Origin of the sequence: Actinosynnema sp. NPDC002837, from assembly GCF_040295345.1 — a bacterium.
GTDB lineage: Bacteria > Actinomycetota > Actinomycetes > Mycobacteriales > Pseudonocardiaceae > Actinosynnema.
This window is the reverse complement of the sequence record NZ_JBEOVG010000007.1, coordinates 57,672-115,342: the sequence shown is the minus strand read 5'-3', so window position 1 is coordinate 115,342 and position 57,671 is coordinate 57,672. Positions and strand designations below refer to the sequence as shown.

The following is a 57,671-nucleotide window of genomic DNA, read 5'->3' as shown; positions in this document are numbered from 1 at the left end:
CCGTTCGTGCTCACGGACCGGCGATTCGGCGACAGCACGTGCGTGTCCTACCGGTATGGCGCGTTCCGCGGCCGCAGCAGGGTCGACGCGGACGGCAACCACGTGCCGACCATGACCCGTCCGGACGGGCAGGTCACGGACGACGAGCGCGGGCCCGCCTTTCGCCTGCCGCACGGCGTCTCCGACCCGTTCCGCGAGACCACGCCCGCGCGTGCCGCCGGACCGGTCACCATGCACGGCTACACGTTCGACTCCGTGCTGCGGCACAGCAACGCCGGTGGCGCCTACCGGTTCCGCACCGGCGACGGCGCCACCGTGTTCGTCAAGGAAGCCAGAGCGCACAACGGTTACACCGCGGACGGCGTCGACGCGAAGACCCGGTTGGCCGAGGAATATCTGGTGTTGCGCGAGGTCCACGCCCGCGCACCCGGCGTGTGCCCGCGGCCGGTGGAGCTGTTCCACCACTGGGAGCACAGCTACCTCGTCTCCGAGTTCATCCCGGGCGGGTCGCTGTACCGGTGGATGGTGACGAACAACCCCGCGGTGCTCGACGACGCGGACGCGGCGGCGTACGCCGGGTACCACGAGCGCTGCCTCGGGCTCCTCGACCAGCTCGACGCGCAGCTGCGCGCGTTGCACGACCTGGGTTTCGTGTTCATCGACCTCAGCCCCACCAACGTCCTCGTCGACGACGAGGACCGCGTCCGGCTGGTCGACTTCGAGGCGGTGCAGCCCGTCGACCGCGTGCGGCGGTACATGGGCACACCGGGCTACCTGCACCCGGACCCGCGGGCCGTGGCCGAGCACGACCCGGCGGAACTCGACCGGTACGGGTTGTCGGCGCTGGCGCTGCTCCTGGTGTTCCCGCTGCACGAAGTGGCCGAACGCCACCCGGCCGCGCTCGACCACCTGCACGCGGACCTGGCCGAGGCAGCTCCCGTCGAGCCACGGTTGTGGCGGTGGGCCACGCACTGCCACGAACGCGGCGAGGACACCCGCCTGCCCACCCCTGCCGCCGTTCGGGCGGACCCGATCGCCGCGCTGCACGACCTGGCCGAGCGAACCGCCGACGCCATCGAGGAGATGGCGCAGCCGGACCACCCGGCACGGGTCTACCCCACCGTCCCGCTCGGGCACCAGACGAACACCCGGGCGTTGGCCGCGGGCACCGCGGGCGTGGTGCACGCGCTGCACCGCGCGGGTCGCGCGATCGACCCGGCGATCGTCCGGAGGCTGCGCGACGAATCGTTGGCGTCAGCCGAGACCACCGCACCCGGCCTGCTCCACGGCAGTGCGGGCATCGCGGGCGTGCTGGCCGAACTCGGCGAGGGTGACGCGGCCGAGAAGCTGCTCGACGAGGCAGCCGCACATCGCCTCAACCACACCTCCGGCACGTTGGGCGGCGGCGCGGCGGGCACCGCGCTCGGCTTGCTGGCCCATCACCGGCGCACCGGTGGACAGCGTTGGCTGGACTTGGCCTCGGGGCTGCTCGAACGCGTGCCGGACGGTGACGAGCTGACCGCCCGCCTGGGTGCGTCCACCCGCTCCGGACTGGTCAGCGGGCGGGCGGGTGTGGCGCTCGCGCTGTACCACCTGCACCGCGCCACCGGGGACGATCGGCTGTTCGCGCGCGGCATGCGGCTGCTGGGCGAGGAACTCGCCTACGCCGTGCCCCTGCCGGGCGGTGGCGTGGGCTTCCGCGTCGCCCGCAACGACCGGCGCGTCTACCCCTACCTGTTCGCGGGCAGCGCGGGTTACGCCTGGGTCCTGTCCCGCTTCCTCGCGCACCGGCCGGACGCGGAGTTCGACGTGCCCGTCGACGTCGACCTGACCGCCACCGAGGTGCTGTCGCGGTGCCTGGACGCGTGCACGGCCCGCTTCACGGTGTTCCCCGGCCTGTTCCCGGGGCTGGCGGGCCTCGTGACGACGCTGGCCGACGCCGGCAGGCGGCTCGACCGGCCCGACCTCGTGGACGCCGCGCTGTCCAGCGCCCGCGGCCTGTTCAGGCACGCGGTGCCGCACGGGAGCGGAGCAGGCTGGCTCGGCGAGCCAGGTCAGCGGATCTCCACCGACCTGTGGTCGGGCGGAGCCGGCGTCCTGGTCGCCCTGCGACTCCTGCTCGACGCCCTCCAGACTCCCCCGGCACCACGTCGAGGGGACACGGGTGGAAGGAGTGATCAGCATGGAGGAAGTCCTGTCCTTGCAAGCTGAGGTGGCGCCGGAGGACGACCTCATGGCGTGCAACGTGCTCACCATGAGCAGTCGAGGCAGCGTCTGCCTGTGACGCCACCGCTCGTCGCCGCTTGTCGGGCACCGGCACCGCGCCCGGCAAGCAGCGACGCGTGTTCCCGCACGCGTTCCGCCCCGGAACGGCACACGTCCCTCGAGACCTGGCCGCTGCCGCGCCGACTCCGCACGTCCCGTCGGGGTCAGGCGCCTTCCTGGTTGGTGGTCAGGAGGCGGGCGAGCCAGTCGGTGCGGGTTCGGCGGGCGGTGGTCGAGATGCGCGCCTGCGGGTAGAGGGCGTCGAAACCGTGGAAGCCGCCCGACCAGACGTGGAGTTCGGCTTCGCCGCCGGCGGCCCAGATGCGGGTGGCGTAGTCGGTGGCCTCGTCGCGGAAGACCTCCGCGGAGCCGGTGTCGACGTAGGTGGGCGGCAGGCCCGAGAGGTCCTCGGCCAGCGCGGGTGAGACGTAGGCGGGCACCTCGTCGCCGCTGAGGTCACCGAGGAGGGCGCGCCAGCCGAACGCGTTCATCTCGCCGGTCCACACACCGGGCACGCCGGAGTACTGGCGGCTGGACGTGCTGGTGTTGCGGTGGTCGAGCATGGGGCAGATCAACACCTGCGCGGCGATCGCCGAGGTGCCGAGGTCACGTGCCAGCAAGGTGAGGCCGGCGGCCAAGCCGCCACCCGCGCTCGCGCCGGCCACGATGATCCGCGCGGGGTCGACGCCCAGTTCGGCGGCGTGCTCGGCGACCCAGAGCAGTCCACGGTGGCAGTCCTCGACGGGCGTGGTGCCGGTGGCCTCCGGTGCGAGCCGGTACTCCGCGGAGACGACGACCGCGCCGAACTCGTCGAGCCACTCCAGCGGGATGTCGATCTGCGAGAACCGGTCGCCCATGACCATGCCGCCACCGTGCATCCAGTACACGCAGGGGGCGGCGGGGGCGCGGTGCGAGGGGCTGAAGATCGACAGGTGGATCGGGGCGCCGTCCTCGGCCGGCACGGTGACCTCGCGCCGGTCGACCTGCCGGTGGGCGAGGAGGGGTTCGAGGGGCGTGGAGGGGTACTGGCGCAGTTGCGCCAGGACTTCCGCGTCGAGCCGGGGCACGAGGGGCATCCCGGCCAGCAGTTCGCGCAGCTCGGGGTCCAGGGCGGGGCGGGCGGTCGTCATGTCATCGCCTTTCGTCGGGTGGTGCGGGAGGGTCGGGCGGGAAGCGGGCCGCGTCACCGGGACGGGAAGGCGGCCTTGCCGCGGACCGGGACCTGGTCGCCGTACACGGGCTCCCCGACCAGCAGCTCGCCGATCCGGGCCACGATGGCCCGGGCGGCCTCGCCGGCGAAGGCCCGGTGGTGGTCCTCCTCGCTGGTCCAGCCCTCGATGACGTGCACGACGTCGGGATCGGACGCGGAGCGCGAGACCAGGTAGACGACGCAGTGCTCGCTCGCGCCGGGGCTCCCCTCGTCCAGGCCGGTCAGCAGGAGGTCGACCAGCCGGTCGCCCAGGCCGGGAGCGGCCGTCAGGGTGGCGCTGAAGCCGTAGGTGGCGATCATGTGTTTTCCTCTCAGCGAGGGACTGTGCTGCCGCCATTCAACCCGTCTGAGCAGGGAAAACGTAGAACTATCCTCTCTACGACTTGCACGATCCTCTCAACTTCGAGAGTTTCGGACTCGAAAGGTGCTGCAATGGGCGCATGTGCCTCGAAGAGCTCCGCGCGCTGCTGACCCGACACGCCGGACCCGACTGGACCACCGCCATCGACGGCGTCCTCATCTCGAAGGTCGACCGGCCCGACCCACCCGCGCCCTCCATGTCGGGCACGGTCCTCGCGGTCATCGCCCAAGGCGCGAAACGCCTCGCCCTGGGCGACCGGATCTACGAGTACGGCCCCGGGCAGTACCTGGTGGCCTCCGTCGACCTGCCCGTCACCGGGCAGTTCACCCGCGCGGACCCCGAGCAGCCGGCGCTCGGCTTCGGCCTCGTGCTGGAACCCTCCGCCATCGCCGAACTGCTGCTGCAAGCCGGTCCCGGCGACCTACCGCGGGCCGGTGAGGGCATCCCGTCGGGGATCGCCGTCAGCGACGCCTCCGCCGAGCTGATCGAAGCGGTGGTCCGGTTGCTGCGCCTGCTCGACGAGCCCCGCGACCGGGCCGTGCTGGCGCCGCTGGTCAAACGCGAGATCCTCTGGCGCGTGATCACCGGCGAGCAGGGGGCGACGGTTCGCCAGCTCGGGCTGGCCGACAGCGGCCTCAGCCACGTCTCACGGGCCGTGCGCTGGATCCGCGAGCACTACGCGCAGCCCTTCCGGGTCGACGACGTGGCGCGCATGTCCGGCATGAGCACCTCCGCGTTCTACCGCAACTTCCAGGCGGTGACCGCGATGAGCCCCATCCAGTTCCAGAAGCAGATCCGGTTGCAGGAGGCCCGGCTGCTGCTAGCCACCCACCCGGGCGATGTCACGGCGGTCGGCCGCCGGGTCGGCTACGACAACCCGTCGCAGTTCAGCCGGGAGTACCGCCGCCTGTTCGGCGAGCCCCCGAGCCGGGACGCGGCCCGCCTGCGGGAGGTCCGGCGCGCCCCGGCGGGGGTGCTGACGTGATCGGGGGCGGAAGCGGGAAGAGGATCGTGCCAGACGAAGGCAGGATCGTTCTATCGTTTCAGCAGGTCAGGGCGATTGAATGGGATCACCGCTGCTCCTTCGGCGAAGAAGGAGCCGGACTTGTCGAGTCCCACCAGACTGCGCGGAGCACCCATGAAAACGGTCCTGATCACTGGCACCTCCTCCGGTTACGGACGGGAGACCGCCCTCCACTTCCACTCCCGGGGGTGGAACGTCATCGCGACGATGCGCACCCCGCGTGCGGACGTCCTCCCCCAGTCGGACCGGCTCCGCGTCGTCGGGCTCGACGTGACCGAGCCCCGGAGCATCGCCGCCGCGATCGAGGAGGCGGGTCCCGTCGACGTGCTGGTGAACAACGCGGGCGTCCCGTCGATCAGCGTGTTCGAGGGCACCTCCATGGCCCGCGTGCGGGAGGTGTTCGAGACCAACACGTTCGGCGTGATGGCGATGACCCAGGCGGTGCTGCCCCAGTTCCGCGAGCGCGGCTCCGGTGTGGTGGTCAACGTGACGTCCAGCGTGGTGCTGGGCCACATGCCGCTTTCCGCCGTCTACAAGGCGAGCAAGATGGCCGTCGAGGGGTTCACCGCGTCGCTCGCGCTCGAACTCGCGCCCTTCGGCGTGCGGGCGAAGGCGGTCCAGCCGGGCGCCTGCCTGACGACGAACTTCGCGGCCAGGGCGACGAACGGCACCTCGGTGGACGACCTGGTCCCGGCGCCCTACGCACCGTGGGCGAGGAAGGCCATGGCCGCCTTCACGAGCCAGGACATTTTCACCCAGGAAAGCGACGTCGCCGAGGCGGTGTGGCTGGCTGCTCACGACACGACCGGTCAACTGCGGTTCCCGGCCGGTCCCGACGCCGTCTGGCTCGCCCAGGCGAAGTGATCGTCCAGCGAGCCGGGTGAACCGACCTGGTGACGGCTGGACCGCTGGTCCGGCAATTGGGCGGACGCCGGGTGTGCACCGCGCCGGCCCGCTGAGCGGATGTCGTGCCCGGGCCCTGAGGACAGGACCATGCCCGTAGCCTACGGGCATGGGGAGATCACGGCAGTTGCCGTTGACCAGGGACGAGTTCGACAGCATCTACGCGAAGGTCACCCGGCTCACCGTCGAGGTGGTCATCAGGACCGAGGACGGTGTCCTGCTGACCCGGCGCGGGATCGAGCCGTGCCTGGGGCAGTGGCACCTGCCCGGCGGCACGGTGCTGTTCGGTGAGAGCCTCGTCGACGCGGTGCGACGGGTGGCGCGCGACGAGTTGGACGTCGAAGTCGCGGTCGGAGAGCAACTCGGCGTCATCGAGTACCCGAACCTGCTCGCCTCCGGCTACCGGGGTTGGCCGCTGGGCCTGGCCTTCGACACCCGCATCGTCTCGGGAGTGCCCACGCGCACCGAGCAGAGCGAGCACATCGCCTACTTCCGGACCCTGCCCCACGACGTCATGCACGACCAGGCCGTGTTCATCACCGGCCGCGGGCTGGCCGCCCCCGCCGGGACCTGATCACCGCCCGCTCGGCGTGTTGCCCGTCTTCGTGTTGTCGACGGCGGGCGGCGATGCCGATGGGCGTGTAGGCGCTGCCGGCAACCGGCCGACCTCGGACACGGGGTGGCCCACCGCCCCCGCGATCCGGTCTTCGCCATCGTCAACGGGTCACCGCAGGCGATGGCGGGACGAACTCGCCCGGGCGGTCACGGTCGTGGTGGCGGTGTGCGCGTCGTCCGCCGCGTGATGACCCGGGTGGGGCGTGGGGAGGATCGCGGCCAGGTCCCTTGATCCCCGGCTTGCGGTGACTCGCCGTCGGCGATGTCGTCGTCCTTGGCGGAGGTCGGCAACGACTGTCCAACTCGGACTGTCGGCGCGACCGGGCCGACGTCGCCGGCTCCGTCAACCGGAGTTTCGTGATGGCGTCGCCCCGGTGGGGCTGCGGCCGGGTGGTCCTTGTGCCGAGGCGAGATTTCGCGCCCCGGCACAGAGTCGGACCAAGGCCGGGCGGACAGCTCGTCTCGACCGGGGTCGACGGACTACCCGAAGACCTCGTCGAGCAGGAGAGTGAACTCCCCTGCCGTCGGCACGCGGTCGGCCTCGAGCAAGACGATCACCCGGCCGAGAGCGGCGGGGACGGGCGCACCCGACGGTGTTATGAGCTTGCGGCACGATTGGGCGGCGTGATGGCGGTTGCCGACGGTGAAGTGAGCCCCTGCCGCCTCGCGCAGCAGCAGCGCGGCGCGGTCGACCTCGCCCCGAGGCCAGTGCGAGCTCGGCCCGGCAGTCCGCGACGTGGGCCCGTAGGAGTTGCCGGACCGCACGTACAGCGCGTGCGCCGGCCCGTGGTAGCGGTCGGCCTCTTCAAGGCTGCCCAACGCCAGGCTCGCCCGGCCCAGCAGGTTGTACGTGCTCGCCGTGCCCGCGTCGTCGTCCAGCTCCACGTACAGGCTCAGGGCGTGCAGAGCGGTGCCGAGGGCCTTCTCGAACGCGCCGGACCGCTGTTCCACGCCGCCGAGGCCGTCGACCGCGTTCGCCCGACCCGCCGGGTCGTCGATCCGGTCGAGGATGGCGAGCACGGCTCGGACTGCGTCGTCGACCGTTCGTAGTCGCCGTTCTCGCAGTACGCGCGCGCCAGGGACTGGCGAAGCCGCACCTCGACGTGCCCGTCGCCTCGCGGCTTACCGCGTCGACCGCCTCCACGTGGGTGCTGAGCCAGTCCTGCCGGCGGGCGCCCGGGTAGGCGAAGTCGGACATGGCCCACGCCAGTTGCCACGTGTACGGGCGCAGATCCCGTCGGTCGCCGTCGTGATCGCCGCCGGCACGTTGTCGTACTCCTCCGCGAACCACCACAATGCCGCTGCGCTGTCGCGGACGTTGTCCAGAATGAGCAGCAGGTCCCGCCCGTCCACCACGCTGCGCAGGTAGGCGCCGCGACCGTCCGCGTCGGGTGGGATCGGCCGCGTCGGCACGTGCAGCGCGTCCAGCACCATCCGGACGGCCGCGTCGGGCGCCACGGCGGGTCCGCGCGGGTCGAAACCGTGCAGGTCCACGTAGACCTGCCCGTCGGGCAACAGGTCCCGCGCCGACCCGCCCCACAGGTGGTCGTTTCCGATGTCCACGTCGATCCGGTCGTAGAAGTCCGGGCCGGTCGCGCAGGAAGCGTGAGAACAGCGCTTTCCGTTCCGGATCGAAGTGCGATTCGCACTGGAACGACTTGTCGACGAATCGAACCGAACGACCCGACCGAGGCCGTGACGTCGTCAACTGTTGCGGCACGGCGATGAGGATTCGTTGGATCAGCGTTGCATCGCCTGCTCACGGGAGGGCGACGCGGTGGGGACAGTCGCGTGTCGTGGCGGCGGTATCGGGTGAGGTTGGGGTTCGGCTTGGCGACCGCCTGTTACCGGCAGGGCCTGCCCGGCAGCGGTCGGTGGAGGACCTGGGCACCGATCCCGGCCTTGCCCTGCGAGTCGCACCAGCGCATCCGCACCGCCGACGCTCGTGGCCGAACAGCCGGGCGAGGCTGTTCGCCCTTTCGGGTGCAGAGATTCGAGTGCGGACAACCGCAGGTGCAAGTCCTCGGGGCTGAGGACGGCGCACCGCCTGAGCAGTGCCGGGCCGTGGGTTGGCCCTCGCGGCGCGACGGCGGCGAACACCAGCAGTAACGATACCAGCCAAGTGGCGATAACTGCCGTGTCACCGCAGGTGGCTGTCACGAAGTTGTGTAGTGTACCCTATTCTACGCCTCCAGGCGTAGAATGGATTGGAGGCTTCAGTTGTCGCCAAGCACGCCACTCGCCACAAGGTCAAGTGCCATCGATCTCAGTGTGGTGAATTTGCGCGTCTTGCTCTCCAGCAAGTCGTCGCGCGTGGACGCGGCCGTCGCGTCGATTGTGGCGAGGGTCCACAATACGACCCTGTCCGCAGATACGCAGGGACAACGTGACTAGCGTTCACAACTCTGTCGACCTCGTTCCGCAGGGAGACGGCTGCTTGCTGTCCGAGGCGTTCTTCGCGGAAGTGTGCGAAGGCCCGGTGCGCGGCGAGGTGATGCACGTCCTTCGCCGCATCGAGAACACCCAGCGCAAGCTGCTCATTCTCGGATTCGAACGGGAAACGCGCGAGCGGGCCGACGTCGAAGTGCTCGTCCCGGACCTGGGGGAAGCCTGGGACCTCCTTCTCCTCGCCGAGGACGCGGCACCGGGTGTGGTCGATGAGGTCATCATGTTCCCGACCGTCGGCCTGTGGTTCAGACGGGCCCTTGAGACCGTCGTCGACGGACACGTCGACACACCCGCGAAGCGGGCGGAGATCGGGGTCGTGCACGCGGTCGCAGCCGCTGCCGCCCTGCGAGCCGGGTTGTCGTTCGACATCAGGGTGCCGGTCACCCAGGGCGTCGTCAGCCTGCCCACAGTGGGGCAGTACGAGATCGCCGTCGACCCTTCGGTCGACTTCGTGCCGCTGCACCACTCGGAAGCGGGCACGAAGGTGGAGCACGTCAAGTTCCGACCGGTCCGCAGACACCGTTCGACGGCGTCGGGAGTGGTGCTGGAGGTGGTCTTCGAAGACACCGACCCGCACCGGGCGTTCGCGGACAACCCCGCCGCGCCGGATCCGCTCAGCGACACCGAGTTCGAGCGCTGGTGCGCTCAGCTCGACGCCGCCTGGGAGACCCTGGTCGGATGGGATCGACGTTACGCTGAAGAGTTGTCCGTCGGGCTCCTGAGCCTGGCACCGCTCACCCGCGAGGGCAAGCTGGTCGGCGCCTCCTCGGCGTCGGCGTTCGGCGCGATAGCGCTGTGCGAGAAGCCATCGGCCGACGAACTCGCCGACGCGCTCGTGCACGAACTCCAGCACTCCAAGCTGAACGCGGTCCTGGAGTGCGCGAGTCTGCATCGGACGGACGAAGTGGACTACTTCTACGCGCCCTGGCGTGACGACCCCAGGCCCTTGAACGGTGTCCTGCACGGGATCTACGCGTTCACCAGCGTGGTCGAGTTCTGGCGCGCACGACGCGGCCTGGTCTCGGAGGGCCGGGCCGCGAAAGCCGACTACGCCTTCGTCCTCAGAGCTCTGCAAGTGCGCATGGCCATCGACGACATCGCCTCCACGGCACAGCTCAACCACTGGGGACGGATCTTCCTGGACAAGCTGTCGAGCCGCCTGGCCGTCTGCGAGGACGACCTGACGGAGGCCGATCGCACCGGCCCCGTCGCGAAGCTCGTCGCCGATCACCGCGCCCTGTGGCGCGTCAGGCACGTCGTGCCGGACGGACCGGGCATCGCCCGACTCGCCGACGCCTACCTCGCCGGCGAGGCGAAACTCACGGGGTCCACCCTGGACCACCGGATCGCGGAGGAACCCGTGCCCGGTGCGTCGGATCGCGCGCCGCTGTTCAAAGCCCAAGCCCTCGGTCTGGCGACCACCCACGCGGACCCAGCCGATCTCGCGTGCGCGGCCGGCGACGTCGAGGCGGCCACCGCCGCCTATCGACGACGCCTGGAAGCCGACCCCGATGACGAACAGGCGTGGGCCGGTCTCACGCTCACCCTGAACACCGCTCGGCCAGAGGTCGCCCGCGCGCTGCACCGGGAACTCCGGACGCGTGCCGTCGATCGCCCGGACCCGGTGCGGCTGGCCGGGTGGTCGGCGGGCTGAGCGGCGTCACAGCTGCATCGTGTCGATGTCGCAGTTCGCTCGGATGAGCTTGGTGGCCAGGACGGTCGTGGGGTGCTTCTCGCCCAGCACGAGGCGGAGCTTTTCGACCGTCCTGGCCTGCAGCGCCGCGGACTCCTCGAGCCCTCCCAGGTTCCGCAGGTCGATCGCGAGGTTCAGCGCCGCGGCCAACGTCGACGGGTGGTCGCCGCCCAGCACCGCGGTCGACCGGGCCACGACGTCCTCGTCCATCTCCTTCGCCCGCGTGTGCTCACCGAGCGCCGCCAGGTCGCTGGCCAGGTTGGTGGCGCTGACGAGCGCGAACGGGTGATTGCTGTCGAAGATCCGGTGCAGCGTGCCGGTCACCGACTCGTTGAGGTCACGCGCCCGCTCCAGCCGGCCCGCCAGCCGGTAGTTCACCGCGAGGTTCGTCGCCGCGATGAGCGTGTGCGGGTGCTCCGCGCCCTGGATCTCCACGAAAAGCTGGTGGCTGCGCTCGGCCATCTCCATGGCACCGGTGATGTCGTCGAGGTGCCGCAGGTCGACCGACAGGGTCATCAGCGACGTGATCGAGTCGAGGTGCCGTTCGCCGAACCTCCTCCGGTACCGGTTGTAGCACTCCTGGGCGAGCACCCTCCCGCCCATGTGATCCCCCGTCCGGCACCGGGTGACCGCGAGGTTGCGAGCCGTGCCGATGGTGTGCGGGTGATCCTCACCCAACAGCTCCCGCTGTCGCGCGAGCGTGACTTCCTGCATCGCCCGTGCCGCCTCGTAATTGCCGAGTTCACGCAGATCCGTGGCGAGCGCGCCTTGCGAGCGGTGCGTCCACAAGTGGTCCGAGCCCAAGACCGCCAGACGTCGATCGAGCGTGTCGACATCAAGCCGGTGCGCCCGGTCGAAGGACCCCACGAGCCGGTAGCAGCCCGCGAGGTTGTGGGCGTAGCGCAACGTGTTCGGATCATCGTCACCGAGCACCCGGCACGCCCGCTCGTAGGCGTCCTCCTGCACCGCCAGTTCGTCGTTGAACCGGCCCTGCGAGCGCAGGTCGGCCGCGACGGTGTCCATCATGCTGATCACCTGCTCGTGGTCATCGCCGACCGCCGCGCGCAGCATCTCGTAGGTCCGGTTGTTCATCAGGGTCGCTTCCTGCGCCTTGCCCGCACGCCGCAACCCCGCCGCGTGCAGCCGGCGCATCTCCAGCGTTTCCAGGCTGTTCTCGCCCAGCATTCCCCGCCACACCTCGACGCCGTGCTCGGACAGGTCGATCGCGCCGTCGTAGTCGCCGCTGGCCAGCAGGTACTTGACGAAGTTCGTCATCATCGCGCGCGCCCAGGTGAACTGGCAGTCCATCGCCTCCGACGCCATCACGTGCGGCAGCAGCTCGGCGTACCGCTGCCAGTTCGCCGCGTCCTCCGCCACCTGGGGGTCGCCGCTGACCAGCAGCACGTGCACCGCGTGCCGCATGTTCTCCCGGTCCTGCTCCGGCAGCCGATTCTTGACCGCCGCCTGCACCAGCCGGTGGAGCTGGATGGTGTTGCTGCGGTGGTCGATCTTGGCGAGGCTGTACTTCTTGATCTCCCGGATGGCGCGGTCGAGCTTGATCGGAACGGCCAGCGCTTCCGCCAGCTCCGGCGGCACCGGCACGTCGCGCACGCCGCGGAACAGGGGCAGCGAGATCGGCTCCGCGCCGAAGAACGCGCAGATCTGGAGCAACTGCAGCGCCGCCGGGTGGTCACGGCCCAGCACGCCCAGCGGCACGTTCCACGCCGCCGCGACGGGGAGCTGGTCGTCGTTGGACGAGCCGGCCTCGACCAGCTCCGACCGGTTGAGCCGCAACAGCTCCAGGTACTCCGGCACGGGCATCCCGGTCTGCGCGCGCCACGCCGCGGCCTGCTCGATGGCCAGCGGCAGGTCTCCCAACGCCTCTGCCAGCTCGTTCGCCTCGGCTTCATCCAGCTCGCCGCCACGCCGGTGCAGCAGCTCGATGCTCTCCGCGCGCGTGAACAGGTCAACCTCGACGGAGTGCGCGTAGCCGCTCCAGTCGGAGTTGCGCGAGGTCACCACGATCTGGCCGGAGCCGGTCGGCAGGAAGCGGCGCAGCTCCTCGGGTCGCTCGGCGTTGTCGAAGACGATGATCCACCGCGAGTACGGCCGGCCGCCGGCCAACGCCTCCAGCACCGCGGGCACCGCCGCGTCCGCCGACCCCGCCGGCAGGTCCAGTCGATCCGCCAGCTCCACGAAGCTCGTCTTGATCTGCGCCGGGTGCTCGGCGGGCACCCACCACACGAGGTCGTACTCCGACTCGTGCCGGTGGAGGTACTCCACGACCGTCTGGGACTTCCCGACACCGCCCATGCCGTGCAGCGCCTCCGGCAGGACAGCGGTTGCGCCGCCCTCGGCCAGTCTTCGGCGCAACTGCTCCAACAGCGCTTCCCGGCCGACGAAGTCCTTGTTGCGCAGGGGTACTCTGCCCCACACCTGCGGTCGATGGTCCGGTCCACGCTGTTGCTCACGCCTGCTCATGTCGCCTCCTGCGGTGGACACCCCCGCTGTGCCCCTTTGGCCCCCGTGCCCGGCATCGAGCTCCGAGCGCAGCGCGGCGAGGCGCTTCGCCCTGGGCATGTACGGACCGGACAAAGCGCGGAACACCGCTTCCTGCACGCGAATGTGGCGCAGGTTCTCGGGTGAGATGTCGGGAAGTGCGGTTTCGGGCTGGTCGAGCGCGGTGGCCAGATTGCGCAGCACGGTCGCGCCCGGCACGGCGTGCTCGGCCACCAGCCGCGCGACGCGCACCGTGTCTGCCCGATGGGCGCCCGAGAGCAGTTCCTCGCGCACACCCACGTGGAAGTCGTAGAAGACGTCCGGCGGACCCTCGCCACGGTCGCGCACCAGCAGTCCGCCGAGCAGTACCTCCGCGAGCACGGTCAAGCCCGCCTTCGGCAGCAGCACGCGCTGCACGAGCTTCATCGTCGGCAGGTCCAGTGGCGCGGCGGCGAGCAGGCCCGCCAGTTGGAACGCGGCGGAGGAGGCGACGGTCCGGAACTCCAGGACCCTCTCCCGTGCGCTGAGCGACTTGTCGGGCCCCGAACGCGGGCGGTACGCGGGCGGCGCGCCGTGCAGCGGGTGGACGAGCGCCGCGGTGGTCTCCACCCACTCCGAGCCCGCCGTGCTCAGCAGCCGGGCCCACCCGGTGAACCAGGAACCGGACAGCTCCAGCACGGGGATGGCGGTGGCACCGCGCTCGGCGCTGTCGGGGAACGCGAAGTCCGGCTCCGCCGGCGAGATGCGCAGTTGACCGTTCGGCGCGCCGGAGTAGCGCGCGGACAGCCGGACACGCCTGGCCGCGAGGCCGGTCCAGTGCCACAGGCGCTGTTCGAGCATCTGCACCACGGCCACCGGCATCTTCTGCGACCACTGGTACAGGACGTGCTCGGCGGCGCCGGTGTACCAGGCCGTGCCGACGGCGTCGGTCAGCACGAGGACGAGCCGCCTGCCGGTCGGGTCGGCGAGCCTGAGCCAGCTCATCGGCCTGGCCTCGGCGGTCTCGGCGCGCAGCACCAGGTCCGAGGGTGACCGCACGGAGAAGTCCGAGTGGTAGAGCCGCACGTCGCGGAACGCGCCCTGGTGCATGAGCAGGTCCCGGAACTCCTGCGCGGTTTGCTGCCAGATCGACATGGACGCGGACCGGTCGACGACCAGGGCCACCTCCAGCGGCTGCCACTGCGTCGGACGGGTCTCGGGCATCCACAGCCTGTCCTGCGCCGCGCGGGCGGCGGTGGCCTCCTCGTCCAGTTCCTCGTCGCGCGGAGACCGCGAGCCGCGCATCAGGGGTCGCAGCGCGCGTGCGATGCGCCTGCGGTCGGGCAGGGCGGGAATCGTCGGCCACGCCGAGGACGCCGCCAGGGTCGGGCCGGCGGCGTCGGACGCCCGGCCGTTGATCGCGCCGGTCGAGTTGATCGTCCACTCCTGGAACCCGTCGGCTGCGGGCCCGCCGTTGCCTTCCCCGGACTCGTCGTCGGTCGTCGTGCCCTCAGGTGCGCCGCCGCCGCGTCCTGAGGACGTGTCCGGTCCGCCTTCGGCGGTTGTCGGCGGCGGCGGGCGACCCAGCGCGTGGTCCGGCGGGGGCAGCGACTCCTCACCCCTGAGCACCAGCGCGAGCCACAGGGCGTCGCGCAGCTCGCGCAGCAGCAGGCCGCTCGTCGGAAGGTGGCGGGTCGAGTCCGTTCGCGCGTGCGGCGACTGGGCGACCGCGGCGCGGACCCCCGCCCAGCCCTCCACGTCGTGCTGCGGCCCGACCATCACGACTCGGTGGACAGCGGGTGCCAGATCGACTTCAGCAACTCGTCCCACTCCTGGTCCTGTCGGTACTCCCCGGAGGTGGCGAGCTGCACGGCGAGGTGCACGGCGTTGAGCAGCTGGTCGGACGCCAAGCCGCCCACCTGCCTGCTGTGCTCCAAGAAGTGGTCGATGAGCCCTTTGAGCTCGACGCCCTCGGGTGACCCGAAGTGGGCGGCCACCATCTGCCCGAGCTGGTCGTAGTTGGGCGGGTCGACGTGGAGCTTCAGGCAGCGGCGCATGAACGCGGGCGGGAACTCGCGCTCGCCGTTGCTCGTGATGATCACGACGGGGAACTCGCGGCACCTCACGATGCCGCCGACGACGTTCGCCGTGCCGCCGTGGTCGTTGGTCCGCACCTGCACCTCGGGCCGCCCGCCACTGATCCGCACCAGCTCCGGGATCTCGTACTCGCCCTCCTCGAAGACGTTGAGCAGGTCGTTGGGCAGGTCGATGTCGCCCTTGTCCAGCTCGTCGATGAGCAGCACGCGAGGCAGGTCGTAGGGCAGCAGGGCGGTGCCCAAGGCACCGAGGTGGATGTAGTCGCCGATGTCAGCGTCGCCCGCCCGGTCCCGGTCGCCCGCCCCCGTGGCCTGGACGCGGCCGATGGCGTCGTAGGTGTAAAGACCGTCGCCCAGACGGGTGCGGCTGGTGACCGGCCACCGCAGCACCGGACCGAGTCCGAGTTCCCTGGCCACCAGGTACGACAGGGTCGACTTGCCGGTGCCTGGGTTGCCGGTGACCAGCAGCGGACGCCGCAGGCTGATCGCGGCGTTGACCATGTCAACCTCGCGCGGGTACGGGATGCGGCGCACGGTGCGCGCGTTGCCGACGTGGCGGTCGGCCTCGCCGCCGTCGTCTTCCGGGCGGAAGGTCGTGCCCTGCCCGGAGAACCGCCGCCACGGCGGGGCCGGCGGCCAGTCCCGCACGGGTCGCGACGCTTTCTCGGCCGTGCCGTGGTAGACGTGCCAGCGTGGTGTCGTCGGCTGGAGGGTGGCCGTGTCCGCATTCATGCAGCCGAGACTCCTTCCGGTGCCGTCGGGTCGATCGGCACCACGATCCGGTCCGGGTCGTCGTAGAGCACGGTCAGGGCATGGCCGCAGTGCGTGCCGCCCGGTCCTTCCGCGAAGGCCTCGGTGCGCGCCACGCGGATGCGTTCGAGCAGGCCGAGGTGGTCGCCGTCGTGGAGCAGCCTGCGCGCGGTGTCCATGAACACCGAGTCGCAACTCTCACGGTGCCACAGGATGACCGGCACCCCGGCGCGCAGCCCGACCGCGACCTCGTCGCGGCCGGAGAACTCGGCCCGCGGGGGTGAGCTGAGCACGAGCGACACCGCCGACGGCTTCCGGGAGAACGCGGCGATCAGCTCGCGCAGCGCCTCGGGGCTGTCGTCCCGACCCCAGCAGCCGGATTCCTCGGCGATCACACCCGCCTGGTCGAGCTGCGCAGCCAACTCGGCCCAGCGCGTCTTCCACTCGCGGTGCCACTGGCGCTTGCCCATCCGCTCCAGGCTGCGCACCACCACGGGGTAGCGACAGCCGAGCAACTGCGGGATCTTCGTGTCGGTCTCCCACTTCCACTGGTCCACGTCGAGGTTGAGCATCTCCGCCGACAGCACGAACTCGACGTGGTAGACCGGGTCGAAGTCGACCCAGTGGCCCTCGATGTACTCGACGAGCATCGCGACCGTGTGCTTGATCGACTCCAGGTCGCCGACGTGCTCGAACGCGCGCATCGGGTACCAGCCGTCCTGCATGCCGAGCTGCCGCCAGTGGACCAGCTCGAAACGGTCACCGGAAGCACCGACCCGTTGCAGCGAGAACACCAGGAAGCCGTAGTCCTTGAGCGGTTTCGTGAGCGGCGCGCGGGCGTTGCGGATGTCGCGCCGGACGGCGGCCAGTTCGTCGGCCAACCCCATCAGCTCGGCTTGCAGGCCCGCCCAGCGGTGCAGTTCCAGGGCGATCTCGGGGCGTGCCTTCGCGGCCAGGTGCTCGATGAACACCAGTGCCTTGGGCAGGCCGTCCGGGCGCGCGTTGAGGGTTTCCAGCAGGCTGAACGCGTCGAGGTAGCTCGAGTTCTTGGGCAGGTGCGGCGCGGTCGGACCCGCGACCGCGCGGTACGCCTCGTCGACGTCCTCGACGTTCACCTCGCGCAGCAGCGTCAGCGCGGTGTGGCGGACGTCGGAGGACCACAGCGGCAGAACGGTCATGTCGAAGACCGCGTCGCGCACCTTGGCCATGTGCAGCGAACCCTTGTCGAGCCTGCCGACCACCCGGACGAGCGCGGACAGCCCCAGCGGGCGCTGGTAGCAGGCGGCGACGATGTCGTAGAGGTGGATGAGCGTGTAGCCGTGCTCCTCCACCGGGAGGACTTCCCCGAGTTCCTCGCAGAGCATTCTGACGACCAGGTTGCGTCCGTGCAGGTCGCCGAGCACCTGGATGAGGCTGAGGGATTCAACCAACTGCCATAAGACTCCCCGTTCGGGCTCCCTCGGTGTCCGCACGTCCGCGCCCCCTTGTGGTCGACCGCTATGCCGCCACACGTATCGTAAGGCCCGATCCCGTTATCCTCCCACTCCTTCGGACGTCATCCATTCGCGTGCCGCCCCTTCGGCCCGGCGAAGCGGAACCGAGTCGCCCTCCAGTTTGCGGAGCGCGGCGAAAAGGTCCCGGATGCCGTGCTCGTAGTCGCGGCAAGTCCGCACCAGTTCGAATACGTGCAGCCGGGCCCGCGGGTGGTAGCGGACGGCGCCTTTCACCGGGGCGGGCAGGAGTTCGAGGACCTTCCGCCTGCTCACCTCATCCTCGACGCTTGGCACCTCGAGCAGGGCCTCCACCAGCGCGGTCAGGTGGTCGACAGGCCACGCGACCGGCTCCGGGACCGGCTCCGAGGCCGACGGGGCGAATCGGTGGGCGGCCTTCAGCCACGCGGTCGCGTCCGCCTCCTTCACCGTGAAAGGGAACTTCCGGAACCGCCCCGGTTCAGCCGGCGGGTAGTGGCGGACCACGTCGTTGTAGAACGCGTCGGTCACGGCCAGTGTGACCGGTTCCGGAGAATTTCTGCATTCTTCCCGCAATACTGCGGAGTCCAACAGGCGACTCACGAGGATGATGGCGCTGCTCACCACCCCGTACTCCGTACGGCGCACATCGCCAGCGTGCAGACACAATCGGAGCCGAATGCGCGCGGCCGCCGCGGAAACCTCGTTGTGCTCACGCAGGCGGTCGGCCAAATGGCGCACCACCCGGTCGAGCACCACGACTTTCGACGTGGCTGCGGGTATCAGGATCAACGCGCCGTCGCCACCGTCCTGCCATTCGCAGGAATCCCACCGGACCGACGCCTCCGCGAAAGCGCCGCGCACTGCCCTGTTGAGCCCATCGTGCACCGCCGCCCGGTGGGCGTCCGTCCGCGACGGGTCGCCGTAGCGGTCCACGTCCAGCACCATGATCGTGTAGTGCAGCGGCAAGCGGGAATCATGCGACGACACGGACGACCACCTCGCCGGGAGGGTTGCGGAAGCGCGGGACCTCACACGGTAACGGCGTCACCGACGCGCACGTTAGCGTCGCCACCCGGCAGGAGCAGCCCGCCCGCCAGGCGCACGGCAGGCCGGGTGCGACCGGAAGCTGTGGAGGCCTCGCTCGTGGCGCGGCCCACGACGTCATGGTGGCGCTGGTCGAGCGGACGGCTCGGGGAAACGGCGCTGAGCGTCACCGCCGGCAACGGAGGTCGGCGGGCAGGTCGTAGTCGGTCACCTGGCGCCACTCCTCCGCGGCCAGGTCGCGGGCAGCGGATCGGCAGGCCAGGTCGAGCCACGACGCCTCGTTGACCGCCCACCGCGACACGGTGTTGTGCGGCGTCGCGGTCAGCAGCTCGCCCGTGGCGCCGACGCCCACGATCCCGGTGGCCTCCCAGGGTGCGACGGCGGATGAGGCACGGCTGGTCGGCAGCCGCAGCTCACCGAGCGTCGTGCCCGCGTCGAGGTCGATCAGGACCAGGGCACCGTCGTTGCGGATGCGGCCGACGAACGGCGTGCCCGGCACCCAGCTCAACGGGCGCGCGTACGGGGTGCCGCCGGGAACCGTTCGCAGCAGACGTGCCCCGGTCCCGTCTCGGATGTCCAGCGAACCGTCCTCGTGCGACACGAGCAGCCGGTCGCCCGCGTAGTCGACGGCTTGCGCGTCGGTCTGCAGCACGGACACGATCTCCTCCTCCTGCGTGTCCGCCACGGTCACCCGCACGACGCCGTCTTCGTGCCGGCCGGCCCAGGCCGCGTACCGCCCGCCCTCGCTGATGGCGGCCGGGCCGTCGACGGACGCCGTCGCGTCGAGATCGGTTTCCACGTTCCGGACGTACATCGCGTCGCTGAGGCGGCGCACCGACACGCCGCCGTACTGGCTGACGCAGACCAGGTGCCCGTCGGGGGTCAGCCGCGCGGCCCGCTCCCGGTTGCCCTGGCCTTCCAGCAGCCTCTCGGTGCGGTTGCCGCGGATCGCGTGCAGGCCGCAGCCGACCTGTTCGATCAACGCGGGCGTGCCGTCGGGCAACCAGGCGGGGAAGACGTCGGGCTTGCTCCCCTCGTGCGTCGCCGGACCGGGTGCGGGACCGGCGACGGACGTTCCCGAAGCCGAGCTGCCGTCGAGGTCGTGCAGCAGCACGTCGCCGTACCCGCCGACCAGCAGCGCACGTCGGCCGTCCGGTGACACGGCGAGCTGGGCGGCGGTGCCGGACCGCGGGCTCTCCGGCACCTCCAGGGTGCCGTGGTCCAAGCGCAGCCTGGACTGCTGGTCGGGGTCCCAGAACGACAGCGTGCCGCCCTTGGCCGTGACGAGCCGGTCGGAGGCGCCGACGAACGCCACGTGGTCGGCACCGCCGGCGCCGCGCAGCTGCCGCTGGGCCCGATCGTCGTCGCGCGTGGCTACCTCGGACACCCACAACTGCCCACCGCCGGCGGAGGCGATCCGCTCGCCGTCCCGTCGGATGGCCAGCACGTCCGGGGTGTACGAGCCCCCCGCGCTGGAGACGTGCTCCGCGATCTGCGCGGTGGAGGTGTCGTAGACCAGTGCCCACCCCGCCAGGAAGCCCGTGAACGCGCCGTCGTCCGATGTGGCGGAGAGGCCCCAGCTGGGAGGCGCCAGGTACTCCTCCTGGCTGATGGTGACGGCCAGGTCGGCGAGTCGGAGGCGCTGCCAGATGCCCGCACCACCGGTCACCGCGATGGTGTCCTCGGTGGGAAAGCCGAGACCGTTCCAGTGGTGCGCCGACAGCGCGACGTCACCGTGCCTGGCTGTGGTCGCCGTGTCGAAGGTGGCAAGCCGCTGGGCCTCGGCCGTCGGCGAGGTGAGCACGGCGGCCGTCGTCCCCTTCGGCGACACCGCCACCTGTCCGGGTTGCTCCTGGTGCAGCGCGACGGGCTGCGTGCCCACCCGCCAGAGGACCGTGCGCTGGTCGTCCGTGGCCACGGCCACCTCGCCGTCCTCGCTCACCGCGACGTCCGTGACCGGCCGGTCGCCCAGGTCCGTCTCGGCGCTGTCGCCCGTGGCGGGGTCCCAGCGCACCAACCGGCCGTCCGCGGTGCCGGCGAGCGCGGCGCCGCTCGGCGAGGCGACGAGCGCTGTGACGGGCGAGGTCAGTTCGTGCTGGCCGACGAGCTCCGGGTGGTCGTTCACGGTCTGGAACAAGGCCGCGACGGTCTGCTGGTCGCGGTGGAGGCGATAGCCCTCGACGGCCAGCAACCGGGCGCGTGACGCGCTCGTGGACGAGGCCGCCACCGCCGCGGCGGCGAGCAGCCGCGCGGTCGACACCCGTGCCTGCTCGTTCGCGCGCTGCCCTTGCACGTAGGCGACCACACTGGTCGCGGAGGCGAGCACGAGCAGCACGACCAGCACGGTGATGATGACGCGGGTCCGCCGCCGGTCGCGCCGCAACCACCGCACGTGCGTCCCGACCAGCTCGTCCTTCTCCACGCCGCGCAGCGGGGCCGAGAACTCCGCGATGACGTCCTGCACCTGCGGGTCACCGCGGTCGAGCTCGGGCAGCGCTCGCAGGCCACGCAGGTCGATCCACCGCGGTTCGGCGGGCAGCACGCCGCGCAGGGCCGGGTGGGCCGCGTCGCTCGCCGAGTGGAAGTCGCCGGTCTCAGCGTCCCAGCCGAGGTTCCCGGCGGTGAGGCCGATGAGGATGCGCGCGGGCGAGCGGTGCGCCAACCACCATTCGATCTCCTTGCCCACCCACACCGACTCCGCCGCGTCCGGTGAGGCCAGCAGCAACAACCACTCCGACGAGGACAGCGCGCGTTCGATGCCCTGCCACAGGTCCGGGTCGGCGGCGAGGTTCGCGTCGTCGCGGAACACGCGCAGCGGCCGGTCCCGCCGACTGCGCCGCGCGAACACCTCGAGCTGCTCCTGGAACTCCGGGGCGAAGGCGCCGTCGCTGCGGTGGCTGTAGGAGATGAACGCGTCGAAGCGCGCCGGCTGGAGCTCGTCCACGTCTCGTTGTTACCGGACCGCCTCGTGCCAGGTGGTTGTTATCGTCCGCTGATCAACCTGATGGAGGAACGAGCGGCCCAACGGTGTGGTCGGCCGTCGACCCGCCAGACCGCGCTGAGCTGACCCGACCGATCGGCGAGTTCCTTCCCTCACGGCGCTGCCCGCAGGTGTCGCCATGAGGCCGTGGTGCCGATCGCGGTCGCGATCCGTGCGCCAGGAGCCGCTCACCCCCGTCGAAGGGCTGACCGGGGCACTTCGACTACCCGAACTGCGGAGAGGACGCGCGATCGCGGGCGTCCACTCCCGCCCTATCGTCACCAGGACGAAAGAAGCGGGTCAAGCGCCCTTCACGCACTCGGCAGAACGGGCGGGTCGGCCGCGTGCGGCATTCGGCTCCACCGGTGGAGCCAACCGATCCCTTGACGGACGGAAAATTTCAACCAGGGTCATAGGGGCAAAAACATCTTACCAAGGAGACGCCGGATGCCCCACTCGCCCCTGCCGAAGCTCAGACGTTCCGCGAGACCCTGGCTGGCCATCGTGACCGCCCTCGGTCTGTTCGCCGCCCTGTCCCCGACCTCCCCACCGCCGGACGCCACCCCCGCGACCGTCGCACCCGAACTCGTCGCGGAGGTCCGGGCGGCCACCCCTGGCGAGCCCGTGCAGGCGTTGCTGATGCTCCCGAACGCCGACCTGTCCGGCGACCGCGACGAGCTCCTCGCCACCCTCCGCGACCACGCGGCCGACACCCAGGCGGAGGTCGTCGCCGCCATCGGCGAGACCGCGACCGTGGTGAACCGGTTCTGGCTCACGAACATGATGCTGGTCGAGTTCCCCGCGGACACCGGCACCCTCGACTCGCTCGCCGCCGTGCCCGGCGTGACGCAGCTCGTCCCGAACTTCGAGGTGCTCGCGCCCGAACCCGTCACGAGCAGCGCGGACGTCACCCCGGCCGCCGAGCTCACCTGGGGCCTGCAGAAGATCGGCGCGGCGCGGGTGTGGGACGAGCTCGGCGTCAAGGGCAGTGGCGTGCGCATCGCCACGCTGGACACCGGTGTGGACATCACCCACCCGGACCTCGCCGGGAAGATGGTGACCGACAACCCCTCCGACGCCAAGCACCCCGGCGGCTGGATGGAGTTCGACGCGTCGGGCAACCGGGTCGCCTCGGCGCCGCGCGACTCCGCCTACCACGGCACCCACGTGGCGGGCACCATCCACGGCGGCGCCACCTCCGGCACCGCGATCGGCGTCGCACCCGCCGCCGAGATGATGCACGGCTTGGTGATCCCCGGCGGCAGCGGTTCGTTCGCGCAGGTCGCCGCCGGCATGCAGTGGGCCATCGCGCCGGTCGACTCCGCGGGCAACCCCGCCGGGCGACCCGCGGACATCGTCAGCATGTCGTTGGGCGGCAACGGCTTCCAGGCCGCGATGGTCCAGCCGACGCGCGCCATCCGCGCGCTCGGCTCGTTCCCGGCCTTCGCCATCGGCAACAACTGCGGCACGATCGGCACGGCCAGCCCCGGCAACGTGTTCGAAGCCGTGGGCGTCGGCGCCACCGACAGCTCCGACAGCGTCGCGTCGTTCTCCTGCGGCGCCGTGGTGCGCAAGGACCAGTGGACCAACCCGCCCGCCGAGTGGCCGGGCAGCTGGGTCAAGCCGGACATCTCCGCGCCGGGCGTCGACGTGTACTCGGCCTCGCCGGGCGGCGGCTACCGGACCCTGTCCGGCACCTCGATGGCCACCCCGCACACCGCGGGCACCGTCGCGCTGATGCTGTCGGCCGCCGGCGACCTACCCGTGTCCGAAGTGGTGGACGTGTTGGCCGACACCGGGTTCTGGGACGACCGGTACGCCGGCGCGCCACCCGACACCCGGTTCGGCAGGGGCCGCATCGACGCCTACGAGGCAACGCGGTTCGTCGCGCTGGACTCGGGCCTGCGGGGCACGGTCACCAACGCCGCCTCCGGCTCGCCGGTCGCCGGCGCCACGGTCAGGATCGAGCCGGGCGGCCGCACCCTCGCCACCCTCGCGAACGGCACCTTCACCAGCAGGCTCGAACCGGGTGACTACACCGTCACCGTCGAGGCGTTCGGGTTCGGCAAGACCACGGTCCGGGCGACGGTCGCCCCGGACTCCTTCGCCGCGGTCGACGTCGTGCTCACCCCGGCGCCCTTCGGCCGGGTGACCGGTGTCGCCAAGCTCGAGGCCTCCGGGGCCGGGATACCCGGCGTCACGGTCGAGGTGACCGGCGTGCCCGCCGACCTGTCCGCGGTGACCGGCGCCGACGGCCGGTACACGATCGACGGGGTGCCCGCGGGCACCTACCGGGTCGCGGCCTCGTACCCGGCGTTCCGGGCGCCGGGCGAGGTCGAGGTGACCGTCGTCGCCGGCGAGGCGAGCACCGCCGACTTCGCCTTCGGCGTGCCGCCGCGCACGGTGGCGATCGTGGACAGCTCGCAGACGCGGGCGAACCAGTACCGCGACGTCGTGTTCGCGCCACGCGGGGTGGAGACCGCCTACTACAACTGGGACCAGCTGGACAAGGCGGCGCAGCACGCGACCGTCGTGCTCGGCTACGGGACCCTGACGGCGGACTACGACGCGGCGGCCTTCCAGGCGTTCCTGGACGCGACGGACGCCAACGGCACCGGCGTGATCTTCACCGACCACGCCTACACCACGGGCAACGGCATCCGCCAGCTGTCGAAGCACACCGGGCAGCCGGTGTCCACCGGCTCCGACACGGGTGGCGGCACGTCCGCCGAGTCGTACTACGAGGTGACCGCAGCGCACCCGATCTTCGACGGGTTCGCCGTGGGCGACCGCATCCCGCTCGACGACAGCACCCAGGCCAAGTGGGTGGCGTGGTTCGACGGGTACTCCGGCGGGGGCAGGCAGACCATCGCGAACCTCGGCCGGACGGTGGAGGGCGTGATGGGCGGCGGCATCGGCGTCGACCAGCGGGCCACCAACCGGCACGTGCTGCTGTCGCTGCACGGCGTGTCGGCGACCCGCGGACCCGTCGACTGGTCGCCCGAGGCGACCGACGTGTTCCTCAACGCGATCGACTGGGCCTCGCCCGCACCGGACCCGAAGCAGCCCTACTACGCCCTGCACGACCTGAAGGTGTCGCCGGGCCTGGTGAAGGCCAGTGAGAACGTCACGGTGACGGTCCAGGTCAAGAACGTCGGTTCGGCGGCGGGCACCTACAGCGCGGCGCTCAAGGTCGGCGGCGTGGTCGAGGCGACCACACCGGTGCAGCTGGCGGCCGGCCAGTCCAAGACCGTCACGTGGACGGTCGACCCCGACCGGCTGGGCACGTTCACGGTGCAGGTCGGTCACCTGACCGGCTCGTTCCGGGTGCGCGCGCCGCGCGTCGACCTCGCGGTGTCCACTGTGGACGCGCCCGGCGCGGCCGCGGTCGGCCCCCTGGCCGGCGCGGTCGTCGAGCTGATCGCCGGCGGCCAGGTCCGCGGGCTCGGCAAGACCGACGGCGCGGGCAAGCTGTCGTTCGAGATCCCGGACCCGGTGGGCCGGTACACGCTCGTCGTGCGCAAGCCGACGCCCGAGGGCGGCGGCGACGCCTACCTGCTGCACCGCGAGATCACCGTGATCGACGACGACGTGATCTCGTTCGCGCCGCGGGTGCTCGCGGGTGGCACGCGGACGTCCGCCATAGGTGAGAACTTCGCCGTGCGGACGGACATCGCGCTCGACGCCCCCGACGCGCGGCACACCGGTTCGGTGTTCCTGCGCCCGTCGGGCACCGCGCCTCACGGGTACCGCTACGAACCGGGCACCCTGGTGGCGACGCTGGACCGGTACGAGGCCGTCACCGTGCACTCGGTGCGGCACCTCGAGCAGGACTGGTTCCTGCCGAGCACGAAGGTCACCGGGCTCGACTGGACCACCCCGTACGACGTCACGTTCGCCTTCGGCGGCGCGGCGAAGGTCTCGCTCGGCGACGTCGTGGTCGGCGCCGACGGCAAGGCCACCGCGGACTGGTCGGTGACCGACGCGCACGGTGTGCCGTTCGCGACGGTGATGGCCTCCGCCGTGCGGCCGTTCCTGAGCCTGCCGGAGCGCGCGGCGCTCGAAGACGTCGAGGGCCTGGTCCGGGCGGCGGCGCCGAACGAGCTGAAGCCGGTGCTGCGCCTGTTCGCCCCGGACGGCACGCCCCTGCGGGCCGGTTCGATCAACTGGAACGCGCGGCCCTACGCGTTCACGCTCGAACCGGGCACCCCTGACGGGGCGTACCGGTTGGCGCTGGACGTGGACACCGGCGGCTACTCCGGTGACCTCACCGCCGAGTCGCGGCTGCGCGTCGGGCCGGAACCGGTGGCCGTGGTGTCGGTGACGGACACGCGTGGGACGTTCGTGCCGGGTGCGCACACGCAGTACGACGTGCGCGCGGTCAACAGCGGCACCGCCGGCTCCGGGCCCATGTCCTGGACGGTGCGCGTCGCGGCTGACCGGAGCCTGGCGCCGAGCGACGTCGTGCTGCGGCTCAAGGTCGGGACGACGTGGCAACGCGTGGCGCTGGCCCGTGACGGCGGCGCCCTGACCGGTGTCGTCACGTCCGACGCGGCGGTGGACGCCGGCTCGGAGCGCACGTGGCGGATGTCGTTGTTGGTGCGCGCGCCCGGCACGTACCACGTGGCCGACACGTTCACCGGCGCCGGCATCTCCGTCACCAACGCCGACGACCTGGTCGTGGCCGAACCGGCGGGCGTCAGGTAAGGAGACCGTCCGGTCCCGCGGCGTTGCGGCCGCGGGACCGGACGTCACGCCCGGCTCGTCGAACAGCGTCCGAAGCGACGTGCGGTGACCGGAATCCGCGACCCTGCTCGTGCCCGGTACCACGGCATGCCAGGGCCGTGGGCCGCCGAGACCGGCCCTGGCGGACCTCGCCGCGTTCGCGGCCGGTCGACCCTGGCCAAGCTGGACCGGGTTACTGCGGAGACCTTCGAGCACTTCGGCGACCTGCTGTCGACTGCGGGAGGAACGCGGGAGGCGAGGGCTGTGACGCTCGACGCCTCCCGCCGGTCACGGCCGGCTTCGCGCTGATCCCCGAAGGCAGTGGCACGCCGTCCCCGACGCCGCGCCGGTCCTGGTGGTGCGCCCACCCACCGGCTCCATGACCGAGGACCGCGCCGTCCCGGATGATCGGCGATGCCGGTCGTTCACGGCGATGTGATCATCGCGTTCCCGCGAAGGTGGTGGTCACCGGGTACGGTCGGGTTGTTGTCCGTTCGCGGGCATGGTGTGCCGGGAAGTCTGGTCGGCGACGTGTTCCACCGACCTCTCAGGAGCCGCCCGTGCCGCGCGCCACGACCAAGCTGTTCGACCGGGGCACCTGGCCCGAGGCCAAGCGGATCGCCGACATCCTCCGACTCGAGACCGTCGGCGGGGTGATCATGCTGGTCGCCGCGCTCCTGGGGCTGGTGTGGGCGAACTCGCCCTGGGCTCCCGCGTACGAGGCGTTGCGCGGCTTCGAGTTCGGCATCGCCTCGCTGCACCTCGAGCTGAGCGTCGGGCACTGGGCGTCGGACGGCCTGCTGGCGATCTTCTTCTTCGTCGCGGGCCTGGAGCTCAAGCGCGAGTTCGTGGCCGGTGACCTGCGCGATCCGCGCCGGGCGGCGGTGCCGGTGGCCGCCGCGTTCGGCGGTGTGGCGGTGCCGGCCGTGTTCTACACGCTGGTGAACCTGGGCAACCCGGACGCCGCGTCCGGCTGGGCGATCCCGACGGCCACCGACATCGCCTTCGCGCTGGCCGTGCTCGCCGTGATCGGCCGGAGCCTGCCGGCGGCGCTGCGGACGTTCCTGCTCACCCTCGCCGTGGTGGACGACCTGATCGCGATCGTGATCATCGCCGTGTTCTACACCGACGACCTGGCCGTGGCGCCGCTGCTGGCGACCGCCGCGCCGCTGGCGCTGTTCACCGTGCTGGTGCAACGGCGGGTGCGCTCGTGGTGGGTGCTGATCCCGCTCGCGGCGCTGACCTGGGGTTTCATGCACGCCTCCGGTGTGCACGCGACCGTGGCGGGCGTGCTGCTGGGCTTCGCCGTCCCGGTGATCCGCCGCAGCGCGGGCGAGGGCCCCGGCCTGGCCGAGCACTTCGAGCACCGCTGGCGACCCCTCTCGACGGGGTTCGCGGTGCCGGTGTTCGCCTTCTTCGCCTCCGGGGTGTCCCTGGGCGGGCTCGACGGCCTGGTGTCGTCGCTGTCGGACACGGTCACCATCGGCGTGGTGGTCGGTCTGCTTCTGGGCAAGCTGGTGGGCATCACGGCCGCCACGTGGTTGGTCTCCCGGTTCACCAGGGCCGAGCTGGACGGCGACCTGGCGTGGGTGGACGTGGTGGGCCTGGCGGTGCTGGGCGGTATCGGGTTCACCGTGTCGCTGCTGGTGGGCGAGCTGGCGTTCGGCGAGGGCAGCAGGCCCTACGACGACGCCAAGATCGGCATCCTGCTCGGGTCCCTGCTCTCCGCGCTGGTCGCCACGGTGATCCTGCGGGTGCGCAACCGCGTCTACCGGCGCATCCACGAGGAGGAGACCCGGGACGAGGACCGCGACGGCATCCCGGACGTCCACCAACGAAATGTTATTGACTAACTCTTGTTAGTGGCTAACAGTATGACGCGTGGTCATAGTGGTCGGCGCGGGTCCCACCGGTCTGGCAGCGGCGTGCGCGCTGCGCCTGCGAGGCGTGCGGGTGCGGGTGGTGGACGCGGCGCCAGGGCCGGCGACCACCTCCCGCGCACTGGGGTTGCAACCGCGCGGCAGCGAGGTGCTGGAGCGGATCGGCGCGTTGGGCGACCTGCCGGCACGGTCGGTCGGCATCCGCCGGGTGGTGGTACACGTCGGGGGTCGGCGGTCGGGCGAGCTGCGGGTCGGCCGGCCCACGGCGCTGGTCCGGCGCCCCGGCCTGCTCGTGTCCCAGGCGGAGGTGGAGGCCGGGTTGCGGGCGCGGCTGGCGGACCTGGGCGTCGACGTGGAGTGGGGCGCCGCGGTCACGGGCCTCGCCCAGGACGAGCGCGGAGCGGTGCTGTCCACGGCGCGGGGCCCGGCGTCGGCGGACTGGGTGGTCGGTTGCGACGGCGCGCACAGCGCGGTCCGCAAGGCGGCCGGCATCGGCTTCCCCGGTGTCCCGCTCGTCGAGGGCTTCGTGCTGGGCGACGTGCGGGCGGAGTTGCCGCTGCCCCGGGACGCGGTGGGGGTGTGGGTGCGTGGTGGCGAGATGTTCTCCGCGTTCCCCCTGCCCGGCGGCGTGTGGCGGTTCATGGCGCCGGCACCGGGCACGTCGGTCGAGGACGTCCCGGAGTTCCTGACCCGTGCCGCGCTGCGGCACGCCGGGGTGCGCGTCGAGGCCGGGAGCGGGTGGGTGTGGGCGTCGGTGTTCCGCATCCACCGGCGCCTGGCCGAGACCTACCGGCGCGGTCGGGTGCTGCTGGCCGGCGACGCCGCGCACATCCACAGCCCGTTCGGCGGTCAGGGCATGAACACGGGCCTGGGTGACGCCGAGAACCTGGCGTGGCGGCTGGCGCTGGTGGTCGCGGGCCGCGCGGGCGACCGGCTGCTGGACGGCTACCAGACCGAGCGCCGCCCCGTGGCAGAGGAGGTGCTCGGCGCCACCAGCGGCCTCACCGGGCTCGTGCTGGGCGAGTCCCCGGTGGCCCGGCTGGTGCGCGACCGCGTGCTGTTCCCCCTGATGTCCCTCCCGCCGGTGGAGAAGGCGATCTGGGAACGGGCGTCGCAGCTGAGGACGAGCTACGCCCGGTCGCCGTTCGGCCGGCGCCCCCGGGTCGGTGACCGGGTGCCGGAGTTCGCGGTGGGCAGCGGGTTCGGCTGGACCCTCGCCTCCCCGGGGGACGACGGCTTCGCCGCGGTCGCCCGCGACGCGCTCGGCGAAGTCCGGCACGTGCGCCGCGACGGCGAGGCGCTCCTGGTGCGACCGGACGGCCACCTGGCTTGGCGCGGCGAGTCGGAGCCCGACGCGTTGCGCCGGGCCTTGGCGGTCATGCTTGACCGGTGACCACAGGAGAGGGCGGGCCCGCGGGCGGGCTGCGCGCGCAACGCAAGGCACGCACCCGTCGCGCGATCCAGGAGCACGCGCTGCGGCTGTTCCTGGCCCAGGGCTACGAGCAGACCACGGTCGAGGAGATCGCCGCTGCCGCGGGCGTGTCGCACATGACGTTCTTCCGCTACTTCCCCACCAAGGAAGCCGTGGTCGAGGACGACGACTACGACCCGTTCATCGCCGAACTGGTCCGCGGCCGGCCCGCCGGAGAGGGTCCTCTGGAAGCGCTGCGCGCGGCCCTGCGCGCCGGGCTGGACGCGGTGCTCGACACCGACCGGGACGCCGTCTACGCCCGGACCAGGCTGATCGTCACCACCCCCGCCCTGCGCGCCGGGCAGTGGCGCAACACCGCCGCCACCGCCGACCTGCTCGCCGGAGCGCTCGCCGACCGCGAGGGGCAGGTGGTCGACCTGCGGCTGCGCGTGATCGCGGCGGCGGCCACGGCGGCCCTGACGACCGCCCTGACCGCGTGGGTGGAGGGCGAGGGCACCGACGACCTCCGCTCACTGGTCGACGAGGCGTTCGCCGCCTTGGCCACAGGACGTTAGGCGAGCGTCTCCCCCGGAGAAGTGTGGTCGACTCGCGGCGGTTACCGCCCTCCGCGAGTCGCCACACCATGATGCCCCAGAGCCGACCGTTCGGAGCTGACGAACACCTGACGTTCGGGGTCAGCCCAGCGGGGTGAAGTTGCGCGAGGCGACGAAGTCCGGCCGCGGCCGGCTCGCGGCGAAGGGATCCACCAGGGCGTTCTCGACGCTGTTGAACACCAGGAAGATGTTCGAGCGCGGGAACGGGGTGATGTTGCTGCCCGAGCCGTGCATGCTGTTGGAGTCGAACAGCAACGCCGACCCGGCCGGGCCGGTGAACTGCTCGATGCCGTGCGCGTCGGCCAGCGCGGTGAGGTTCGCCCGGCTCGGCACGCCGATCTCCTGCTCCTTCAACGACGACCGGTAGTGGTCGTCGGGTGTCGCGCCGGCGCACGGCACGAAGGTGCGGTGCGCGCCGGGCATCAGCATCAGCCCGCCGTTGAACGGGTAGTTGTCGGTCAGCGCGATCGACGCGCTCACCGCGCGCATCAGCGGCATGCCGTCCTCGGCGTGCCAGGTCTCGAAGTCGGAGTGCCAGTAGAAGCCCTTGCCGGTGAAGCCGGGCATGAAGTTGACCCGGCTCTGGTGCACGTAGACCTCCGAGCCGAGGATCTGGCGGGCCCGGTCGAGCAGCCGGGGGTCGGCGGCGAGCCGGGCGACCAGTTCGCTGATCCGGTGCACCTCGAAGATGGAGCGGACGTCGTCGGACTGCTTCTCCACCACGGTGCGCTCGTCGGCGCGCACGACGGGGTCGGTGCGCAGCCGGCCCACGGTGTCGCGGAACACGGCGACCTCGTCGGGGCTCAGCAGTCCCTCGACGGTGAGGAATCCCTTGGCGTCGTAGCCGGCCACGGTCTCGGCGTCGAGCGGCCCGGAGGTGTCCCCGCCCCAGACGACGGGCTCGGTCCGGGCGATCGGCTCCGCCTCGACCGCCGTGCGGGTCGGGTACCGGTCTGCGGTGGTGGTCGCGGTCACGCGTAGGTCTCCTCATCGGACGGCGGGTTCGCCGGGTCGTCGCCGTTCCCCGGTTCGGCGAGGCGGATCAGGGGGTACACGCCGCGTTCGTCGTGCACTTCCCGCCCGGTGACCGGCGGGTTGAACACGCAGATCGCGCGGATGTCGGTGGCCGGGCGCACTTGGTGGCGCTCGTGCCCGTCGAGCAGGTAGAGCGTGCCGGGCCGCAGCACGTGGACTTCGCCGGTCTCCTTGTCGAGCAGTTCACCGGTGCCTTCCACGCACAGCACCGCCTCGACGTGGTTGGCGTACCAGAAGTCGTTGACGGTGCCCGCTTTCAGCACCGTCTCGTGCAGCGAGAACCCGACCCGGTCACCGGCCAGGATGATGCGCTTGCTGCGCCAGTTGGGCGTGACGACGTCGCGGTCGGTGCCGTCGAGGTCGTGCAGGGAGCGCACGATCACGAGAGCCCTCCCGCGGTGACGCACTCCCGCACGGAGTCGGCGAGCACGGCCAGCCCTCGTTCGAACTCGTCGTCGGCGATGGTGAGCGGCGGCATCAGCTTGACCACCTCGTCGTCCGGGCCCGAGGTCTCCACCAGCAGGCCGCGCCGGAACGCCGCGGCCGCCACCCGACCGGCCAGCCCGGTCTCCTCGAACGCCAGGCCGCGCGCGAGCCCCCGCCCCTTCGCGGAGCTGCCGGGCACCGCGGCGACGATGTCCCGCAGCACCCGTTCGGCCTGCTCTCCCCTGGCCTTGGTGCTCTTCTCCAGCGTGTCGTCGGTCCAGTACTCGCGCAGCGCCGCGGTGGCGGTGACGAACGCCGGGTTGTTGCCCCGGAACGTGCCGTTGTGCTCGCCGGGCTCCCACACGTCCAGGTCCGGGCGCACCAGGGTGAGCGCCATCGGCAGCCCGAACCCGCCGATCGACTTGGACAGGCAGACGATGTCGGGCACGATCCCGGCGCCCTCGAAGCTGAAGAACGGGCCGGTCCGGCCGCAGCCCATCTGCACGTCGTCCACGATCAACAGGATCCCGTGCGTGCGGCACAGCTCCGCGAGACCGGCGAGCCAGTCGAATCGCGCCGCGTTGATGCCGCCCTCGCCCTGCACGGTCTCCACGATCACCGCGGCGGGCGCGTTGAGCCCGCTGCCCGCGTCGCTCAACAACCGCTCGAAGTACAGGAAGTCGGGGAACTGCCCCTCGAAGTAGTTGTCGTAGGGCATGGGCGTCGCGTGCACCAGCGGGATGCCCGCACCCCCGCGCTTCATCGAATCACCGCTGACCGACAGCGCGCCGAGCGTCATCCCGTGGAAGGCGTTGGTGAAGCTGATCACCGACTCGCGGCCGGTGACCTTGCGGGCCAGCTTGAGGGCCGACTCCACCGCGTTGGTGCCCGTGGGACCGGGGAACTGGATCTTGTACGCCAGCCCGCGCGGCTGGAGCACCACCTCGTCGAACGCCTCCAGGAAGTCGCGTTTGGCGGCCGTGTGCATGTCCAACGAGTGGGTGATCCGGTCCTCGGCCAGGTAGTCGAGCAGCGCCTTCTTGAGGACCGGGTTGTTGTGCCCGTAGTTGAGCGCGCCCGCGCCCGCGAAGAAGTCCAGGTAACCGCTGCCGTCCTCGTCGTAGAGGTGCGCGCCGAGCGCGCGGTCGAACACCACCGGCCACTTGCGGCAGTAACTGCGGACCTCGGATTCGAGGCTGGCGAAGATGCTCACGTCTCTCCTGGTGTTCGAGTGCGGGACGACCCCGGCCACGGCCCGAGGCGGTGCAGTTCTTCGGCTTCGTGCGGCTCGGGGAACAGGTCCGCGGTGAACAGCGGCTCACGGGTGTGCCCGACGCCGTGGTCGCGCGCCAACCCGGCGAACAGCCGGATCGACGCCGCGTTGGTCGCCGTGACCGTCGTCTCGACGAACCGCGGGCCACGACCGACCAGGTCCTCCAGCATCGTCCGCGCGACGCCGCGCCCCCGGTGCCGTTCGGCCACGCCGACCTGCCAGACGAACAGCGTCCCCGGCGCGTCCGGGCGGGCGTAGCCGGTGACGAAGCCGACGACCTCGCCACTCACCCGCGCCACCACCGACGTGGCCGCGAAGTCCCTGGTCCACAGCAGGTAGGCGTACGAGGAGTTGACGTCCAGCACCCCGGTGTCGGCGGCCAACCGCCACAGCGCACCCGCGTCGTCAAGCGTGGGTCTCCCCGTCGAGACCGGTGGCACGGCGTCGGACTCGAGCACGCCGCGTTCTCTCCTCGGTTCGGCGAACATGCTGCCGGAACGTAACAGCCGCCCCGGCGGCGCGGGCGCCGCTCGTGACACCTGTCAGGAGACCGCAAGGTTCATAGTCCACTTTGGACTTGTCGCATGCGGAGAGACTTTCTCCTTGTGTGACAGAGGTTTTCTCCAGTTATTCCGCGAAAGTCACCCGCTCGGTGTTGACGCTTTGCCGCTGACTTCTCTAGGGTCGCCGAGTCCGCCCGCCGCGTCGCGGTGCGGTGGACCGTCCTGTCGTCGAAGTTGGGAATCCCACTTCGTGTTCTCATCACACTTGTCCCGCCGCCTGTTCCTGGTGGCCGGTATCGGGGCCGGGCTCGCCGCGACCGGTTGCAGCACCGTCGACCTGTCCGCCCAGCGCGGCGGCGGGAACCTGCTGGAGCGCCTGCGCGCCACGGGCGAGGTGCGCGTGGGCTTCGCCAACGAGGCCCCGTACGGCTACGTCGACCGCCGCGGTGAGCTCACCGGGGAGGCGCCCGAGGTCGCCAAGGCCGTCTTCCGCAGGCTCGGCGTGCACAACTTCGTGCCAGCCCTGTCGGACTTCGGCGCGCTCATCCCCGGCCTGCGCGCCGGGCTGTTCGACGTCATCGCCGCGGGCATGTTCATCACCCCGCCCCGGTGCGAGCAGATCCTGTTCTCCGACCCGGACTACAACGCGCCCGAGGCCGTCCTGGTGCGGCGCGGCGACGTCGGGCGGTTCACCGGGCTCGAGGACTTCGTCCGGGACGGCACGGCGAAGCTCGGGGTGCTGCTCGGGAGCTTCGAGGTCGACATCGCGGCCGGGTACGGCGTGCCCGCCGACCGGACGGTGACCTTCGCCACCCAGGCCGGCGGGATCGACGGCCTGCTGGCCGGTCGCGCGGACGGCTTCCTGCTCACCGCGATCTCGCTGCGCGACGCGATGGCCCGCCGGCCGGACGCGGAGGTCGAGCTGACCGAGCCGTTCGTGCCGGTGCTCGACGGCGTCGAGCAGTACGGCGCGGGAGGGTTCGGCTTCCGCCCGGACCAGCGGCGGCTGCGCGACTCGTTCAACGCCGAGCTGCACGGGCTCAAGCGCAGCGGCGAGCTGCTGGAGATCGTCCGGCCGTTCGGGTTCACCGAGTCCGAGATGACCGACCTCACCGCGGACCGGCTGTGCCGGCCCGACCGGGCCTGAGGGGAAGGGTCACCCCATGTCCACGGGTTTGTGGCTGCGCCTGCTCGACGGGCTGCTCGTCACCCTGGAGCTGACGCTGTTCGCGGCGGTGCTCGGTCTGGTGTTCGCGTTCGCCGCCGGGCTCGGCCGGCTGTCGGCCAACCGCCTGGTGCGCGGTGCGGCCCTGGCCTACACCGAGGGCTTCCGCGGGCTGCCGGCGCTGGTCGTGCTGTTCTGGCTCGTGTTCGCCCTGCCCGGCCTCGGCCTGCAGCTGGAGCCGCTGTTCGCCGGGGTGCTGGCGTTGTCGCTCAACATCGGCGCGTACGGGGCGGAGGTCGTGCGCGGCGCGGTCCTCTCCGTGCCCGCCGCGCAGCTCGAAGCCGCCACGGCGCTCAACTTCACGCCGTGGCAGCGGATGCGGCTGGTGGTCCTGCCGCAGGCGCTGGTGGCGATGGTGCCGCCGTTGGGCAACCTGCTGGTCGAGCTGCTCAAGGCCACCGCGCTGGTGTCGCTGGTCTACCTCCAAGACCTGACGTTCCAGGGGCAGATCGTGCGTGCCGCCACCGGTGACACCGCGGCCACGTTCGGTGGCCTGCTCGTCGGCTACGGCGTCATCGCGCTGGTGCTCACCCGGCTGGTGAAGCTGGTCGAACGGCGTGCGGCCGCGTCGTTGGGCCGAACCACCGCCCACCGCGGGCCGCACGTCGGCCCCCTGGCCGCCGAGGGGGCGCGATGACGTTCGACTGGCAGGCCGCGTGGGACGCGGTGCCGCCCTTGCTGCGCGGCCTGGCGACCGCGCTCCAGGCCGCCGCGTTCGGCTACGTGATCGCGCTGGTGCTCGGGCTCGCGTTCGCCTTGCTGCGGCGCAGCTCCCTGCGCTGGGTCCGGCTCCCGGTCGGGTTCTTCGTGGAGTTCGTCCGCTCCACGCCGTTGCTGGTGCAGTTGTTCTTCCTGTTCTTCGTGCTGCCCACGATCGGCGTCGAGCTGTCCGCGATGGCGACCGGCGCGATCGGCCTCGGCCTGCACTACGCCGCCTACACCTCGGAGGTCTACCGCGCGGGGATCGACGGTGTGCCCGTCGGGCAGTGGGAGGCGGCGAAGGCGCTGAGCCTGTCGCGTGGCCGCACCTGGACCAGGGTCGTGCTGCCGCAGGCCGTGCCCAGGGTGGTGCCCGCGCTCGGCAACTACGCCATCGCGTTGTTCAAGGACACACCGCAGCTCACCGTCATCACCATCGCCGAGGTGCTCAGCGTGGTGAAGGCGGTCGGCTCCCAGAACTTCCAGTACCTCGAGCTGATCACCGTCGCCGGGCTGCTGTACCTCGTCACCGCGCTGCTCATCGCGTGGCCGGTGCGGGTCCTGGAACGCCGGTACCGAAGGGAACTCGCATGACCGCGGAGCTGATCACGTTCGACCGGGTCGGCAAGCGCTTCGCCGACGCCGTCGTGCTCGACGACCTGTCCTTCGGCGTCCGCGCGGGCGAGAGGGTCACGCTGATCGGGCCGAGCGGGTCGGGGAAGACGACGATCCTGCGGATGCTGATGACCCTCACCCGCCCCGACAGCGGCACGATCACCCTCGCCGGCGAGCCGCTGTTCCACGAGCGGCGCGGCGACACCCTCGTCCCCGCGGGCGAACGACACCTGCGGGCGATGCGCCGGCACACCACGATGGTGTTCCAGCAGTACAACCTGTTCCCCAACATGCGGGTGCTGCGCAACGTGACCGAGGCTCCGGTGCACGTCCTCGGGCTTCCCGCGGAGGAAGCGGAGGAACGCGCCCGCGAGTTGCTGGACGTGGTCGGGCTGGCGGGCAAGCTCGACGCCTACCCGTCGCAGCTGTCGGGCGGCCAGCAGCAACGGGTCGCGATCGCCCGCGCCCTGGCCATGCGGCCGGACGTGCTGCTGCTGGACGAGGTGACCTCCGCGCTCGACCCCGAACTGGCCGCCGAGGTCCTCGACGTGCTGCGTGACGTCGCGCGGACGTTCGACGTGACCATGCTGTGCGTGACCCACGCCATGAAGTTCGCCCGCGACGTGTCCGACCGCGTGCTGATGTTCAACGAGGGCCGGATCATCGAGTCCGCGTCACCGGACGAGCTGTTCGACGCGCCGAAGCAGGAGCGCACCCGGCAGTTCCTGCGCTCGGTGATCGACGAGTCCTGACCGGCGGATCGCAAGGTTCTCGTCAGGTCCACGTCGGGGCGTAGTGGGAGGATCGTCGGGTGGAGGTCGGTGACGGCGCGGTCGTCCTGGTGGTCCGGGACGACGACTCGATGTCGCCGGTGGAAGTGGCGCGGTGGCTCCAGGAGCGCTTGGACGGCTGGCCCCCGGAAGACGTCGTGCTCGTGGGCGTGGTCGCGGGCGAGCTGTTCGACAACGCGGTGAACCACGGCTCGGCGCCCTACGTCCTGGAGCTCGACCTCGACGAGTTCGGCGAGACGATGCTGGTCACCGTGCACGACCGCGCCCGCGACCGGGCCTCGCGGTGGCGGCGGTCGGCGGGGCTGCTGCTGGTCGACGCGCTGTCGAGCCGGTGGGGAGTGCTCTCCCGGGACGGGACCACCACCGTGTGGGCGAAGTTGGACTTCGAGGACTGACCTCACGTGCGGCAGCACCTCCGCCGCCGCGAGCCCGGACGCCCACGCGGGCAGCTGCACTTGAAACCAAATTTCCAATCTGTTTTTATAGTCGCAGCGGTCGGCAGGCGATCGCCACCGTGGAAGGGGTCCGATGCCGCCCGCGCTCTCGTCCGAGGAGAAGGCCCGGATCACGGCGCTGTTGCTGGACACCGGACACCGGCTGTTCACGACGGTCGGCCTGCGCAAGACCACGTTGGACGAGCTGATGGCGCCCACCGGGGTGGCGAAGAGCAGCTTCTACCTGTTCTTCGACTCCAAGGAGGCCTTGTACCTGGAGCTGATGCTCCGGCAGACCGCCGAGGTGAAGCGGCGGGTCGTGGACGAGGCGTTGCTCGCGGGCTCCGACACGCGCGACGGCCTGCGCCGGTTCCTGCACGCCACCCTGCACGAGCTGGCCGTCAACCCGCTGTGGAGCCGGTTGACCAGCCACCCGGAGGAGATGCGCGCGGTCGCCGGGAAGCTCGACCCGGCGCGGGTCACCGCGTTGGCGGACAACCCGGTGACCGCCGTGTCGGAGTTCGTCGCCGACCGCCGACGCGCCGGCGACCTGGTGGACGTCGACCCGGCCGTGATCATCGGCGTGCTGCAGACCGTCCTGCTGGTGCCGATGTTCGTCGACCGGCTGGGCGACCCCGCCCTCCGTCCCGAGATCATCGACCTGCTGGTCGACATCGTCGCCGCGGGTCTCACCAAGCAGGGGGAATCGACGACATGACCAGACGAGCCGTGATCGTGGGCGCCGGCATCGCGGGCCTGAGCGCCGCGTTGCGACTGCGCCAAGCGGGCTGGGAGCCCGTGGTGGTCGAGCGCACGCCGGGCCGCCGCTCCAGCGGCTACGCGGTGACGTTCGGCGGGCTGGGCTACGACGCCGCCGAGCGCATGGGCATCCTGCCCGAACTCGACGAGCACCACATCACCCCCGACGAGATGCACTACGTGCGACCGGACGGCTCGACGAGGTTCACCGTGCCGGGTGAGACCGTGCGGGCGCTGCTTAGCAGGCGTGCGTTCAACATCCTGCGCGGCGACATCGAGGACGTCCTCTACCGCGCGGTGCGCGACGACGCCGACCTCCGCTTCGCCACCATCGTCACCGCGATCGAGCAGCACCCGGGCGGTGTCGGGGTGACCCTCAGCGACGGCTCGACCGAGACCGCCGACCTGCTCGTCGGGGCCGACGGCCTGCACTCCCACACCCGGTCCCTGGTGTTCGGACCCGAACGCGACCACCTGCTCGACCTCGGCCACGTGGTCGGCGTGTTCATGATGGACCGGCGACCCGACTTCCTCACCGAGGGCGCCACCGCCAGCCTCACCTCGCGCGGCCGCACCGTCGCCGTCATCAGCCTCGGCGACGACCGGGCCGCCGCGTTCTTCGGCTTCCGCACCGACGACGTCGCCCGCGACCTCGCCGCCGGACCGCACACCACGCTGCCGGAGGTCTTCGGCGACCTGGGCTGGCTCGTGCCCGACCTGCTCACCCGCCTGCGCACCGCCGACTCCGTCTACTACGACACCCTCAGCCAGGTCGTGCTCGACCGGTGGAGCGACGGCCGGGTCGTGCTGCTCGGCGACGCCGCCTGGTGCGTCACCCTCTTCGCCGGCTACGGCTCCTCACTGGCCGTCGGCGGCGCCGACCTCCTCGGCACCGCCCTGGAACAACAACCCGACATCACCACCGCCCTGGCACGCTGGGAGGCCGAACTGCGCCCGGAGGTGCGCCGCAAGCAGAAGCTCGGCCGCCGCGTCAAAGGGCTCTACGCACCCGCCGACCCGTTCCGGCTGTGGCTGCGCGACCTCCCGCTGCGCACCGCCGCGCTGCCGCCGGTGAGCCGCCTGCTCAAGCGCCGACTCCAACTGGCCGGCTGACCACCGGGCCGTGGACCCTGGAGGTGGTGGTCCGGTGGAGCCGGGGAACGAGGTCGCCCGGCGGGTCTCCCCCTGGGTTCACCGGGTCGGCGGCGCGGGGCGGGCGTCCCGCACGGCGAACGGGGTGCCCTGCTGGCAGGTGGTCGCCTGGCCGGGCTGCGCCACGCCCTCCACGACGACATCGGCACCCGCTCGCACCACCTCCGGGTCGGCGCCGAGCAGGAGGAACTGCCCGGTCTCCGTCGCCAGGACCAGGCAACCGGCCTCCACCCCCGCCTCCACCCGACCGCGCAGCGTCACCTCGGCGCGGGCAGGGGTGGAGGTCTCCGTCGCGGTGGCGGGAGCCGAGGTCGGTGAGCTCTCGCAGACGGGCGGCGGCATCAGGTCACCGTCACCGGTCGCCTCGACCATGGCGTCCAGCGTCGTCTCGCCGGCGCGCTCGAACACGAACGTCAGCGGCACGGTCGTGCCGGCGAGCACTTCCCTCGTGAAGTCGACGAGCCGCAGGTGGTAGGCGGAGGCGGCGCCGGCCGTCGCGCCCTCGGCGGGCACCTCGATGCGGTCCACCGGCTCACTCGTCCCGTCGCAGTCCCGGTCGGCGTGCAGTTCGACCCGCGCCGCGGCATCGCTCCGCACCGCCACCAGGGCGTCCGTGTGGTCCGCACGGCTGAGCAGCGTCAACCAGACCGTCGCGTCGTCACCGGGCCGCCAGCGGTGCTCCGGCGGAGGTTCGACCACGACGTTGCGCAACTCGACGTCGCCCACCTGCCCGTTGGACCCGATCGTGCCGCTCTCCAACTGGCGCTGGGGCTCACCGCAGGACACCACCGCCACCGCGACCGCGGCGACGACGGCTCGCAGAACAAGGGCTCGCAGACGGTCCATAGTCGACGGCTACCCACCGGCGACGCGCCGCAACACCTGTGCCCCACCGTCAGGTAATCGCAAGGTGAACCTGACGACAACCTTGCGATCCAGCCGGCTGCGGGGTGACTTGCTGACGATCTCCTTGCGGTGCAACGCCGATCCGTCCGAGCACGGGAACGGGAACCTAGCCTCGGAGGTGACCGGACCACCGAGCGACGGAGGCGACAGATCGTGATCGACATCGACACCACGGCCGCCCGGGCCATCGACGAGCTGACCGCGGCCACCGGGGTCGGACGTCAGGGTGGACTGCGGATCGCGTGCGCCGACCACGCGGACGACCGCGATTTCGAGTTGTCCATCCAGCCGCACCCGGCGGTCGACGACGTGGTGGTCGTCCGCGACGACGCCCGCGTCTTCCTCGACCCCCGCGCCGCGCGGGCGCTGTCGGGCAAGGTGCTCGACGTGCGCAGGCGCCAGGCGGGCCGGATCCACTTCGGCGTGTACCCCCAGGCTTGAGAGGAACCCGGGCACCACGCACGTGGTGATCCGGGCCGTACCTTCCAATCGGCTTGCGTAGTGCCGCCGCGGCGCGATCCGACGCGGCGGGCCGGCCGCCCTGACCCGACAATCGAGGCATGACGCTCTCCGTGCTGCTCGTCGAGGACGACGAACACATCAGGCAGGCCCTGGGGCTCGCGCTCGACGACGAGGGCTTCGCCGTCACCGACGCGGTGTCCGGCGAAGACGCCCTGGACCTGTTGCGGACCACGACGTTCGACGTGGTGCTGCTGGACCTGATGCTGCCCGGCGTGGACGGCTTGGAGGTCTGCCGAACCCTGCGCTCTCAGGGCGACCTGCCCATCATCATCGTCACCGCTCGCACGGACGCGAGCGACGTGATCGCCGGGCTCGAAGCCGGCGCCGACGACTACGTCACCAAGCCGTTGATGGCCAGCGTGCTCGCCGCCCGCATGCGCGCCCTGTTGCGCCGCACCGGCCGACAGGACGAAGTCCTGCGCCTGGGCGACGTGGAGGTCCAGCCCGAGGTCGGCACGGTGCTGCGGGCGAACACGGAGGTGCACCTGACCCGCACCGAGTTCCGGCTGCTGGTGGAACTGGCCTCGGCGGAGGGCCGGGTGGTCAGCCGCGAGCAGCTGCTGCAGCGGGTGTGGGGCTACGACTACTTCGGCGACACCCGGCTGCTGGACGTGCACATCCGTCGCCTGCGCCGCAAGGTCGAGCACGACCCCGACGACCCGAAACTGATCGTCACCGTGCGCGGCGTGGGCTACCGGGCCGGCCTCTGATGCTCCGGCTGTCGTTGCGGTGGCGGGTCGCCCTGGTCCTCGGCGCCGGTTCGCTGCTGCTCACCAGCGCGATGGCGGTGCTGGTGTGGAACCTGGCCTCGGGGTACATGCTGCGCCAGCGCGAGCAGAGCGCCACCCGGCAGGCCGAGGTCAACGTCCGGCTGGTCGACGAGGCCCTGCGCACCGGCTCCGACGCGCTCGAAGAGCTGCTGACCGGCCTGACCACCGGCCCCGACTCCACCGTCCTGCTCTACCGGTCGGGTCAGGTGCTCACCAGCGGCCGGCAGATCGATCCGCAGGTCCTGCCCGAGGAGCTGGTCGACCTGGGCCGCCGCGGCGTACCGGCCTCGCAACGACTCGTCGTCGACGGCATCCCGGTGCTGGCGGTGAGCCTGCCGATCAGCTCCACCGACGCCGCCTACGTCGAGCTCGCGCCCCTGGTGCAGCTGGACAGCACCTTCCGCTTCCTCAGCATCCTGCTGATCACCGGAACCGTGGCCAGCGGGCTGCTGGGCGTCGCGCTGGGCTCGTGGGCCAGCGGCCGCGCCCTGCGTCCGCTGACCGAGCTGACCAGGGCCGCGTCCCGCATCGCGGGCGGCGACCTCAAGGCGCGCCTGCCCACCCAGACCGACCCCGACCTGGCGCACCTGGCCACGACGTTCAACTCCACCGCCGACGCGCTGGAGGAACGGGTGCTGCGCGACGCCCGCTTCGCCGGCGACGTCAGCCACGAGCTGCGCTCACCCCTGACCACCATGGTGAACGCGGCCGAAGTGCTCCGCCGCCGCCGCGCCGAGATCCCCGGCACCGCAGGCCGCGCCCTGGACCTGCTCACCTCCGAGGTCGACCGGTTCGCCCGCACCGTCGTGGACCTGCTGGAGATCTCCCGCGCCGACCAGCAGGCCGACGACACCGACCTGGAGCTCATCGACCTCGCGTCGTTGGTCGACAACGTGCTGGAGTCCCGTCCCGGCACCGAGGTCCCGGTCCGGACGGAACCCCCCGGCCCCCGGGTCCTCGGTGACCGCCGCCGCCTGGACCGGGTGGTGAACAACCTGCTCGACAACGCCGAGCGCCACGCCGGTGGAGCGGTGCGCGTCGCGGTCCGGTCCCACGGCGGCCGCGCCAGGCTGGAGGTCGACGACACCGGGCCGGGCGTGCCGCCCGAGCTGCGCGACCGCATCTTCCACCGCTTCGACCGCGGCACGCGGGCGGGCAGCCGCGGCACCGACACCGGCAGCGGCCTCGGCCTGGCCCTGGTCGCCCAACACGTCCACCGGCACGGCGGCGCGGTGTGGGTCGAGGACAGCCCCGGCGGCGGCGCCCGCTTCGTCGTGGAGCTCCCGGAGGCACGCCGGTGAAGACCTCCCCCGCGCTCGGACTGACCGCGTGCGCGGTGCTCACGCTCTGCGGCGTCCTCACCGCCTGCGGCGTCACCGCGCAGGACGAGCCGCAACCGCTCACGACCTCCACGGTGGCGCCCGTGCACACGCCGACCGTCACCCAACGTCCGGACCCCACGGCCCCCGCACCTGCCTCGTCGACGACCGCGACGACGCCGGTCCCGGCCACGCCGACCCGCTGACCTTACGTGCCGCGGCGACCTTGCGGTTGCCTTGCGAGGTCCGCCCGGCCGTTTAACGCCTCGTCACCCGGGAACGCTCGGACGGGAGCGGTGCCGCTCCACCACGGCGACAGCGCGCACCGCGAGTGCGCCCCAAGGCCCACCTCGGCGAAGGAAGGGGCAGGCGATGAGCGTGGCGTCACGGCAGACCGGGGACCGGGGGTTCTTCGGACATCCGCGAAGCCTCGCGCACCTCTTCGGCGTGGAGATGTGGGAGCGGTTCTCGTTCTACGGGATGCAGGGCATCCTGACCATCTACCTCTACTACTCGGTGGTCGAGGGCGGGTTGGGACTGCCGGAGGCCACGGCGACGAGCATCGTCGGCGCCTACGGCGGCGTGGTGTACCTGTCGACGATCGTCGGCGCCTGGGTGGCCGACCGCCTCGTGGGATCCGAACGCGTCCTGTTCGGCAGCGCGGTCCTGATCATGTTCGGACACGTCGCCCTGGCCCTGGTGCCCGGTTTCCTCGGCGTCGGAATAGGGCTGTGCGCGGTCGCGCTGGGCAGCGGAGGGCTGAAGGCCAACGCGACGGCCATCGTCGGCTCGCTGTACGCCGAGGGCGACGAACGGCGTGACGCCGGGTTCTCCCTGTTCTACCTCGGGGTGAACGTCGGTGCGTTCACCGGGCCGCTGCTGACCGGCCTGGCCCAGGAGGAACTGGGCTTCCACTACGGCTTCGGGCTGGCCGCCGTCGGCATGGCGATCGGGCTCGCCCAGTACTCGTTCGGCCGGCGGAAACTCCCCGAGGGGGTGAACGTCGTGCCGAACCCGCTGCCTGCCGGCCGCCGGCCGTTGGTGGCCGCGGGCGCCGTCGCGGTGGTGGCCGCCGTGGTCGCGCTGGTGGCGACCGGTGTGGTGCGGCCGGACAACCTCGCCACCACCGCGGTCGTGGTGATCCTGGTGGCGGCGCTGGCCTACTTCGCGGTCATCCTGTCCAGCAAGAAGATCACGGGTGTGGAACGGCGGCGGGTGGTGGGCTTCATCCCGATGTTCCTCGCCAGCTTCGTCTTCTTCGCGCTCTTCCAGCAGCAGTTCACCGTCGTGGCGATCTACGCCGACCAGCGGCTGGACCGCACGTTCTTCGGCTGGGAGATGCCGGTGTCGTGGGTGATGGCGATCAACCCGATCTTCATCATCGTGCTCGCCGGGGTGTTCGCGGCCCTGTGGACCAAGCTCGGCCCGCGGCAGCCGTCCTCGCCGGTCAAGTTCGCGCTCGGCACGGTGTTGATGGGTGTGGCGTTCCTGCTGTTCCTCCCGGTGGCCGGTGGCGCCGCCAACACGACACCACTGCTCGCGCTGGTCGTCATCCTGCTGGTGTTCAGCGTCGCGGAACTCCTGCTCTCACCGGTCGGGCTGTCGTTGTCGACCAAGCTCGCACCCGCCGCGTTCCGCACGCAGATGGTGGCGTTGAACTTCCTGTCGATCGCGCTCGGCACCGCCACGGCGGGTTCGCTGGCCAAGTACTACAGCGTGGACGACGAGGCTCCGTACTTCGCGTTCGTGGGCGGCACGGCGGTGGTGCTGGGTGTCGTGCTCGCGGTGGCCAGTCCTCACATCCGCAAGCTGATGAGCGGCGTCCGCTGAGCCGGGAGCCGGCGACAGCGTGGTGACGTCGGACCTGAGCGCCCACATCGTCGCCGTCGTGCCGGGCTTGCCCGGTGCAGGCATGGGGTCGGTCTCCTCGCGGGGTCGGCCGGCCCGCCGGAAAAGGCAGCGGGCCGGCCGGGTCTCGACTGATGCGGGGGTTACGGCGTGACCGAGAGCAGGTGGGCCTTGAAGCCCTCGCCGACACCGGGCTCGGGCGTGCCGGCCCAGTCCTTGATGAGCACCGCGCCCGTGGTGCAGCCCCACGGGGTCCAGGTCCAGGCGAGGTAACCGATGTGGTTCGCGTCGGCCCAGTCCGCCAACCGCTCCATGTAGTCGTAGCCGCAGTTGTCCTGGCCGAACTCGCCGAGCACGACCGGCACCTGCTGGGCGACCGGTGCGATCTGGGTGTCCCAGCAGGTCTCGGTGACGCAGGCGTTGAAGCTGTAGGCGTGCCACGACGCGGCGATGTTGTTCAACGGGTCGGTCGGCTTGTGCGCCAGCCACTCCCGCATGTCGTTGGCCCACTCCAGGCCGCCCAGCATGAGGACGTTGGTCGCGCCGGTGGCGCGCACGGCGTCGACCAGGTCCTGCATGCCGGCGGTCTCGTAGGAGATGCCGGTGCAGGCGCCCCCGTCCCGCCAGCACTGCCAGCCCAGGGTCTTGTCCCAGTTGGCGGCCATCTCGGGGTACGGCTCGTTGAACAGGTCGAAGACGACGGCGTCGTTGCCCTTGAACGCGGTCGCGACGCCGGCCCAGAACTGCGGTGCGTACTTCGCGTCCGGCATCGGCTTCTGGCACAACGCGTGCTCGTCCTTGCAGTGCCAGTCGGGACCGGTCGTGTAGGCGCCCCAGGTCCAGTGCAGGTCGAGGATCACGTTGATGCCGTTGGCGACCAGCAGGTCGACGTAGTCCTTGACGGCCTGCTGGTAGGTGGCGCCGCCGGGCGAGCCGTGGACGCCCAGCCAGCACTCCTCGTTGAGCGGGACCCGCACCGCGTGGATGTTCCAGGTCTTCATCGCGTCCACCGACGCCTGGTCGACCGGACCGCCGTCCCACATGCCCTTGCCCTGCACGCAGGCGAACTCGCTGCTGGAGCGGCTGACCCCGAGCAGCCGGTACGGCACGCCGTCCGCCGTGACCAGCTTGTTGCCGGTCACGTGCAGTTCCGGCGCCGGCCCGTCGACGGGCGGAGTGGTGGTCGTCGTCGTGGTCGGGTCGACACCGGTGCACGCGGCGCCGTTCACGGCGAAGCCCGTCGGCTTGGCGTTGGCGCCGCTGTAGGAGAAGTTCGCTCCCGCCGACACGCTGCCCTTCGCGGCGATGGTGCCGTTCCAGCTCGCGTTGGTCACGGTGATCTGCTTGCCCGACTGCGACCAGGAGCCGTTCCAGCCGTGTTGCAGGGTCTGGTTGCCGGCGTAGGAGTAGGTCAGCGTCCAGCCGTCGACCGCCGACGAGCCGAGGTTGGAGATGGTGACGTTCGCGCCGAACCCGCTGCCCCAGTCGTTGGTGGTGTAGTCGACTCGGCAGGCGAACGCCGCGTCCGCGCTCCCGCCGCTCGCCCACGACCCACCGGCCGCTGCCACCAGGGCCGTGCCCGCGATGGACACCACGGCGCCCAGCGCGGCGATCGAGGCACGACGTTTTCTGGTTTTCTCGAACATCTGCACTCCTTTGTGCGAGTGACACCTGGTCCGCCACCGTGTGGTCCGGAAGCGGTTTCCGCAGACAGAAGAAGAGGGACGCCCGGTCGAAGATGGCTGTTCCCGACCGCGCGCCCACCGACAAGATCGAGCAGGAAGGGCCGACGGGGCGGTGGCGCCGGAATCGACGGCCTTGTTCCGCAGCACCCTTTGACAGCCGAGGGCGGTGCAGCGATCAGCCGAACCGGAGTCCGACGAGCGGCCGTGAAGAAGTCGACTCCAGCACGCGGGGACGCGGCAGAGCGACCGGCCGGGAGGCCCGATCGGTGCCCTCACCGGGGACTGGATCGGATTCCGCGGTGACGGAGCGGTAGCCGATCCAGCGCCACAGGGCGTCCACTCGTCCGCCGGCAGGCACTTCCGGGTCGGCGACGACCTCCGGCACGGCGCCTCCGGCTAAGCGCGAGCGCCGGCCGTCCTGCGGGTTCGAGCGCGTCATGGTGGCCCACTTCCTCGTCGATCAGCGGGGAGTCGGAGCCCTCAGATAGTTACTCAGGTAGGTGAACTAAGTCAACTCCACTGGCGTACCAGGAGGTGACACCTGCCTAGGGGAAGCGCTTGAGCGGGATATACCCCCAGGTCAGCGCTTTGTTAGGCAACTTGAAATGCGGAACTGGAGCGACGAGCGTGGTCGCCTTGATCCTCGGCGCAGGACCCGCGATCGAGGACACCAGCCGTGACGTCACCGCAGTGCGCGGACGTGCCGCGTCGGTCCGGCCCTGCGGTCAGGTCTGCGCTGCTTCCCTCTCGGTTCGACCGCCACCCGCTCGGGCGGGCGCCGGCCGCGCCCCGCCCTCGGAGCGGCCGTCACCGGGGATCAGCTCGCTCTGCAGCACGAGAACCGCCCCGCCGATCGCCGCCGCGTCCGATCCGTTGACCGACGGCATCACCCGCACCGGGTGCGCCTCCCGGGCGAACACCCGACGGTCCAACTGCTCCTGGATCACCGCCTGGTAGATCGAGCCCGCCACCGCGAAGCTCTGCCCGGACAGCACGATCACGTCCAGGTCGAACAGGGTTGCCAGGGAGACCGCGGCATGACCGATGTAACGCGCCGACCGCTCGACGAGTTCACGGGCGTCCGGGTCGCCGGCGTTGGCCGCCGCCACGATCCGGGCGAACTCGGTGAGGAAGTCGTCGCCGGTCGGGTCGAGCGCCAGTCGTCGGGCCAGTGCCGGGATCGCCAACGCCTGCCTGACCAGCGCCGACGGGCCGGCGAAGTTCTCCAGGCAGCCGACGTTGCCGCACGGGCACTCATCGCCGTGCACGTCGACCGAGATGTGGCCGATCTCCGCGCTGTTCGACGAGCTGCCCCGGTACACCTCGCCGGCGACCACCACCCCGCCGCCGATCCCGGTCGCCATGTAGATGCAGCCATAGGCGCTGCGCGGGTCCACCGCGCCCATCCAGTACTCACCGATGGCGGCCGCCGCGGCGTCGTTGTCGAGCAGCACCGGCAAGCCCAGGCTCTCCTCGAGACCTCGCGCGACGGGGTAGCCGTGCCACTCCGCGGTGGGGTACGGCGTCAGAAGCACACCCGCACGCCGGTCCTGCGGGCCGTAACTGACCAGGCCGGCCCCGAGCACCTTGGCGCGCTCGACGGCCGCCGTCGCCAGCAGGGCGTCCACCTGCGCCGCCACCATCGGCAGCGCCCGCTCCGGCGGCATCGACGCCACGCCCTGGAACGAGGTCCGGGCCACCGGCCGCCCGGCCAGGTCGACGACCACGATGACGCAGGTGTTGCGCTCCAGCTGGATCCCCACGCTGTAGCGGGCCTGCGGGTTCAGCTGGACCAACGTGCGCGGCTTGCCCCCCGTCGGCGCACCACGACCGGCTTCGACGACCAGACCGTCGCCCAGGAGCTCGCGCACGACCTCGGAGATCGTCGCACCGGTGAGACCGGTTGCCGTCGCGAGCTCCACCCGGCTGATCGAGCGCGCCGCCCTGATCACGTCCAGGACCAGCCCGCGCGTCTTCGGCCGGTTCGCCCAGACCGGGCTCCTCGCCACGGTTCCCTCCCAGTCCCAGCTTCGTCGGACCACATCATCCATCGGGCTCATCCAGGCCGTCGTCGATCACGGTCCGCCGACAACCCCACCTAGCAGCACGTTTAGCTATCATAACGAACTTAATAAAGCACGGGCACGCGGCCGACCCCGGCGGAGACGACCGGGCGGCGGCACGCGGGGTCGGACGCCGTCAGCGCTCTTGCACGCTCACCTCAGACGGATCTACGTCTTCTTCGTGACCGAGACCAAGTAGCACCCGCCTGGGTGCACCGGGACCATTGCGCGCATGACAGCGAACGCGCCAGCGGCGGCACAGGGGTGCGTCTTCTGCGCCATCGTGGCGCGACAGGCCGAGGCCAGCGTGGTGCACGAGGACGAGACCGTCGTGGTCTTCATGGACCTGAACCCCGTCACGCCGGGCCATCTGCTCGTCGTGCCACGCAAGCACGCGGCGGGCCTCGAAGACCTCGACGGAGCCACCGGCGCCCACGTTTGGTCGGTCGGTCACGACATGGCGCGAGCCTTGCGCCGCTCGAACCTGCGCTGCGAGGGGATCAACGTCCTCCTCTGTGATGGCGAGGCCGCCTTCCAGACGGTCTTCCACTTCCACCTTCACGTGATCCCCCGTCACGCCGGAGACTGCTGGACCCTCAAGGCCGATCCGCCGGAACGCGAGAGGTCACTCCTCGACCGCGACGCGCAAGCGGTCAAAGACGCCATCGCGTCGCCGGACTGACCGGTCACGTCCGCCCATGCCACCTAGCGGCCAGCGGGCCGTGACCGAGCTGGGATGATGTCGGTGATGAGCACTCAAGCGGAAAGTGACCAGGCGAGCCTTCGGCAGCGGTTGGAGGCGTTGAAGCTGCCGGTCGTGTCGCTCCGACGTCACGGCTTCGTGATGCCGGCAGATCCGGGCGCGATGATGCGGGAACCCGAGGCAGTAGGCGTGGGTCCCGACGGTACGGCCTTCGCCGTGTGGCCTCACCGCGATGGCGGCAACCGGAAACAGGTGACCTGGCACGTTGGCGGCCGGCGGAGAGTTGTCGGAGCCGTCGACGTCGAGACCGACCTACAGGTGCGTTTCGTGCAACCGCTGCCCGGGGAGCGCGTTCTACTGGTGGCGGCCCGGGCCGGCAGGTTCGGCGAGGTCAACGCGGAGGTGTGGACCAGCAGCGGCGAGCTCGCGCACAGCGGTCACCTCGGTGACGCGATCGAGGAGCTGCTGACCACACCCGAGGGCAAGGTTTGGGTCGGGTACTTCGACGAGGCGATGGGCGGGAGTGGGCCGGAGGGGCACGGGCTCGCCCGCTTCCGGGGAGACCTGACCGCCGAGTGGCTCTATCCGCTGGATGCCGGTCTGCCCTACATCTCCGACTGCTACTCGCTCAACGTCGAAGGTGAGACCGCCTACTTCTGCCCTTACACCGAGTTCCACGTCCTGTCCGCTACCGGCTCGCAGGTGACCGATTGGGGACCCTCCCCGTGCGAGTCGGCTCACCACCTGCTGCGACGCGGTCCGGACCTCGCTCTTCTCCGCGGCACGGGCCCCGAGTACGACGTCGCGACGTTGCTGCGGATCAGCCGCGACGGGGTGCACCAGGAAGGCGGGCGATGTCGTGTGGTCCTGCCCGACGGCATGGAGGCCCGCCGATTGCGTTACACCGGCAGAGGCGATGTGCTGCACGCCTTCCTCCGATCGACCTGGTACTCCATAGACCTGGACGGTCTGGGCGCGGCAGCGGGCCGCCCCGGCGCGTAGTCGGCACAGCGTCACGGATGATCCAGCGGTGAACGCGACGGCCCGGAGCTTGCGGTTGATCGGGTACTGGCTCGGCCCTGAGGCGCCCGGGTGGCCCGATGTCCGGTCGTTCGTCGATCCCTCACCCGATGCCGCGCTGCGCGATCGCGTGGTGGCATACCTCCGCGGCGGGAGCGTGTTCGTCGCTGCCGCGGGCACGTCGGCATGTCGTCTCTGCGGGCGGATGAACGGTAGTGCGGAGCTGACCGACGGCGTTCGCTTCGTCTGGCCCGAAGGGCTCCCGCACTACGTCGAGGCCCACAACGTCAGGCTGCCGGCCGAGGTCACCACGGCGATGGACGTCGTCCCACCGCCGGTCGACGTCGCCGAGTTCGAGCGCCGCCTGCTCGACACGCACGAGTTGATCATCGACGCGGACTGGTGGCGAGACCTCAGCGGAAGCTGACGTCCGGGCGTTGACCCGATCACCTCGTCTCGCTAATGTCGGATCCGGCGTGGCCCACGCCCCACCTCCATCGACTGTCCCCAGCACAGTCCTGGCCGGAGGCAAAGGGACTTCTCGTCTCGGGTCGCCGTCGTAGTCCGTCCGTCTCGGGCGTGGTGGTCGCCGGGGGACCGTCGTCCGGGATCCGGAAGGCCCTCTCATGACAGCGAACCGGAATTTCAAGCGCAAGGTCCGAGCCCGCGCGGCCAAGACCGGGCAGTCCTATTCGACTGCCCTGCGACACTTCCGCCTGGGTCACTTCCGGCCGACTCCGACACGAGAAGCCATGCCGGAATCCGACCACGTGCGGCTGGCCGTGGCCCAGACCACCATGCGCAGCGAACCTCGTGACAGCGCCGAGTTCCGCGCCGGCGGGCGCGACATCCGTCGGATGATGAGTGAGGCGCACGACGCGGGTGCGACGCTCGTGCACTTCCCCGAAAGCGCGATCTGCGTTCCCGACAAGTACATCCTGTCCGGTGGCGACCCGGCCGAGGCCGGGCCGGCGAACTGGGACCTGTTCGCCTGGGGCGCGCAGCGGCAGGAGCTGACCGCGATCGCGGCACTGGCCGGGGAACTGGGGCTCTGGACCGTGCTCGGCTCAACCCATCGCCTGACCTCGCCCCACCGTCCGCACAACAGCCTGTACGTGATCTCCGACCAGGGGCGGCTCGTCACGCGGTACGACGAGCGCATGTTGTCGAACACCAAGATCACCTACATGTACACGCCCGGATCGAGCCCGCAGACGTTCACCGTCGGCGGTCTGCGGTTCGGGCTCCTGCTCGGGATGGAGGTCCACTTCCCCGAGCTGTTCCTCGAGCAGGAACGGCTCGACGTCGACTGCGTCCTGTTCTCGACACACGGGCCGGGTGAGCGGCCCGACGACGGGACGTTCGCCGCCGAAGCGCGGGCGCATGCGGCCGCCAACCGCTATTGGGTCAGCTACGCGGGGCCGACGTGGGGCGTGCCATCCGGCGTGATCTCCCCGACGGGGCACTGGGACGCCCGGTGCCCCGAGGTCGGGAGGCCCGGACTGGCACTCGTCGACCTCGACAGCAGTCGGGAGAACGGCGCACGGCAGTGGAGGCGCACCGCGCGATCGGGGATCTATGAGCCGCACTTCGTCCCCGAAGACCGCAGGAGCAACGACGTCCACTCGTTCTAGAGGTCCTTGCAGAAGCCGCCACGGGAAGATCCAACCGGCCGCCACCGGAAGGGACCGTCAGCGCCGCTATCCGCTCATGCCGATGTCAGGACGTCCGAAAGCTCGTGATCCGGCCTGTGTTGAGGCTTCCGCCAGAGGAGTTGGTACGACTGCGCTCGGTCGAGGTTCGAACGAGGGTCGGCAACGCACTCTCATGGCGCTGATCGGCCGTCACGGTGCAGCGGGGCGGTCGTGCGGCGGGTCGAGCGATTTCCACGTGAGTTCGGGCAGTGGGCCACTGGTGATGTCGAGGTCCGCGCGGGCATGGGCGTAGAACTCGTTGCGCAGTCGCATGGCACTCCGGTAGGCGTCGGCGAAGGAGGACGAGTCGGGGTCGTCCTCGCGCAGGATGTGCTCCAGCCGCCACACCTGCTCGCTCCACGTTCGTGCGGCGGCGATGGTCGTCGGCTCGCCGAGGAGCAGGACGGTCTCCCACCGCGCGGCTCGTTCGGTCTCCGCCTCCGCGAGGGCCGTGAACGCGGAGTCGAGGTCGATGGGCTGACCCGTGGACAGCAGCCCCTTGGTCTCCGCGATCCGGCGGCACAAGCGGACCATGTGCTTGACCGCGTTGGCGTACTCCGAATACGCGACGAGGCGTTTGTCGTCCCACCGGGCGGACTGCGCTCGTCGCCAGCGGATCCGCTCGGTAGCGGACGTGACGACGAACGTCGCGGCTGAGCCGAGCAGGACACCGACGATGGTCAACACCTGCGCAACAATCGGGTTCACGGATCCCAGCCTGCCGGCTCTCCGGACGACTCAGGCGCTCATCCAACGGCAAACGGACGCCGACCCGAACCGTCGGCACCGGGCCGCCCCTCGACCGGTGTGGTGCAGCGGGCAACGCATGGACATGCCGATGTGAGTGCGGCGGATGGTGGCCGGATGGCACTTGAGGTGGTTGGAGAGGCGCGCCGCGTGGCTCGCAGGGAACCGCGGCGCCGTCCTGCCGGCCGCTGGTATGTGCGACGACAGGTGCGCGCGGTAACGCGAGGAGCGTCTCGAACTCTGAGGACCTGGGCGGCGGGGCTCAGGACGCCACCGGTGTCGTGGGCGGGGCTCTTCGCGCCTTTCTAGGACGACGCCCCAAGGTGGGCTCCCTGGTCAGGCGCGGGCGTAGCGGTCGGCGAGGGTGTGCAGCAGCGGCCTGAGTTCGCTGGGCGACTCGACGGTGAAGTCCATGCCCAGCATGCCGATGTAGGCGGCGATCGTGTCCAGTGAGTCGGCGCCGGTGACGAGGACCGAGGTGGTGTCGTTGACGGTCTCGACCACGCCGACGCCGGGGTGGATCCGGTCGAGGACGGCTTGGGCCGGTGCGTCGACCCGGAGGCGTGCGTGCACCTGCCAGCCCGTGAACGCGACACGGCGCATGGTGAAGCTCGTGTAGTCCTCGTCGGGCAGGACGGTGGGGGCGAACCGGCGGTGGGTGCGCATGCGTGGCGTGATCCAGTCCGCCCGGTAGACGTCCCACTCGCCGCTGGACGGGTCGCGGGCCACGAGGTACCAGCGTCGCTTCCAGGCGAGCAGGCGGTAGGGCTCGACGAGCAGCGAGGTGTCCCGGTAGTCGAAGCGGAACCACTCGACGTCGTGGATCGCGGTCGCGATGGTGCGCAGCACGGCGGGGTCGACCTCGGGGTCCGGGGCGTCGGTGTCGGTGTTCTCCGGCGCGTGGTCGACGACCGAGGCCAGCGCCTCCACCGTCGGACGCAGGCGTGGCGGCAGGACCTGTTCGAGCTTGGCCAGCGCGCGGGCGCTGGAGGTCTCCAGCCCGGCGATGCCGCGGCCGGCGCGCAACCCGATCGCCACGGCCACCGCCTCCTCGTCGTCCAGGAGCAGCGGGGGTAGCTTGCCGCCCGCGCCGAGCCGGTAGCCGCCCGTCGCGCCGCGGGTGGCCTCGACGGGGTAGTCCAGCGTGCGCAGGCGCTCCACGTCGTTGCGGATGGTGCGGGTCGTGACGCCCAGCCGCTCGGCGAGTTCGGTGCCGCTCCACGACGGGCGTGACTGGAACAGCGCCAGGAGCGCGAGGAGCCGCGCCGATGTGTCCGCGGTCACTACGACGACCTCCGTCTTATAGGAACGAACCTTTCCTATAGGCACTCTAACGTCTGCGCCATGACGAACACGGAGATCCGCCCCTTCCGCATCGAGGTCACGCAGGCCGAGCTGGACGACCTGACCGGTCGCCTCGACCGCACCCGCCTGCCGCAGCCGGCGCCGGGCGACACCTGGGAGCACGGCACCCCCAACCACTACCTGCGGGAAGCCGTGGCGGCGTGGCGCGCGTTCGACTGGCGCGCCGCCGAGGAGCGCATCAACGCCCACCCGCACTTCGTCACCGAGATCGAGGACCAGCCGATCCACTTCATCCACGTCGAGTCGCCGCACGAGGGCGCGACGCCGCTGCTGCTCGCGCACACCTACCCCGGCTCGTCGGTCGACTACCTCGACATGATCGGCAGGCTCACCGACCCCGTCGCCCACGGCGGGCGCGCCGAGGACGCGTTCCACGTCGTCGTGCCGGACGCGCCCGGCTTCGGCTTCTCCAACCCGGTCACCGAACCGGGCTGGACCACCGCCCGCGTGGCCCGCGCCTACGACACCCTCATGCGCAGGCTCGGCTACCAGCGCTACGGCGTCCACGGCTCGGACAACGGCGCGATGGTCGCCCGCGAGCTCGGCATCCTCGCCCCGGAGGGTTTCCTGGGGTTGCACGTGCTGCAGCTGTTCTCCTTCCCGTCGGGCGACCCCGCGGAGTTCGAACGACTCGAACCGCAGGACTACGCCGGTCTGGAGCACATGCGGTGGTTCCAGAAGGTCGGCGGCTACAACACCATGAACGCCAGCAGGCCGCAGACGGTCGCGGCCGGGCTCAGCGACTCGCCGGTCGGGATGCTCGCCTACAGCGAGCTGTTCAACTCCTTCGGCAACGGCACGTCCCTGGTGCCGTTGGAGACCATCCTCACCGAGGTGTCCGTCAACTGGTTCGCGAACGCCGCCGCGGGCATGACCCGGTCCTACTTCGACAACGCGGCCGCCCCCGCCGACGAGCCCGCCCCGGTGAACGCCTCCCCCACCGGCGTGGCGGCGTTCGCCGACGACTTCCAGACCATCAAGGTGTTCGCGGAACGGGACAACTCCAACATCGTGCACTGGAGCCGGTTCGAGAAGGGCGGCCACTTCGCCGCACTCGAAGTCCCGGAGATCGTGGTGGACGACATCCGGGCGTTCTTCACCGCGCTGCGGTGACCTCCCGGCAACGGCCTCCCCACCCCGCGGATGCCGCACATGCCCCTCGCATGTGCGGCATCCGCGTTTCAGTCCCGGTTCGGTCGGGGGCAAGCCCGATTCGCAGCGGGCCTGGGGGCGTCACGGGGTCAGAGCCAGCCGCGCTGCTTGGCGGCCAGGGCCGCCTGGAAGCGGGTGCTCGCGCCGGCCCGGGCCATCAGGTCCGCCACGTGGCCGCGGAACTTGCGGACCGAGACGTGCAGCGAGCGGGCGGCCGATTCGTCGGTGTCGTGGTGGGCCAGGGCGTGCAGCACCCTCCGTTCGATCGGGGACAAGGGGTGGTCGTCGAGGTCCCGCGCGCGCGACCACGTGCCGTCGAAGACGTCGACCAGCATCGCGACCAGGCCGGGCTGGCGGATCTGCAGCACGCCTCCCGCGTGCTCCGCCGGGTCGGCCCGGACGAACGCGACCGCGCGGTTGACCAGGACGAGGTGGCGCACCGGCTCGGTCGTGACGCGGTGCCGGTCGCCGACCGCGTGCCACTTGCGGACGTGGTCGTACCGGCCCGGGTCCTCCAGGGCGTCGGCCGGCACCAGCGTCCGGCTGCGCAACCCGCACGCCAGCAGGCCGGCGAACGGCGTGCCGGTCCCGTCGTCGTGGACGCCGTCGCGCACCCGGGCGAGCTCGCCCGGCTCGTCGGCCAGCAGTCCCAGGACGCGCCGCACCGCGGCCGAGCCGTCCGGGACGTGCTCGACCAGGTGCACGGGCCGGCCGCTGCGGTGCTCCTCGCTCAGCTCGGTGAGCACGTCCCACGCCCGGGTCAGCCCGGCCAGCTGCCGCCGCGTCCGCTCCAGGCGGTGGCGCACCAGCAGGTCGACCGCGACCGCCGGCTCCACCGCGGTCGCCGCGTCGTCCACCAGGCCCAGCGCGCGCAGCTGTGCGGCGACCGCGCGGGCGTTCGGCATGAGCAGCTCGGCGCCCGCGCTGTCCACATCGGACGTGCGGCTGCGCAGCAGGTGGCGGTACAGCCGTTCCTGGTCCGCGGTGAGGCCGAGGTCGAGCAGGCCTGTCATGGTTCCCCCTCCCCGGAGCCGGCCTAGCGCCGGGGCCCGTAGGTCAGGCGCCGCAGGACGGACTCGGCCGGGCCGGGCCGGGTGGGCGACGCCGCGGCGACCAGCACGGCGACGAGCCACACCGCGACCGCGACGACCACGCCGACCAGGGTCGGGCTCGCGAACCGCTCGTCGAGGGCGAGGGTGAACGGCGCCAGCAGCACCAGCCACGCCACCGACTGGAACAGGTACCCCGACAGCGACCGCCGCCCCAGCGCGGCGAGGGCGCCGACGACCCGGCCGGACGGCGTGACCCGCAGGGCGAGCAGGCCGAACACCGCCACGTAGCCCGGACCGGCGAACATCCCGCTGCCGCCGTGCAGCAGCAGCACCAGCTCCGCCGTCGACTCGTCCACGTGCAGCCAACCCGCGCCCACCAGTGCGGCCGGGAGCCCGCCGGCGACCGAGAGGCCGATCCCGACGACGGCGGTCCACCGGAGCACGGCCACGTGGCGCGCCGGCTCCTCCAGCACGCGGCGGCGTGCTGCCCACATGCCCAGCCACGAGATCAGGACGAACGGCAGGGCGGTCGCGGTGTGCACCGGCCACTCGCCGAGCCGGTCGAGCAACGACGTGAGGTAGTCGGGCGCGACGAGGGACGCGACGTGGTCCACGGGCAGCGGGGCGGACCCGGTCGACCCGAGCACGCCGCCGAGCGCGACGACGGCGATCACGACGACCTCGACCGCGGCCACCGCCCAGATGACCAGCGCGATCCGGTGGAACTTGTCGCCGCGGCGCAGCAGCGCCAGCGTCATCACGAGACCGACGATCCCGTACGCGCCGAGGAAGTCGCCGTAGTACAGCAGGGTGCCGTGCACGAGTCCGAACGCGACGAGCCACGCGTTGCGGCGCACGAGCACCGAGCGGACCTCGCCCGGGGTGGCGCCGGAGGCCGCCTGGCGGCGGGCGAGCTGGACGAGCCCGTAGCCGAACATCACCGCGAAGACCGGGTAGCCCCGGGCGTGGGCGAGGTCGAAGAGCAGGAAGGTGAGGCCCCGGTCGACCCCCTCGGGCGCCGGGTCGAGGCCCGGCTCCCCCGCGAAGACCACGCCCGCGGCGTTGGCCAGCGCGATGATCAGCAGCATCACGCCCCGGGCCAGGTCGGGCGCGAGGGCCCGTTCACCGGGCCGGACCGGCCCCCTGGTCGTGCGTGGCGCGGCGTCGAACCTCATGCGTTCCCCCAGGTTGTGATTGGCCAGCATTAGTGTGCCTGACAAAGTATCAGGTGCAAACTAATTGCTTCTGGCATGATGGGGCGAAATCGGCCGAAGTGGACACGAGGGCATGGCGAGCGAGGACTTCGTTCCGGCGGCGTTGCGCCGGTTGTGGCGGATGTCCGAGCCCTCGCGCCTCGGGCGGCGACCGGCGCTGGACATCGACCGGGTCGTCACGACCGCGGTGGAGATCGCCGACCGCGACGGTCTCGGCGGCGTGACCCTGCCCAAGGTGGCCCAGGCGCTCGGCTTCACCGGCATGTCGCTCTACCGGCACGTCGGCTCGAAGGACGAGCTGCTCGTGCTCATGGCCGACCACGCGCTCGGCCCGCCGCCCGAACCGGCCGGCGAGGACTGGCGCGACGGACTGCGCGACTGGGCGTTCGGCCAGCGGGCGATCTTCCGGCGCCGGCCGTGGCTCGTGCAGGTGCCGGCGTCCGGACCGCCCTCCGGGCCGAACCAGGTCGCCTGGATGGAGGCCGCCCTGGTGGTCCTGGCCCGGACCGGTCTGGACTGGCCGCACAAGCTCGGCGTGCTGTCCCTGGTCGGCGGGTACGTGATCCACTCCGCCCGCCAGGACGGCGAGTTCACCGCGGCCAGGGCCGAGGGCCAGGAGCAGGCCGAGGCCGAACGCGACTGGGCGGTGGCCCTGGCCCGTCTCGTGCAGGGCGGCCGGTTCCCGGAGACCGCACGGCTGTTCTCGTCGACGTTGTTCTCCGCGCCGCCG

Annotated in this window: 47 protein-coding genes (2 of these 47 cut by a window edge); 27 read left to right on the top strand and 20 right to left on the bottom strand. The window is 71.4% G+C overall.

Translation table 11 applies throughout. The annotated features are described in order from the left end of the window. Positions 1-2,211, top strand: partial view of a class III lanthionine synthetase LanKC gene (gene lanKC / locus ABTZ99_RS07790; RefSeq protein WP_499609216.1) — the 3' portion only. It extends 408 nt beyond the left edge of the window; 2,211 of the gene's 2,619 nt are visible here — the last part of the coding sequence; its start codon lies off the left edge, out of view; it ends in the stop codon at positions 2,209-2,211. Positions 2,212-2,429: 218 nt separating this feature from the next. On the opposite strand, the gene ABTZ99_RS07785 is transcribed toward lanKC, so the two are convergent. Both ABTZ99_RS07785 and ABTZ99_RS07780 read right to left on the bottom strand, forming a co-directional pair. Continuing rightward, positions 2,430-3,395, bottom strand: a complete 966-nt coding sequence (locus tag ABTZ99_RS07785) for an alpha/beta hydrolase (RefSeq protein WP_499609214.1) — start codon at positions 3,393-3,395, stop codon at positions 2,430-2,432. Between the two features lie 53 nt (positions 3,396-3,448). Continuing rightward, positions 3,449-3,775 carry a putative quinol monooxygenase gene (locus ABTZ99_RS07780; RefSeq protein WP_498777957.1) on the bottom strand — a complete coding sequence of 109 codons (327 nt, stop codon included), beginning with the start codon at positions 3,773-3,775 and terminating at the stop codon, positions 3,449-3,451. Between the two features lie 140 nt (positions 3,776-3,915). Here ABTZ99_RS07780 and ABTZ99_RS07775 point away from each other — a divergent pair, with 140 nt between their 5' ends. The 3 genes from ABTZ99_RS07775 to ABTZ99_RS07765 all read left to right on the top strand — a co-directional run bounded on the left by ABTZ99_RS07775 (position 3,916) and on the right by ABTZ99_RS07765 (position 6,337). Further along, positions 3,916-4,821: an AraC family transcriptional regulator gene (locus ABTZ99_RS07775; RefSeq protein ID WP_498777959.1), complete on the top strand. Its 906-nt coding sequence runs from the start codon at positions 3,916-3,918 to the stop codon at positions 4,819-4,821. 153 nt (positions 4,822-4,974) lie between these two features. Continuing rightward, positions 4,975-5,724, top strand: coding sequence for an SDR family oxidoreductase (locus tag ABTZ99_RS07770; protein WP_499609211.1), 750 nt, complete (start codon positions 4,975-4,977; stop codon positions 5,722-5,724). 148 nt (positions 5,725-5,872) lie between these two features. Further along, complete coding sequence (locus ABTZ99_RS07765; protein ID WP_498777963.1) at positions 5,873-6,337, top strand: NUDIX hydrolase; 465 nt, start codon at positions 5,873-5,875, stop codon at positions 6,335-6,337. A 521-nt stretch (positions 6,338-6,858) separates the two neighbouring features. Here ABTZ99_RS07765 and ABTZ99_RS07760 read toward each other — a convergent pair. Both ABTZ99_RS07760 and ABTZ99_RS07755 read right to left on the bottom strand, forming a co-directional pair. After that, positions 6,859-7,398 (bottom strand): tetratricopeptide repeat protein, encoded by a 540-nt coding sequence (locus ABTZ99_RS07760; RefSeq protein ID WP_499609208.1) that lies wholly within the window; start codon positions 7,396-7,398, stop codon positions 6,859-6,861. 102 nt (positions 7,399-7,500) lie between these two features. Further along, positions 7,501-7,941: a hypothetical protein gene (locus tag ABTZ99_RS07755; RefSeq protein WP_498777967.1), complete on the bottom strand. Its 441-nt coding sequence runs from the start codon at positions 7,939-7,941 to the stop codon at positions 7,501-7,503. A 772-nt stretch (positions 7,942-8,713) separates the two neighbouring features. Here ABTZ99_RS07755 and ABTZ99_RS07750 point away from each other — a divergent pair. Next, positions 8,714-10,480: an aKG-HExxH-type peptide beta-hydroxylase gene (locus ABTZ99_RS07750; RefSeq protein ID WP_498777969.1), complete on the top strand. Its 1,767-nt coding sequence runs from the start codon at positions 8,714-8,716 to the stop codon at positions 10,478-10,480. A 6-nt stretch (positions 10,481-10,486) separates the two neighbouring features. Here ABTZ99_RS07750 and fxsT read toward each other — a convergent pair whose 3' ends face one another. The 5 genes from fxsT to ABTZ99_RS07725 all read right to left on the bottom strand — a co-directional run bounded on the left by fxsT (position 10,487) and on the right by ABTZ99_RS07725 (position 21,303). After that, positions 10,487-14,776 carry an FxSxx-COOH system tetratricopeptide repeat protein gene (gene fxsT, locus ABTZ99_RS07745; RefSeq protein ID WP_499609205.1) on the bottom strand — a complete coding sequence of 1,430 codons (4,290 nt, stop codon included), beginning with the start codon at positions 14,774-14,776 and terminating at the stop codon, positions 10,487-10,489. Then, a complete protein-coding gene (locus ABTZ99_RS07740; RefSeq protein ID WP_498777973.1) occupies positions 14,776-15,825 on the bottom strand; it encodes an AAA family ATPase in 1,050 nt (349 codons plus the stop codon). Before ABTZ99_RS07740 ends, fxsT begins: the two co-directional genes overlap by 1 nt. Next, complete coding sequence (locus ABTZ99_RS07735; RefSeq protein WP_499609202.1) at positions 15,822-17,273, bottom strand: VMAP-C domain-containing protein; 1,452 nt, start codon at positions 17,271-17,273, stop codon at positions 15,822-15,824. The genes ABTZ99_RS07740 and ABTZ99_RS07735 overlap by 4 nt, the downstream gene beginning before the upstream one ends. A gap of 102 nt (positions 17,274-17,375) precedes the next feature. Further along, on the bottom strand, positions 17,376-18,281 hold the full coding sequence (locus ABTZ99_RS07730) for an effector-associated domain 2-containing protein (RefSeq protein ID WP_499609199.1): 906 nt from the start codon (positions 18,279-18,281) through the stop codon (positions 17,376-17,378). A gap of 244 nt (positions 18,282-18,525) precedes the next feature. Next, entirely contained in the window at positions 18,526-21,303 is a 2,778-nt protein-coding gene (locus ABTZ99_RS07725; protein ID WP_499609196.1) for a WD40 repeat domain-containing protein, read from the bottom strand. A gap of 483 nt (positions 21,304-21,786) precedes the next feature. Between ABTZ99_RS07725 and ABTZ99_RS07720 the strand changes: the two genes are divergently transcribed. From ABTZ99_RS07720 to ABTZ99_RS07705, 4 genes are all read left to right on the top strand, one after another. After that, on the top strand, positions 21,787-26,046 hold the full coding sequence (locus ABTZ99_RS07720; protein ID WP_499609194.1) for a S8 family serine peptidase: 4,260 nt from the start codon (positions 21,787-21,789) through the stop codon (positions 26,044-26,046). Positions 26,047-26,624: 578 nt separating this feature from the next. Further along, on the top strand, positions 26,625-27,917 hold the full coding sequence (gene nhaA, locus ABTZ99_RS07715) for a Na+/H+ antiporter NhaA (RefSeq protein ID WP_499609191.1): 1,293 nt from the start codon (positions 26,625-26,627) through the stop codon (positions 27,915-27,917). A 28-nt stretch (positions 27,918-27,945) separates the two neighbouring features. Next, positions 27,946-29,337 carry an FAD-dependent oxidoreductase gene (locus tag ABTZ99_RS07710; protein ID WP_499609189.1) on the top strand — a complete coding sequence of 464 codons (1,392 nt, stop codon included), beginning with the start codon at positions 27,946-27,948 and terminating at the stop codon, positions 29,335-29,337. Beyond that, positions 29,334-29,930, top strand: coding sequence for an acyl-CoA-like ligand-binding transcription factor (locus ABTZ99_RS07705; protein WP_499609186.1), 597 nt, complete (start codon positions 29,334-29,336; stop codon positions 29,928-29,930). The genes ABTZ99_RS07710 and ABTZ99_RS07705 overlap by 4 nt, the downstream gene beginning before the upstream one ends. Positions 29,931-30,050: 120 nt before the next feature. Here the strand turns inward: ABTZ99_RS07705 and thpD are convergent, their stop codons facing one another. Genes thpD through ectA form a run of 4 tightly spaced genes read right to left on the bottom strand, consistent with a single transcriptional unit; the run spans position 30,051 to position 33,191 of the window. Next, the gene (gene thpD / locus ABTZ99_RS07700) at positions 30,051-30,944 is read right to left on the bottom strand and encodes an ectoine hydroxylase (protein ID WP_499609183.1); all 894 of its coding nucleotides are present in this window, start codon (positions 30,942-30,944) and stop codon (positions 30,051-30,053) included. Next, on the bottom strand, positions 30,941-31,387 hold the full coding sequence (locus tag ABTZ99_RS07695) for an ectoine synthase (RefSeq protein WP_498777989.1): 447 nt from the start codon (positions 31,385-31,387) through the stop codon (positions 30,941-30,943). The genes thpD and ABTZ99_RS07695 overlap by 4 nt, the downstream gene beginning before the upstream one ends. After that, the gene (gene ectB, locus ABTZ99_RS07690) at positions 31,384-32,643 is read right to left on the bottom strand and encodes a diaminobutyrate--2-oxoglutarate transaminase (RefSeq protein ID WP_499609180.1); all 1,260 of its coding nucleotides are present in this window, start codon (positions 32,641-32,643) and stop codon (positions 31,384-31,386) included. Before ectB ends, ABTZ99_RS07695 begins: the two co-directional genes overlap by 4 nt. Continuing rightward, the gene (ectA, locus tag ABTZ99_RS07685; RefSeq protein WP_498777993.1) at positions 32,640-33,191 is read right to left on the bottom strand and encodes a diaminobutyrate acetyltransferase; all 552 of its coding nucleotides are present in this window, start codon (positions 33,189-33,191) and stop codon (positions 32,640-32,642) included. Before ectA ends, ectB begins: the two co-directional genes overlap by 4 nt. A gap of 265 nt (positions 33,192-33,456) precedes the next feature. Here ectA and ehuB point away from each other — a divergent pair, with 265 nt between their 5' ends. The 7 genes from ehuB (at position 33,457) to ABTZ99_RS07650 (ending at position 38,842) form a co-directional block, all read left to right on the top strand. Then, a complete protein-coding gene (gene ehuB, locus ABTZ99_RS07680; RefSeq protein WP_499609178.1) occupies positions 33,457-34,353 on the top strand; it encodes an ectoine/hydroxyectoine ABC transporter substrate-binding protein EhuB in 897 nt (298 codons plus the stop codon). 16 nt (positions 34,354-34,369) lie between these two features. Beyond that, positions 34,370-35,068: an ectoine/hydroxyectoine ABC transporter permease subunit EhuC gene (gene ehuC / locus ABTZ99_RS07675; protein WP_499609176.1), complete on the top strand. Its 699-nt coding sequence runs from the start codon at positions 34,370-34,372 to the stop codon at positions 35,066-35,068. Next, entirely contained in the window at positions 35,065-35,724 is a 660-nt protein-coding gene (gene ehuD / locus ABTZ99_RS07670) for an ectoine/hydroxyectoine ABC transporter permease subunit EhuD (RefSeq protein ID WP_499609173.1), read from the top strand. The genes ehuC and ehuD overlap by 4 nt, the downstream gene beginning before the upstream one ends. An 8-nt stretch (positions 35,725-35,732) precedes the next feature. Then, on the top strand, positions 35,733-36,497 hold the full coding sequence (ehuA, locus tag ABTZ99_RS07665) for an ectoine/hydroxyectoine ABC transporter ATP-binding protein EhuA (protein ID WP_498778199.1): 765 nt from the start codon (positions 35,733-35,735) through the stop codon (positions 36,495-36,497). 59 nt (positions 36,498-36,556) lie between these two features. After that, positions 36,557-36,931, top strand: coding sequence for an ATP-binding protein (locus ABTZ99_RS07660; protein WP_498778002.1), 375 nt, complete (start codon positions 36,557-36,559; stop codon positions 36,929-36,931). Positions 36,932-37,064: 133 nt separating this feature from the next. Then, positions 37,065-37,688, top strand: a complete 624-nt coding sequence (locus ABTZ99_RS07655; RefSeq protein WP_499609171.1) for a TetR/AcrR family transcriptional regulator — start codon at positions 37,065-37,067, stop codon at positions 37,686-37,688. Beyond that, the gene (locus tag ABTZ99_RS07650) at positions 37,685-38,842 is read left to right on the top strand and encodes an FAD-dependent oxidoreductase (RefSeq protein ID WP_498778007.1); all 1,158 of its coding nucleotides are present in this window, start codon (positions 37,685-37,687) and stop codon (positions 38,840-38,842) included. Before ABTZ99_RS07655 ends, ABTZ99_RS07650 begins: the two co-directional genes overlap by 4 nt. Positions 38,843-38,920: 78 nt before the next feature. On the opposite strand, the gene ABTZ99_RS07645 is transcribed toward ABTZ99_RS07650, so the two are convergent. After that, positions 38,921-39,727 carry a copper chaperone PCu(A)C gene (locus ABTZ99_RS07645; protein WP_499609168.1) on the bottom strand — a complete coding sequence of 269 codons (807 nt, stop codon included), beginning with the start codon at positions 39,725-39,727 and terminating at the stop codon, positions 38,921-38,923. Between the two features lie 213 nt (positions 39,728-39,940). On the opposite strand from ABTZ99_RS07645, the gene ABTZ99_RS07640 reads away from it, so the two are divergent. The 5 genes from ABTZ99_RS07640 to ABTZ99_RS07620 all read left to right on the top strand — a co-directional run bounded on the left by ABTZ99_RS07640 (position 39,941) and on the right by ABTZ99_RS07620 (position 44,228). Next, a complete protein-coding gene (locus ABTZ99_RS07640) occupies positions 39,941-40,228 on the top strand; it encodes a hypothetical protein (RefSeq protein WP_498778012.1) in 288 nt (95 codons plus the stop codon). Positions 40,229-40,347: 119 nt separating this feature from the next. Next, entirely contained in the window at positions 40,348-41,019 is a 672-nt protein-coding gene (locus tag ABTZ99_RS07635; RefSeq protein WP_498778014.1) for a winged helix-turn-helix domain-containing protein, read from the top strand. Next, entirely contained in the window at positions 41,019-42,380 is a 1,362-nt protein-coding gene (locus ABTZ99_RS07630; RefSeq protein WP_498778016.1) for a sensor histidine kinase, read from the top strand. Before ABTZ99_RS07635 ends, ABTZ99_RS07630 begins: the two co-directional genes overlap by 1 nt. Further along, the gene (locus ABTZ99_RS07625) at positions 42,377-42,604 is read left to right on the top strand and encodes a hypothetical protein (RefSeq protein ID WP_498778018.1); all 228 of its coding nucleotides are present in this window, start codon (positions 42,377-42,379) and stop codon (positions 42,602-42,604) included. Before ABTZ99_RS07630 ends, ABTZ99_RS07625 begins: the two co-directional genes overlap by 4 nt. A 166-nt stretch (positions 42,605-42,770) precedes the next feature. Further along, complete coding sequence (locus ABTZ99_RS07620; protein WP_499609164.1) at positions 42,771-44,228, top strand: peptide MFS transporter; 1,458 nt, start codon at positions 42,771-42,773, stop codon at positions 44,226-44,228. A 161-nt stretch (positions 44,229-44,389) separates the two neighbouring features. Here ABTZ99_RS07620 and ABTZ99_RS07615 read toward each other — a convergent pair whose 3' ends face one another. Both ABTZ99_RS07615 and ABTZ99_RS07610 read right to left on the bottom strand, forming a co-directional pair. After that, positions 44,390-45,892, bottom strand: a complete 1,503-nt coding sequence (locus ABTZ99_RS07615; protein ID WP_499609162.1) for a cellulase family glycosylhydrolase — start codon at positions 45,890-45,892, stop codon at positions 44,390-44,392. 764 nt (positions 45,893-46,656) lie between these two features. Next, on the bottom strand, positions 46,657-47,940 hold the full coding sequence (locus ABTZ99_RS07610) for an ROK family transcriptional regulator (protein ID WP_499609159.1): 1,284 nt from the start codon (positions 47,938-47,940) through the stop codon (positions 46,657-46,659). Positions 47,941-48,226: 286 nt separating this feature from the next. Here ABTZ99_RS07610 and ABTZ99_RS07605 point away from each other — a divergent pair, with 286 nt between their 5' ends. From ABTZ99_RS07605 to ABTZ99_RS07590, 4 genes are all read left to right on the top strand, one after another. Beyond that, a complete protein-coding gene (locus ABTZ99_RS07605; RefSeq protein WP_499609156.1) occupies positions 48,227-48,676 on the top strand; it encodes an HIT family protein in 450 nt (149 codons plus the stop codon). 66 nt (positions 48,677-48,742) lie between these two features. Continuing rightward, the gene (locus ABTZ99_RS07600; protein WP_498778028.1) at positions 48,743-49,699 is read left to right on the top strand and encodes a hypothetical protein; all 957 of its coding nucleotides are present in this window, start codon (positions 48,743-48,745) and stop codon (positions 49,697-49,699) included. A gap of 28 nt (positions 49,700-49,727) precedes the next feature. After that, on the top strand, positions 49,728-50,144 hold the full coding sequence (locus ABTZ99_RS07595) for a hypothetical protein (protein WP_498778030.1): 417 nt from the start codon (positions 49,728-49,730) through the stop codon (positions 50,142-50,144). Between the two features lie 325 nt (positions 50,145-50,469). Continuing rightward, the gene (locus tag ABTZ99_RS07590) at positions 50,470-51,351 is read left to right on the top strand and encodes a carbon-nitrogen hydrolase family protein (protein ID WP_499609152.1); all 882 of its coding nucleotides are present in this window, start codon (positions 50,470-50,472) and stop codon (positions 51,349-51,351) included. A gap of 210 nt (positions 51,352-51,561) precedes the next feature. On the opposite strand, the gene ABTZ99_RS07585 is transcribed toward ABTZ99_RS07590, so the two are convergent. Together ABTZ99_RS07585 and ABTZ99_RS07580 are read right to left on the bottom strand one after the other, a co-directional pair. After that, positions 51,562-52,119, bottom strand: a complete 558-nt coding sequence (locus ABTZ99_RS07585; protein ID WP_499609149.1) for a hypothetical protein — start codon at positions 52,117-52,119, stop codon at positions 51,562-51,564. Between the two features lie 375 nt (positions 52,120-52,494). Continuing rightward, positions 52,495-53,442 carry a helix-turn-helix transcriptional regulator gene (locus ABTZ99_RS07580; RefSeq protein ID WP_499609147.1) on the bottom strand — a complete coding sequence of 316 codons (948 nt, stop codon included), beginning with the start codon at positions 53,440-53,442 and terminating at the stop codon, positions 52,495-52,497. Between the two features lie 60 nt (positions 53,443-53,502). Here ABTZ99_RS07580 and ABTZ99_RS07575 point away from each other — a divergent pair, with 60 nt between their 5' ends. Next, on the top strand, positions 53,503-54,636 hold the full coding sequence (locus ABTZ99_RS07575) for an epoxide hydrolase family protein (protein WP_499609144.1): 1,134 nt from the start codon (positions 53,503-53,505) through the stop codon (positions 54,634-54,636). Between the two features lie 128 nt (positions 54,637-54,764). Here ABTZ99_RS07575 and ABTZ99_RS07570 read toward each other — a convergent pair whose 3' ends face one another. Then, positions 54,765-55,688 carry a hypothetical protein gene (locus ABTZ99_RS07570; protein WP_499609141.1) on the bottom strand — a complete coding sequence of 308 codons (924 nt, stop codon included), beginning with the start codon at positions 55,686-55,688 and terminating at the stop codon, positions 54,765-54,767. Between the two features lie 23 nt (positions 55,689-55,711). After that, entirely contained in the window at positions 55,712-56,902 is a 1,191-nt protein-coding gene (locus ABTZ99_RS07565; RefSeq protein ID WP_499609138.1) for a DUF418 domain-containing protein, read from the bottom strand. 112 nt (positions 56,903-57,014) lie between these two features. Between ABTZ99_RS07565 and ABTZ99_RS07560 the strand changes: the two genes are divergently transcribed. Continuing rightward, a protein-coding gene (locus ABTZ99_RS07560; protein ID WP_498778045.1) for a TetR/AcrR family transcriptional regulator crosses the window boundary here: on the top strand, positions 57,015-57,671 show its 5' portion. The gene runs 93 nt beyond the window's last position; the window shows 657 of its 750 coding nt (coding positions 1-657); it begins with the start codon at positions 57,015-57,017; its stop codon lies beyond the right edge, outside the window.

Coding starts and splice junctions, on each gene's coding strand:
- ABTZ99_RS07620 (WP_499609164.1), top strand. CDS start 42,771: ATGAGCGTGGCGTCACGGCAGACCGGGGACCGGGGGTTCTTCGGACAT.
- ABTZ99_RS07635 (WP_498778014.1), top strand. CDS start 40,348: ATGACGCTCTCCGTGCTGCTCGTCGAGGACGACGAACACATCAGGCAG.
- ABTZ99_RS07775 (WP_498777959.1), top strand. CDS start 3,916: ATGTGCCTCGAAGAGCTCCGCGCGCTGCTGACCCGACACGCCGGACCC.
- ehuD (WP_499609173.1), top strand. CDS start 35,065: ATGACGTTCGACTGGCAGGCCGCGTGGGACGCGGTGCCGCCCTTGCTG.
- ABTZ99_RS07630 (WP_498778016.1), top strand. CDS start 41,019: ATGCTCCGGCTGTCGTTGCGGTGGCGGGTCGCCCTGGTCCTCGGCGCC.
- ABTZ99_RS07770 (WP_499609211.1), top strand. CDS start 4,975: ATGAAAACGGTCCTGATCACTGGCACCTCCTCCGGTTACGGACGGGAG.
- ABTZ99_RS07605 (WP_499609156.1), top strand. CDS start 48,227: ATGACAGCGAACGCGCCAGCGGCGGCACAGGGGTGCGTCTTCTGCGCC.
- fxsT (WP_499609205.1), bottom strand. CDS start 14,776: ATGGTCGGGCCGCAGCACGACGTGGAGGGCTGGGCGGGGGTCCGCGCC.
- ABTZ99_RS07765 (WP_498777963.1), top strand. CDS start 5,873: ATGGGGAGATCACGGCAGTTGCCGTTGACCAGGGACGAGTTCGACAGC.
- ABTZ99_RS07565 (WP_499609138.1), bottom strand. CDS start 56,902: ATGAGGTTCGACGCCGCGCCACGCACGACCAGGGGGCCGGTCCGGCCC.
- ABTZ99_RS07590 (WP_499609152.1), top strand. CDS start 50,470: ATGCCGGAATCCGACCACGTGCGGCTGGCCGTGGCCCAGACCACCATG.
- ABTZ99_RS07645 (WP_499609168.1), bottom strand. CDS start 39,727: ATGGACCGTCTGCGAGCCCTTGTTCTGCGAGCCGTCGTCGCCGCGGTC.
- ABTZ99_RS07785 (WP_499609214.1), bottom strand. CDS start 3,395: ATGACGACCGCCCGCCCCGCCCTGGACCCCGAGCTGCGCGAACTGCTG.
- ABTZ99_RS07575 (WP_499609144.1), top strand. CDS start 53,503: ATGACGAACACGGAGATCCGCCCCTTCCGCATCGAGGTCACGCAGGCC.
- ABTZ99_RS07615 (WP_499609162.1), bottom strand. CDS start 45,892: ATGTTCGAGAAAACCAGAAAACGTCGTGCCTCGATCGCCGCGCTGGGC.
- ABTZ99_RS07720 (WP_499609194.1), top strand. CDS start 21,787: ATGCCCCACTCGCCCCTGCCGAAGCTCAGACGTTCCGCGAGACCCTGG.
- ABTZ99_RS07600 (WP_498778028.1), top strand. CDS start 48,743: ATGAGCACTCAAGCGGAAAGTGACCAGGCGAGCCTTCGGCAGCGGTTG.
- ABTZ99_RS07650 (WP_498778007.1), top strand. CDS start 37,685: ATGACCAGACGAGCCGTGATCGTGGGCGCCGGCATCGCGGGCCTGAGC.
- ABTZ99_RS07740 (WP_498777973.1), bottom strand. CDS start 15,825: ATGAATGCGGACACGGCCACCCTCCAGCCGACGACACCACGCTGGCAC.
- ectA (WP_498777993.1), bottom strand. CDS start 33,191: ATGTTCGCCGAACCGAGGAGAGAACGCGGCGTGCTCGAGTCCGACGCC.
- ehuC (WP_499609176.1), top strand. CDS start 34,370: ATGTCCACGGGTTTGTGGCTGCGCCTGCTCGACGGGCTGCTCGTCACC.
- ABTZ99_RS07655 (WP_499609171.1), top strand. CDS start 37,065: ATGCCGCCCGCGCTCTCGTCCGAGGAGAAGGCCCGGATCACGGCGCTG.
- ABTZ99_RS07780 (WP_498777957.1), bottom strand. CDS start 3,775: ATGATCGCCACCTACGGCTTCAGCGCCACCCTGACGGCCGCTCCCGGC.
- ABTZ99_RS07570 (WP_499609141.1), bottom strand. CDS start 55,688: ATGACAGGCCTGCTCGACCTCGGCCTCACCGCGGACCAGGAACGGCTG.